Here is a 56781-nt window from a genome sequence, read left to right as displayed (position 1 = left end):
GCGCACGCCGGCGACCTCGGTGTCGAAGGCGCGCTCATACTCGCCGTCATAATGGGCGACGTCGGTCGAGGTGCCGCCCATGTCGAAACCGATGACTTTCTCGAATCCGGCGAGTTTCGCCGTCTCGACCATGCCGACGACACCGCCGGCCGGGCCGGACAGCAGCGCGTCCTTGCCCTGAAACATGTCGGCGGCGGTAAGCCCGCCCGACGACATCATGAACATCAGGCGAGGGTTCTCCCTCCCCCTCGAGGGGAGGGTGGCGGCGAAGCCGCCGGGTGGGGTCGCCGCGGCAGTGCTCGACGCTTTGGTGGTGCCTCCTGAGAGAACCCCCTCTGTCGGCTTTGCCGACTGCCCTTCGCTATGGCTCCGGGCGTTCGTCGCTGAAAAAGCCAAATCGTTGGCTTTTTCTCGGCCTTTGGCCGACCGCTCCTCACCCCCCACAAGTGGGGAGATTGGCGTCGCGCCCAGTTCTCCCGCCACCCTTTGCACATAGCGCGACAGGATCGGCGACAGATAGGCATCGACCACGGTGGTGTCGCCGCGGCCGACCAGTTTGATCAGCGGCGAGACTTCATGGCTGACCGAGACTTGGCTGAACCCGATCTTGCGGCAGACTTTCGCCACCGCCTTCTCGTGGTCGGGATATTTCCAGGCATGCATGAAGACGATGGCCACCGCATCGATGCCGTCGGCCTTCGCCTGTTCGATGGCGGGCCGGCAGGCGGCGATGTCGAGCAAGCGCTCGACCTCGCCATTGGCGCGCACACGCTCGTCGATCTCGATGACTCGCTCGTAGAGCTGTTCGGGAAGGATGATCTCCTTGGCGAAGATGTCCGGCCGCGCCTGATAGGCGATCTTCAGCGCGTCGCGAAAGCCCTTGGTGATGAGCAAAAGCACACGGTCGCCCTTGCGCTCCAGCAGCGCATTCGTGGCAACGGTGGTACCCATCTTGACGTCACCGACCAGGCCCGGAGGAATAGCGGTGCCGGATTTCAGCCCCAGAAGCTCGCGGATGCCGGCTATGGCCGCGTCGGGATAGGCTTCGGGATTTTCCGACAGGAATTTCCTGGGATGCAAACCGCCTTGCGGATCACGTCCGATCACGTCGGTAAAGGTGCCGCCGCGGTCGATCCAAAAATCCCATTTCTTGTCCACGCAGAACTCCGGCATTGCATTTGGGTCCAGACTGTTAGTTCGGCATCGCCCGGCCCGCAATCGGTAGTGCGCGGATGTTACATCAGGAAACGCAACGTTACGAAACTCATGGCCGTTTGATGCATTTTGCCTTCGACCGTTCACCGCAACGTGAGCGTGTGTTGAAGGAGAGATGTCATGAAAAAGCTCATTCTTGCTTCCGTTTCCGCCCTGGCCCTGTTCGGCGTTGCCGCCTGCAGCGACAGCGGTACGGATAACACCACCACCCAGAGCACCAATCCGCCAGCCGCCGAGCCCATGAAGCCGGCGACGCCGGATGCACCGAAGCCTGCAGAACCGGCTCCGGCAACACCTGCTCCTGCCCCCGCGCAGTAGCAGCAGTCCCGGTCACTTTGACGTGACGAGAGAGGAGGCCGGCTTCGCGCCGGCCTTCCTGCGTTTAGGTCGATTCGGGGCTCAAGGGCCTTGAACCGGCTCTTTCCTACGGTTTGGGATCTGGCGCGTCGGTTGCTTGCGTAAATTCGGTCCACTCTGCGGCGCTGTCTTGGCTTGATAGCAATGGCCGGCGGCCCTAATAAGCGCTCATGTCGATTTGGGATCGCCTCGGCGACTTCATCACCCGCGTTTCATCTTCAGCCACGTCCGGCGTAGCCGATGTGGTTGAGGCCGTGCGCACGGTTTTCTCCGGTGACGCTGATCTGCGCCGGCGTGTTGCCTTCTCTGTGGCGATGATTGCGCTGTCAGCCAAGATGGCCAAGGCCGATGGCATCGTCACCCAGGACGAGGTTCGCGCGTTCCAGGAAATATTCGAGGTGCCGCGAGAACAGACCCGCAATGTGGCGCGGCTTTACGATCTGGCCAAGCGCGACGTCGCCGGGTTCGAGACCTATGCCGAGAGTATGGCGCAGATGTGCGGCTCGGGCCATTCGAACTGCGTCATGCTGGAAGACATACTCGACGGTCTGTTCCATATCGCCAAGGCGGATGGGCTGGTGCATGAGCGCGAAGGGATTTTCCTGCACCGTATTGCCGAGATTTTCCGCATCGACGAGGTGCACTACGAGGCCATCATGGCCAGGCACGTCAATCTCGGCGCCGGCGATCCCTATATCGTGCTCGGCATTGAGCGCGGCAAGCCGTTCGAGGAGGTCAGGAAGCGATACCGCAAGCTGGTCTCCGACAATCATCCGGACCGGCTGATCGCGCGCGGCCTGCCGCAGGAATTCATCAAGATTGCAACGACCAGGGTCGCGGCGATCAACGCGGCCTATGAAATGATCGAGCGGGGCCTCAGGCACGCATGACCGGCTTCTCGCCCGACGAGCCAAGCGCGGAGGTCAGGGTATCGCCGAATTTCGGCCCGCGGCGCGAAACGCTCAGGCCCGACATGATCGTGCTGCACTATACCGGCATGGCGACTGGTGCTGCCGCGGAAGCCTGGTTGTGCAACCCCGCAAGCGAAGTCTCGTCGCACTACCTCGTCCATGAGGATGGCCGCATCATCCAGATGGTGCGCGAAAGCGACCGCGCCTGGCATGCCGGTGCAAGTTCCTGGTTCGGTCGTCGCGACATCAACTCCTGTTCGGTCGGCATCGAAATCGTCAATCCCGGCCATTCGCTCGGCTATTCGGCCTTTCCCAAGCGGCAGGTGGAAGCGGTGATCGGGCTTTGCCTTGGTATCATCGAACGCCATTCCATTGCGGCGCAAAGGGTGCTTGCCCATTCCGACATCGCGCCGGGGCGCAAGATCGACCCAGGCGAGAAATTCCCCTGGAAGGCGCTGTTTGCGGCCGGGGTCGGCCATCTCGTGCCTGCGGCGCCGGTCCGGCGCGGCGCTGTGCTGAAAGCCGGCGATACCGGCGCCGAGGTCGAGGCACTGCAGTCGATGCTGGCGCTCTATGGCTATGGCGTCGAGATATCAGGTGTCTTCGACCGCCAGACGGAAATCGTCGTCGAAGCTTTTCAGCGGCATTTCCGACCACGCCTGGTGGATGGCGTCGCCGACGGCTCTACATCTAGCACGCTGCAAAGCCTGCTGACTTCCCTTAGGTCAGTTGCGTCTAAATAATCTTTTCCGGATATTCAAGTTACAGCCTGTCACTGAAAGTGAATTGCCTCGCCTTGTTCGACACAAATTCCGCCCTCAAAGGCAGTTCGTGCAAGTTATCGGACCTCCAGCCCCCGGATGCTCCGATATTGATTAGGCGTTGCTGCGTGAAGATCTTCGCGCGGCCAAACAGAACAGGACCACATGCAGAAATTGACCGTTGTAACGGCAGCTATTGCTGCCGGCGTAATGACTTTTGCCTTCAGCACGGCCGATGCCGCATCACTGAGCCAGAGGGCAGACCAGGGCTTCATCGCCGCACCCGCCAAGGCCACCATGACGAAGGCAAACCCGAAAGCAAAAAGGGCAACCACCGCGAAAGTGCGCAAAGCAGCCGTGGTGAAGGCCAGAAAAGCCACGGCCAAGAGGCATGTTAAGCGCAACAGGAAGAGTGTCGACCTGACGACGACCGCATCGATCCGCCCAAGCACCGCTGCGGAGTCGACTGCGGCAGGCGCGCTTGGCGGCCAGTATTCGGCAATCATTGCCCGCTATGCTGCGGCCGAAGGCGTGCCGGTGTCGCTGGCCCAGGCGGTCATCAAGATCGAGAGCAACTACCGGCCGAACATCGTCGGCAGCGCGGGTGAAATCGGCCTGATGCAGATCAAGCCGGCAACGGCGCGGATGATGGGGTATAGCGGCTCCGCCAAGGGTCTGTTCGATCCCGACACCAACATCAAATACGGCATGAAGTACCTTGCCATGGCGCGCAATCTCGGCGGCGGCACCACCTGCGGCACAATCCTGAAATACAATGCCGGCCATGCCGCGACGAGGATGAACCCGGTGTCGGCGGCCTATTGCGGCAAGGTCAAGGTGCAGTTGGCGGCATTGGGATCGCCGGCATAAGTCTGCTTTTTCATTTGCGTTTTGGAACGTGAACCCCTTTATACGCTCTGCCAGCTGGCCGGGCGGCCGCACCCGCAAAGCCGAAAGGCTGCGGGTGAGGAAAGTCCGGGCTCCATGGAGACACGGTGCCGGTTAATGGCCGGCGGGGGCGACCCCAGGGAAAGTGCCACAGAAAGCAAACCGCCACGATTTATCGGGGCAAGGGTGAAAGGGTGGGGTAAGAGCCCACCGCGCGACTGGCAACAGGAGCGGCACGGTAAACCCCACCGGGAGCAAGACCGAATAGGGACGGTGCGAGGGGAAACCTTCGAGGGCTGTTTCCGGCTCACCGTCCGGGTAGGTTGCGTGAGGCGCATGGCAACATGCGCCCAAGATGAATGGCCGCCACGTTCTCGCCCCGAAAGGGGCGAGGGCCATACAAAACCCGGCTTACAGGCCAGCTGGCAATTTCTCCCCCATATCGCGATTAATCCTTTGGATCAGCAGTCTGCGCCTTCGGGCGCAGCTGGCGATTCAGGTGCTTGAGCGATTGAATCAAGTACGCATGCTGGGGTCGAGACAAACGCATCCTTGAAGCTGGTACGATTTAATCGTACCATGATTGTCATGGTCTGATCAGGAGCGCATCATGGGTCACGTCGACAAACGCAGCATCACGCTTTCGCCGGAACTGGCGGCGGCGGTCGACGATGTCGTGGCCGCCGGCGAATATGCCTCGGCCAGCGAAGTCATCCGTGATGCGCTGCGGCAATGGAAAGACCGCCGCAATCTTCTCGGCTACACGGTCGAGGAATTGCGCAGGCTGATTCAGGAGGGGATCGACAGCGGACCGGCGGTGGACGGCCAGCCCTTCATGGACCGGCTGCGAGCCAAATATCACAGGATGTCGGAAGCTGCAGGCTCGGAAGAGTGAAATATCGGCTGCTTCCTCAGGCGATATCAGATGTCGAAGGCATCGGTGACTACATTGCGGAACATAGCCCAAAGGGAGCCATGCGCCTTGTGGACGCTTTGGAGAGGCGCTGGACACTGCTCACCTTGCACCCGTTCTCAGGTGCGCCGCGCGATGATATCGCGCCCGGCATTCGTCATCTGATCGTCGGCGAATATGTCACTCTGTATCGCATGGGCGAAGACGCGATCGAGATCGTCCGCGTTTTGCACGGCAGGCGCGATATTGGCGCCGACGACTTGGTGACCTAATCCACCAGTTCAGACGCCGATCTTGTCCAGCGATGCCTCGATCGCCTGCCAGAGTTCTTCCACCGGCTCGCAGCCCACCGACAGGCGCACGAAGCCGGGCGGAACCGAATCTCCTCGCTTGGCCCGCCGCTCGGCGGAGGTGTGGACACCCCCGAACGACGTTGCCGCCTGCATCAGCGTGCAGTTGTTGATGAAATCCTCGGCCTTGTCTTCGGAAGCGAGTTCGAAGGACATGAGGAAGCCGAAGCGCTCCATCTGCGCCCGGGCGAGGTTGTGCGACGAGTCGCCCTCCAGCCCGGGGTAGCGCAAGCCGCTAACGGCGCGATGGTCTTTCAGGCGCTTCGCGATCACCTCGGCAGAAGAACACATGCGGTCGAAGCGTACGTCCAGCGTCTCCAGGCCGCGATGCACCAGCCAAGCCTCGAACGGGCCGGGAATGCCGCCCGCGGTCTCGCGCCAGCCGGTGACGGCCGCGATGATATCTGGATTGCGGCTGGCGACATGGCCGAACAGCACGTCGGAATGCCCATTGGCCGCCTTGGTGTCGGCAGCAACGACAATGTCGGCGCCGAGATCGAGCGGGCGCTGGCCGAACGGCGTCATCGTAGTGTTGTCGACGACGACGATCGCGCCCGCTTGGTGCGCGGCCTCGGTGACGGCTGTGATGTCGCAAATGTCCAATCGCGGATTTGACGGGGTTTCAACGTAGACAAGGCGGTAGCCGCCGAAGCCGCCATCGAGGAATGTAGCTGTCGGCCGCAGATCATAGGCGACGCCGAAGGGCTTGAGGAAGCGTTCCGCCAGCGCCCGTGTGGCATGGTAGCCGTCCGAAGGCAAAAGCACGCGGTCGCCGGATTTCAACAGGCCGAAAAACACCGCCGAGATTGCCGCCATTCCGGATGGGAAGCCGACGCATGGCGCGTCTTCGAGATGCGCCAGCATGTGCTCGACTGCATCCCAGGTGGCGTTGCTGTAGCGGCCGTACTGGCTGTAGCCGGCGCCGTCGCCCGGGTTGTGGAAAATAGCGGCCATGGTCAGCGGCAATGGGATGGGGTCGCCTTTGGCAAGTCCGTCGCGCCGCAGATGGGCAAGGGAGGCCGCGCGGGACCTTGCTGTTTCGGACATGGATTTCTGACCTTGTTGCTCAGCGAAAAGACTGACGACGCTATTCGCGGCAGTGATGCGCGGCAAGCCGCTTCCGCTTGGGCCAGCCCGCTCTAAACGGTTCGTTAGGCTTAATGGGAGATAAAGACGGGAGTGTTGTCAGAGCTGCTCTCACCGGTTGTGGCGCGCGCGTTTGTGAAGCCTGTTCCCGTTGACGCCCATAGTGCCCCATGATATCCCATTTCGATACCAAAGCCTTCGTTCCGCGTCAGGGTAAAGCGTACGCCAATCGGGCAGCCGCGGCGGCTGTGCGTTTGCGGGGTTTTGCCGCTGGGACCGAAGCGGATTTTCGGCAGGGGACGCGCTTCGGCGCGGACGAAAACATGGAGAGGGGTGCGGCGGCGGAAGCGGCTGCAGCGTGTCATGGACCGGTTTCTGTCAAGCGCGGTGAACAGGATCGATGCCAAGGGGCGGGTCTCCGTTCCGGCGCATTTCCGTGCGGTCGTGCAGAAGCGTGGCTATTCGGAACTCTATGCGCTGCGCGGCCTGGACGTGCCTGCGATGGATGTCGGCGGGCTCGATCTGCTCGACCGCTACGAGCAGCGCATCGCGCTGGAAGACCCTTTTTTGCAGACGGCGGACGATATGTCGTTCTTCTGCCATGGCGACGGGACGTTCCTGAAGCTCGATCAGGATGGCCGCATCACGATGAGCGATTTCATCCGCGAGCATACGGGCATCACGAGCGAAGTGGCCTTTGTCGGCCGTGGCAATTTCTTTCAAGTTTGGGAGCCTGGACGGCTGGCCGCCTATGGGGCGCAGGCGCGCGCTCGGCTTTTGCAGCTTCGGCAGGGGACGAAGGCTCACGAGGCCAAGGCTGGGGAGCGGCCGGAATGATGGCGGATCACGGCGATGATCTCAGCGCCGTTGGCGGACCGGTCCGCCACATTCCGGTCCTCCTCGCCGAAGTGCTGGAGGCGCTCTCACCCAAAGCCGGCGATGTGATCGTCGACGGCACGTTTGGCGCCGGCGGCTACACCAAGGCGATCTTGGCGAGCGGCGCCTCGGTGGTGGCGATCGATCGCGATCCCGATGCGATTGCCGCCGGGCGCGGCCTGGAACAGCAATCCGGCGGCAGGCTAAGGCTGGTGCAGGCGCCATTTTCGACGCTGGACGAGCAGGTCGAAAGCGCCGACGGCGTTGTCCTCGACATCGGCATTTCCTCCATGCAGGTCGACCAGCCCGAGCGCGGCTTTTCGTTCCGCACCGACGGGCCGCTCGACATGCGCATGGCGCAGGCGGGCTTGAGTGCTGCCGACGTCGTCAATTCGTTCAAGATAGGCGACCTTGCCCGCATCTTCGGCTTCCTCGGCGAAGAGCGGAATGCCGGCCGCATTGCCCGCATGATCGAGTCACGCCGCGAAAAACGTCCGTTCGAGCGCACGCTCGATCTCGCCGACGCCATCGAAACGCATATCGGCCGCGCGCCGAAGGACAAGATTCATCCGGCCACCCGCGTCTTCCAGGCGCTGCGCATTTTCGTCAATGACGAGTTGAGCGAATTGGCCAAGGCTCTGGTGGCGTCGGAGCGGATATTGAAGCCCGGCGGGCGGCTTGCCGTGGTGACGTTCCATTCGCTGGAAGACCGCATCGTCAAGCGGTTCATCGCCGACCGCGCCGACGTCGCCACCGGCTCACGTCATTTGCCCGAGGCGCATGCGCGCACCGCGACCTTCCGCAAGGCCGGTGGCGGCGTGACGGCAGGCGATGCGGAGGTCGCTGCCAATCCGCGGGCGCGCTCGGCCAGGCTGCGCGCCGCCATCCGCACCGAGGCGCCGGCGCGCGCCGGGGATCTCACCATTTTCGGCCTTCCAAAACTTCCCGGCATCCAGGCGCCGCGAGAGAGGTGAATACGTGTTTCGAACCAGCGACATAGTCCTGATCGCCGTCATGGTCTCGGCCGCGGCTCTGACCTACAAGGCCAAGCGCGAGGCCGAGGAACAGCTGGCTTCGGTGCAGAAGATCGAGGCGCAGATCCGCTATGAGGAGGACACGATCGACCTGCTCAAGGCCGACTGGAGCCTGCTGACCCAGCCGTCGCGCCTGCAGAAGCTGGCTGAAATCTACAAATCGCAGCTCGCACTCGAGCCGGTCAATGCGCGGCAGATCGTCGGGCTCGACGACCTGCCGGCAAAACCGCTCAACATCGAGGACCTGTCGTCGCAGCGGCTTGGCGGCATGGCCGACAATTCCGGCAAAGGACCAGCCGACAAGGATCCCGTGGTCACCGGAGCCATCGTCCAATGATCGCTGGATTTCCAATGCGCGCCAAACTTCCGTCGGTCGGCAAATTGCTGAAGCGCCGCGCACGGACCGGCGAGGACGGCTCCATCGTGGTCGAAGGCGCGCGCAAGGCGACCGGCGGCAAGGCCAAGACTCGCATCGTGATGACGATGGCGGTGTTCTTCGGCATCTATTCGACCATCGCCGGGCGGCTGGTCTATCTCGGTTTCCAGTCCCCCGACATGTCGAATGGGCCGCAAAGCCGGGTGACGGCGTCGCGTCCCGACATCGTCGACCGCAACGGCGAGGTGCTGGCGACCGACATCAAGACGGCATCGCTGTTTGCCGAGCCGCGCCGCATCGTCGATGCCGACGAGGCGATCGAAAAGCTGTCGACCATTCTGCCAGATATCGACCCCGAGCAGACCTATCACAAGCTGAAGAGCGGCGCCGGCTTCGTCTGGCTGCAGCGGCAGCTGACGCCCAAGCAGCAGGCCGACATCATGCAGCTCGGCATTCCCGGAATCGGCTTTCGCACCGAAAAGCGCCGCTTCTATCCGGCCGGCGTGACCTCGTCCTACATTGTCGGCCTCACCAACATCGACAATCAGGGCATCTCCGGCATGGAGAAATACATTGACGAGCAGGGCTTAAGCGACCTGCAGGCCTCAGGCCTTGCGATCGCCAAGGATCTGAAGCCGGTTCAGCTGTCGATCGACCTGCGCGTCCAGCATGTGGTGCGCGACGAGATTGCCGCCGGCCTCGAGCGCTATCGCGCCATGGGCGCCGGCGCCGTCGTGCTCAACATCAAGACCGGCGAAGTGGTGGCGATGGCCTCGGTGCCGGATTTCGATCCGAACAATCCCTTCAATGCGCAGGACAAGGATCGGCTGAACCGCATGTCGGCCGGCCTCTACGAGATGGGCTCGACCTTCAAGAGCTTTACCTCGGCCATGGCGCTCGATTCCGGCAAGGCGAACATGAACAGCCGTTTCGACGCCTCGCATCCGATCCGGGTCGGCCATCAGGCCATTCACGATTTCCACGGCAAGAACCGCGTGCTGTCATTGCCGGAGGTGTTCCTTTACTCCTCCAACATCGGATCGGCGCGTGAGGCCGAAATGGTCGGCATCGAGGGGCACCGCGAATTCCTGCATCGCCTTGGCCTTCTGGACAGGATGCAGACCGAACTGCCTGAGGTCGCGCGCCCGACGGAACCGAAGGTCTGGAAACAGGTCAACTCCTTCACCATCGCCTTCGGCCATGGCGTGTCGACGACGCCGCTGCAGGCCGCCGTCGGCTGCGCGGCGCTGATGCAGGGCTATTTGATCCCGCCGACTTTCCTGGTCCGCAGCGAGCAGGATGCCATGGCGGTGGCCAAGAGAGTGGTCAGCGAAAAGACTGTGGAGGGCATGCGCTACCTCTACACGCTCAATGCTGAGAAAGGCTCGGCCAGAAACGCCAGGGCCCCCGGCTACCGCGTTGGCGGCAAGACCGGAACCGCCGAGAAGGTGATCAATGGCCGCTACTCGAAGGAACTGAATTTCAACACCTTCGTCGCCGCCTTCCCGATGGACGATCCGCAGTATCTGGTGTTTACGATCGCTGACGCTCCGCACCCGGAAAAGCCCGGAATGACCGACGTCGCCGCCAACAATGCGGGTGTCATGGCCGGAAACATCATCAGGCGGGCAGCCGCCATGCTTGGCGTGAAGCCAGATTTCAGCCATGAAAATGGCGCAACGCTGGTTTCCTATCAGTGATTCTTAGGGCGCGCCGGCAACTGCGCGCCATTTTGTTGAGATAAACGGGGTTCGATGCACCTGAGAGATTTAGCCGGTATCCTGCCTGTCGAGGGAACATCTTCCCGCGATGTGGAGGTAACCGGGATTTCGTCGGATTCCCGCACGGTCAAGACCGGCGTGGTCTTTTTCGCGCTCGCCGGCAGCAAGGCGGATGGTTCGGCCTATGCCGCCGATGCGGCAAAGCGCGGCGCAGCGGCGGTTGTCGTTGGCAACGCCAGCGCCGTTTCCGGCCTGTCCGTCCCGGTGCTCAGCGTCGACGACCCACGCCTGGCGCTGGCGCTGAGCGCGGCACGTTTCTTCGGCAGCCAGCCGGAGACCATGGTCGCGGTTACCGGCACCGCAGGCAAGACCTCGGTCGCCGCCTTCATCCGGCAGATCTGGGAGCAGGCCGGCTTTGCCGCCGCGTCCATTGGCACCACCGGCGTGGTGGCGCCGGGCCGCAACGACTACGGTTCGTTGACCACACCCGATCCAGTGGCTTTGCACCAGTTGCTCAAGGAATTGGCGGAGGCCGGCGTCACCCACGCCTCGATGGAGGCTTCCAGCCATGGTCTCGACCAGCGCCGCCTTGATGGCGTCAAGCTCGCCGCGGGCGGTTTCACCAATCTCGGCCGCGACCATATGGACTATCATCCGACGGTCGAGGACTACCATCGCGCCAAATTGCGCCTGTTGGACACGCTGCTGCCGAAAGGCGCGCCGGCGGTCATCTTTGCCGACGATCCGTGGTCGGCGCCGACCATCCAGGCTGCGCAGGCCGCCGGGCTCAAGGTGCTGACGGTCGGCCGCCATGGCGATTTCCTGCGCCTGAAGCGGGTCGAGCACGAGCGCCACCGCCAGCGCGCCGAGGTCGAAGCCGACGGCGTGCTCTACGAGATCGACCTGCCGCTCGCAGGTGACTTCCAGATCGCCAATGCCCTGGTTTCGGCCGGGCTGGCCATTTCCACTGGAACGCCGGTCGCCAAAGCTTTGATGGCATTGGAGAAACTTCAGGGGGCACCGGGACGGCTCGACCTTGTCGGCGCCACCGCCAATGGCGCGCCCGTCTATGTCGACTATGCCCACAAGCCGGATGCGCTGGAAAATGTGCTGGCCGCCGTGCGCCCGTTCACCACCGGTCGCGTCATCGTCGTGTTCGGCTGCGGCGGCGACCGCGACCGGGGCAAGCGGCCGATCATGGGCGAAATCGCCACGCGGCTGGCCGATGTCGTCATCGTCACCGACGACAATCCGCGCTCGGAAGTGCCGGAAACGATCCGTGCCGCGATCCTGGCAGCCGCGCCCCGCGCGATTGAAATCGGCGACCGCCGCAAGGCGATCCACGAAGCGGTCGCCATGCTCAAAGCGGGCGATACGCTGATCGTTGCCGGGAAGGGCCATGAAGAGGGCCAGACCATCGGCGCCGAGACGTTTCCCTTCTCCGACCACGAGGAAGTCCGCTCGGCGCTGCGGGAGCGGGCCGCATGAGCGTGCTCTGGACTTCCGAGGCGCTGGTCGACGCCATGGGCGGTCGGCCGCTCGGGCCGATGCCGGAGGGAATTTCGGGGATCTCGATCGACAGCCGCAGCCTGCAGCCGGGCGACGCCTTCTTCGCCATCAAGGGCGAGGCGATGGACGGCCATGACTTCGCGACCGCGGCGATCAAGGCCGGCGCCGGCGTTCTGGTCGTCGCCGAAGTCAAATTGCCGTCGCTCGGGCGGCTGACGGCGCCGATGATCGTCGTGCAGGATGTGCTGGCAGCACTGGAGAAACTTGGTGTTGCCGCCCGCGCCCGTTCCAACGCAAAAATCATCGCGGTGACCGGATCGGCCGGCAAGACCACCACGAAGGAGGCGCTGCGCCATGTGCTGTCGACCGTCGGCACGGTGCATGCCTCGGCGCAGTCCTTCAACAATCATTGGGGCGTGCCGCTGACGCTGGCGCGGATGCCGGATGATTGCGACTATGCGGTGTTCGAGATCGGCATGAACCATCCCGGCGAGATCCGGCCGCTGGTCAAGATGGTCCGGCCACATGTGGCCATCGTCACGATGATTGCCGCCGCGCATCTCGGCTTCTTCAGAAATCTCGACGAGATCGCCAAGGCCAAGGCCGAGATTTTCGAAGGCATCGAGCCCCGCGGTGCGGCCTTGCTCAACCGCGACGATGCGCGCTGGAAGCTGCTCGACAAGATGGCGCGGGCCGCCGGCGTCGAACATGTCTTTGGCTTCGGTGAGAACGCCCGCTCGACCTACAAGCTCACCAGATGCGAGCTGCATGCCGATCATTCCGACATTGCCGCCAGGATCGGCGGGCAGGATGTCGTTGCCCGGATCGGCGCGCCCGGCCGCCACATGGTACAGAATGTGCTCGCCGTTCTTGGCGCGGCGCATCTCGTTGAAGCCGACATCGCAAAGGTGGCGGAAGCGCTGGCCGATCTCTCCGCCGAACGCGGCCGTGGCAAGCGCCATGTGCTGCGCCATCCCAAGGGACTGATCACACTGATCGACGAGAGCTACAACGCCAATCCGGCCTCGATGGCTGCTGCCATGGCGCTGCTCAATGCGACGCCTGTCACGGGCGAGGGCCGGCGCATCGCCGTGCTCGGCGACATGCTCGAGCTCGGCGACCATTCGGCCAAGCTGCATGCAGCCCTGGCCGAACTGATCGTCGGGACCGGCACGCACACGGTCTTTCTCGGCGGCCCGGAAATGCGGGCGCTGGCAGACATCCTGCCCGACGAGATCAAAACGGAATACCGCGCCGGCGCCGAGGAATTGAAGCCGCTGCTGTTGTCGACGCTGAAGGCCGGCGACGTGGTGATGATCAAATCGTCGAAAGGCATCGGCTTTTCAAAGCTGGTCGAGGCCTTGCTCGGCAAATATCCGGCGGAAGCCGCAGGCACGAAACAGAACTAGTCCGGGGAACGGAATCGTATGTTTACATTGCTCGTCGATTTTGCGGACAAGGTCTCGGTCTTCAATGTCTTCCGCTACATAACCTTCCGCACCGGCGGTGCGCTGATCACCTCGGCGCTGATCGTCTTCATCTTCGGGCCGACCATCATCAATTCGCTGAGGCTGCGGCAAGGCAAGGGCCAGCCGATCCGTGCCGACGGCCCGCAGACGCATTTCAAGAAGGCCGGCACGCCGACCATGGGCGGGCTGATGATCCTGTGCGGCATCGTCGGCTCGTCGCTTCTATGGGCGAACCTGTCCAGCATCTATGTCTGGGTGGTGCTCTTGGTGACGCTGGGCTTCGGCTCGATCGGCTTTTACGACGACTATCTCAAGGTAACCAAGCAGTCGCATCTCGGCTTTTCCGGCAAGGCGCGGCTGGCGCTGGAATTCGTCATCGCCGGCATTGCCGCCTGGGCGATCATGCATAATGGCCAGGCGCCGTTCTCATCGTCGCTGACTTTCCCCTTCGCCAAGGAATTCATCATCAATCTCGGCTGGTTCTTCGTGCCGTTCTCCTGCTTCGTCATTGTCGGCGCCGGCAATGCGGTGAATTTGACCGATGGCCTCGACGGGCTGGCGATCGTGCCGATCATGATCGCGGCGGCATCCTTCGGCGTCATCGCCTACCTCTCCGGCAACGCGGTGTTCGCCGAATATCTGCAGATTCATTTCGTGCCCGGCACCGGCGAGCTGGCTGTCGTGCTTGGCGCCGTCATCGGCGCCGGCCTCGGCTTCCTCTGGTTCAACGCGCCACCGGCAGCGATCTTCATGGGCGACACCGGTTCGCTGGCCATGGGTGGCCTGATCGGTACGGTCGCGGTCGCCACCAAGCACGAAATCGTGCTGGTCATCGTCGGCGGATTGTTCGTCGTGGAAATCCTGTCGGTCATCATCCAGGTCGGCTACTTCAAGATGACCGGCAAGCGCGTCTTCCTGATGGCGCCTATCCATCATCATTTCGAAAAGCTCGGCTGGACCGAAAGCCAGGTGGTGATCCGCTTCTGGATCATCGCCGTCATCCTGGCGCTGGTCGGCCTGTCGACCCTCAAGCTGAGATAGGAACCCGCTTGATCCCCGCCGCATCCTTTTCGGGCAAACGCGTTTCGCTCTTCGGGCTCGGTGGCTCGGGGATCGCCACGGCGCGCGCGCTGATCGAGGGCGGCGCCGACGTGCTTGCCTGGGACGACAATCCCGATAGCGTCGCCAAGGCTGCTGACCAAGGCATTGCGACCGCCGATCTGCGCGGCGCCGACTGGTCGAAATTCTCGGCCTTCGTGCTCTCGCCCGGCGTGCCGCTGACGCATCCCAAGCCGCACTGGACGGTGGAGTTGGCGCGTGGCTCCGGCGTCGAGGTGATCGGCGATATCGAATTGTTCTGCCGCGAGCGGATTGCGCGCGCGCCTGATGCGCCGTTCATCGCTATCACCGGCACCAACGGCAAGTCGACGACCACGGCGTTGACCGCGCATATCCTCAAATCGGCAGGGCGCGACACGCAAATGGGCGGCAATATCGGCCGGGCCATCATGACGCTCGATCCACCGCAGGCTGACCGGGACTATGTCGTCGAGTGTTCGTCCTACCAGATCGATCTCGCGCCCTCGATCAACCCGACGGCCGGCATCCTGCTCAACCTGACGCCCGACCATCTCGACCGCCACGGCACCATGCAGCATTACGCTTCGATCAAGGAGCGGCTGGTTGCCGGCAGCGAGACGGCGATCGTCGGCGTTGACGATTCCTGGTGCGCGCAGATCGCTGACCGGCTGGAGAGGGCGGGCCGGGAGGTGATCCGCATCTCCAAGCGGCTGCCGCTGACCGACGGTTATTTCGCAGACGGTTCCGATCTGATGGAAGCCGTCCATGGCCGCTACAGCCGCGTCGCCTTCCTCGAAGGCATCGGTTCGTTGCGCGGCCAGCACAATGCGCAGAACGCGCTTGCCGCTGTTGCCGCCTGCCTCAGGGTCGGCTTGAGCCTGGGCGAGATCCAGGCGGGACTGGAGAGCTTTCCAGGCCTCGCGCATCGCATGGAGCAGGTCGGACGCAAGGACCACGTGCTGTTTGTCAACGATTCCAAGGCGACCAATGCCGATGCGGCGGCACCCGCGCTGTCGAGTTTTTCGCGCATTTACTGGATCGCTGGCGGACTGCCCAAGGAAGGCGGCATCGAGCCGCTGCGCGGTTTTTTCCCACGCATCGCCAAGGCCTATCTGATCGGCGAGGCGGCGCCCGCGTTCTCGGCGACGCTCGGCGAAGCCGTGCCCTATGAAATCTCGGGCACGCTGGCCGCCGCGGTCGACCATGCCGCGAAAGACGCGGCCAAGGATGACAGCGGCGAGGCGGTGGTGCTGCTGTCGCCGGCCTGCGCCAGTTTCGACCAGTTCAAGAATTTCGAAGTTCGCGGCGAAGCCTTCAGGCAAGCTGCGAATGCTATCGAGGGCGTGAAACCCATCGGAGGGGCACGATAATGCAAAGCCGTCTCGACAAAAGCCCGGTTGCAACCTGGTGGTGGACGATCGATCGCTGGTTCCTGGCGGCGTTCCTGTCGCTGATGGGGCTTGGCATCGTCTTGTCCTTTGCGGCAAGCCCGGCGGTGGCCGAACGCATCGGCCTCGACAGTTTCCACTTTGCCACCAGGCAGATCATCTTCACCGTGCCGGCGCTCGGCGTGATGCTGGCAGTGTCCTTCCTGGAATCGCGGCAGATCCGGCGCATGGCGCTGATCATCCTGGGCATCATGCTGGTGCTGATGGTGGCCGTGCTCTATATCGGCGTCGAGGTGAAAGGCGCGCGGCGCTGGGTGTCGTTTGTCGGCATGTCGATCCAGCCGTCGGAATTCCTGAAACCCGCTTTCGTCATCGTCTGCGCCTGGCTGTTCGCCGAACACAAGCGCCAGCCCGACATTCCGGGCAATTTGTTTGCCATGCTGCTGCTGATCCTGGTCATCTCGCTTCTGGTGGCGCAGCCCGATCTCGGCCAGACCATGCTGGTGACCGGCACCTGGGGCGTCATGTTCTTCATGGCCGGCCTGCCCTGGCTATGGATCATCGCGCTTGGCGCCACCGGCGCCGGCGGCCTGTTTGCCGCCTACACTGTGTTCCCGCACGTTGCCGCCCGCATCGACAAATTCCTGACCGGCGAAGGCGACACGTTCCAGGTCGACATGGGCCGCGAGGCGCTGATCAACGGCCACTGGTTCGGCGTCGGGCCGGGCGAGGGCACGGTCAAGCGGGTCATTCCCGACGCGCATGCCGACTTCGTGTTTTCGGTCGCCGGCGAAGAGTTCGGGCTGATCATGTGCTTCTTCATCATGTCGATCTTCGCCTTCATCGTGCTGCGCGGCCTCAGCACGGCGCTGAAGGAACATGATGATTTCACCCGCTACGCCGTCGGCGGTCTCGTCACCGTGTTCGGCCTGCAGTCGGTCATCAACATGTGCGTCAACCTGCAACTGATGCCGGCCAAGGGCATGACGCTGCCTTTCATCTCCTATGGCGGCTCCTCGCAGATCGCCATTGCCATCTCGATGGGCATGGTGCTGGCGCTGACCCGCAAGCGACCGGAAAAGCGCAAGCAGATGGGCTTTGCCCTGTCGCAGCGCGCCCTGCCGGCGGAGTGATATGGCGCGGGGTGTCATCCTTCTCGCGGCGGGCGGAACAGGCGGACATTTGTTTCCGGCCGAGGCGCTGGCGCATGAGCTGATCGAGCGCGGCTGGAGCGTGCATCTGGCGACGGACGACCGCGCCGAGCGCTTTGCCGGCCATTTCCCGGCCGCCGCCATCCATCCGATCCAGTCGGCGACGATGGGCTCGAAAAACCCTGTCGCGCTGCTTGGCGCGTTCTGGAAGATCTGGCGCGGCGTGCGCCAGGCCTCCGCCGTCATCGCCAGGATCAAGCCTGATGCGGTCGTCGGCTTTGGCGGTTATCCGACCTTGCCACCGCTCTATGCCGCGACGCGGCGCAAGCTGCCGACGCTGATCCATGAGCAGAACGCGGTGATGGGCCGCGCCAACCGGGCGCTGTCCGGGCGCGTCGATGCCATTGCCGGCGGCTTCCTGCCGCAAGATGAAAGCGCCACAGGCGCCAAGACGGTGACGACCGGCAATCCGGTCAGGCCGCCAATCCTGGAGGCGGCAAAGACGCCCTATAAGGCATCCCAAGGGGCGGATCCGTTCAGGCTCCTGGTGTTCGGCGGCAGCCAGGGCGCGCAGTTCTTTTCCGATGCCATGCCGGCGGCGATCGCACTTCTGCCGGAGGCGCAGCGCAAGCGGCTGGGGATCACCCAGCAGGCCCGCGCCGACGACGTGGCGCGGGTGAAGGCTGGCTATGCGGCACTCGGCGTCCATGTCGAGGTCTCGCCCTTCTTCACCGATATGGCACAGCGCATGGGCGCGGCGCATCTGGTGATCTCGCGCTCCGGCGCCTCGACGGTTTCGGAGATCGCCGTCATCGGCCGGCCGGCGCTGCTGGTGCCTTATCCCTATGCGCTGGATCACGATCAGGCGGCGAACGCAGCCGCCCTTGCCGCGGCGGGCGGCGGCGAGGTGCATCCGCAATCGTCACTGTCGCCGGAGCGCATCGCGGCTCTCATTGGCGGGCTGATGGACACTCCCGAGCGGCTGACGGCCATGGCTGCCGGAGCGAAGTCGGCTGGCCGGCCGAACGCGGCACGGTTGCTCGCTGATCTCACAGAGGCTATTGCGTCCAGAAAAACCGTTTCGGATTTCAGGAAAGGGACGCATTGATGAAGATGCCGCAGACCATCGGCCTTGTGCATTTCATCGGCATTGGCGGGATCGGCATGAGCGGCATCGCCGAGGTTCTGCACAATCTCGGCTACAAGGTGCAGGGTTCGGACCAGGCCGACAGCGCCAATGTCCAGCGGCTGCGCGACAAGGGCATCGAATGCTTTGTCGGCCACAAGGCCGAGAATATCGGCGCGGCCGAAGTGGTGGTCGTCTCCACCGCGATCAAGAAATCCAATCCCGAGCTGAAGGCCGCGCGGGAGAAGTTGCTCCCAATTGTCCGCCGGGCCGAGATGCTGGCCGAACTGATGCGCTTCCGCCAGGCGGTCGCGATCGGTGGCACGCATGGCAAGACCACAACCACGTCGATGGTGGCGACGCTGCTCGATGCCGGCGGGCTCGACCCGACGGTGATCAATGGCGGCATCATCAATGCCTATGGCACCAATGCCCGTATGGGCGATGGCGAGTGGATGGTGGTCGAAGCCGACGAAAGCGACGGCACCTTCCTCAAGCTGCCGGCCGAGATCGCCGTCGTCACCAACATCGATCCCGAGCATCTGGACCATTATGGCAGTTTCGACAAGGTGCGCGAGGCCTTCCGGCAATTCGTCGAGAACGTGCCGTTCTACGGTTTTGGCGTGATGTGCACCGACCATCCGGAAGTACAGGCGCTGGTCAGCCGCATCGAGGACCGCCGCGTCATCACCTATGGCGAGAACGCGCAGGCCGATGTGCGTTTCACCAACCACCGCATGGCCGGTGCCGTCTCGGCATTCGACGTGGTGATCCGCGACCGCAAGACCGGCGGCCAGACGACGATATCGGATCTGCGGCTGCCGATGCCCGGCCGCCACAACGTCTCCAACGCCACCGCCGCAATTGCGGTCGCGCATGAACTCGGCCTGTCGGCCGAAGCGATCAAGAAGGGGCTGTCGTCCTTTGCCGGCGTCAAGCGGCGCTTCACCCACACCGGCTCGTGGAACGGCGTCGACATCTTCGACGATTACGGCCACCACCCGGTCGAGATCACGGCGGTGTTGAAAGCGGCGCGCAGCGCCACCAAGGGCCGCGTCATCGCCATTGCGCAGCCGCACCGCTTCACCCGGCTGCACGATCTGTTCGACGAGTTTTCGGTCTGTTTCAACGATGCCGACACGGTGATGGTGGCGCCGGTCTATGCGGCGGGCGAGGAGCCGATCGACGGCGTGACCTCGGAGGCGCTGGTGTCGCGCATCCGCTCCGGCGGCCATCGCGATGCGCGCTACGTCGAAACCCCTGCCGCGATTTCGCCCGTCATTCGCGCGTTGGCGAAACCGGGCGACTTCGTCATCTTCCTGGGCGCCGGCAACATCACCCAATGGGCCTATGCGCTGCCTGGGGAACTCGGCGGTACCGTCTCATGATGCGCGGCCAGGACCTGCTCGACAAACTTGGCGACCGGCTTGCCGGCCTGCGCGGCCGCATCACGCCCAATGCCGAGATGGACAAGATCACCTGGTTCCGCGCCGGCGGTCTGGCGGACGCCCTGTTCCAGCCGGCCGACGAGGAGGATCTGGCTGCCTTCCTGCGCGCCGTGCCGGAGGACATCCCGCTCACCATCGTCGGTATCGGCTCCAACCTCCTGGTGCGCGACGGCGGCATTCCGGGTTTCGTCATCCGGCTTTCGGCAAAGGGCTTTGGCGAGGCCGAGGTGGTTTCGCCGACCGTCATCAAGGCCGGTGCTGCGACGCCCGACAAGCGCGTCGCGGCCGTCGCTTATGAGGCCGGCATTGGCGGCTTTCATTTCTATCACGGCATTCCCGGCGCCATCGGCGGGGCGCTGCGGATGAATGCAGGCGCCAATGGCGTCGAGACGCGCGAGCGCGTCGTGGAAGTGCGCGCACTCGATCGCAAGGGCAATCTCCACACGCTCAGCAATGAAGAAATGGGCTATGCCTATCGTCACTCGGCCGCACCTGCCGGGCTGATCTTCACCTCCGCCATTTTCGAGGGCGTTTTGGAAGACCAGGCGGCGATCAAGGCGGCCATGGACGCCGTCCAGACGCATCGCGAGACGGTGCAGCCCATCCGCGAGAAGACCGGCGGCTCGACCTTCAAGAATCCGGAAGGCACCTCGGCCTGGAAGGAAATCGACAAGGCCGGCTGCCGCGGGCTGATGATCGGCGGCGCGCAGATGTCGCCGATGCACTGCAACTTCATGATCAACACCGGAACAGCGACCGGATACGATCTCGAATATCTCGGCGAGACGGTGCGCGCCCGCGTGCTTGAAAATTCAGGCATCCGCCTGCAGTGGGAAATCAAGCGGCTCGGCAATTTCCGCCCCGGCCATGCCGTGCAGGAATTCCTCGGACAGCTTCTTTAGCGCAAGCTGAAGTTCATGTGATGCTTGAACTTCAAACGGTCTGAAACAACAGCGCCACCGTTGCTCCAAAGACTCACAACACGCTTTTTCCGGCCGTTTTCGCGGAAAGTGAATCTGTCGGAATCATAAGCACTTGCCAGCGAATCAACTCTCTGATTCTCTGCCTTAAAGCGTTTCCTGATTTGAGTCGTTCGACGCGTCGACCGCGTTTTCCGTCTGGGGGGCAACCTGCCGGGAGACTCGGACTCAATCTGGTCGCTGAATGCGTGGTTGCGGGCCCGCCGTGAGAGGGATGACGGGATATGAAGAACAAGCATGTGGCTGTCCTCCTGGGCGGATTCTCGTCCGAGCGGCCCGTGTCTCTGTCTTCGGGAAAGGCGTGTGCGGATGCGCTTGAGAATGAAGGCTACCAGGTTACCCGCGTCGATGTTGCGCGCGATGTCGGCGCCGTGCTCACCGAACTCAAGCCCGATGTCGTCTTCAACGCACTGCACGGCCCGTTCGGTGAAGACGGCACCATCCAGGGCATCCTCGAATATCTGGCCATTCCCTACACCCATTCGGGCGTGCTCGCCTCGGCGCTCGCCATGAACAAGGAGCAAGCCAAGAAGGTCGCCAAGGCTGCCGGCATCGCGGTGGCGGAATCGAAGGTTGCCAGCCGCTTTGCCATCCAGAACAAGCATCCGATGAAGCCGCCCTACGTGGTCAAGCCGGTCAATGAAGGCTCAAGCTTCGGCGTCGTCATCGTGCATGAAGGGCAGTCGCATCCGCCGCAGGTCATCGGCTCGTCCGAATGGAAATATGGCGAGACCGTCATGGTCGAGCGCTACATCCATGGGCGCGAGCTGACCTGCGCCGTCATGGGCGACGTGGCGCTCGGCGTCTGCGAGATCATTCCGACCGGCCATTCCTTCTACGACTATGATTCAAAATACGTCGCCGGCGGATCAAAACACGAAATCCCTGCTAAAATTTCATCAAATATTTACCAAAAAATACAGACACTGGCGCTCAAGGCACATCTGGCTATCGGCTGCCGGGGCGTTTCCCGATCGGACTTCCGCTATGACGACCGTCACTCCGAAAACGGCGAGATTGTCTGGCTCGAGATCAACACTCAGCCGGGCATGACGCCGACGTCTTTGGTGCCTGAAATCGCCGCCCAGGCCGGGCACTCGTTTGGCGAATTGTTGAGTTGGATGGTGGAGGACGCTTCGTGTCTGCGTTGAAATGGGGACAGGACAAGGGCAGGGGCGGCGCCGGGCCGGCGCTGTTCGGCATGCCGTTGTCGTTCGACCATTTCGTGCTGCCGCGCGTGCTGCGCCGGCCGGTGCGCGTGCTGGCGCGCCTGGGCGGCGGCGACTTCGTCGCGCCGCGCTTTTCCGCGGCCATCCTGTCGGCTTCGCTCATTGCATCAAGCAGCCTCTATGGCGCCATTCTCGGCGGTCATGCCGACGACATCGTCCAGAGCATCACCGCCCGGACCGGCTTTGCCGTCGACCAGATCAAGGTGGTCGGCAACCGCCAGACTTCGGAGATCGACATACTGGACCGGCTCGAGCTCGACGGCTGGACGTCACTGATCGGCTTCGATGCCGAGGCCGCGCGTGAACGTATTGATACCTTGCCCTGGGTCGAAGTGGCGGCGGTGCGCAAGGTCTATCCACATACGCTGGAAGTGCGTGTCGAGGAGCGCGAGCCCTTCGCGCTCTGGCAGCAGGGCGCGGAGCTTTCGGTCATCGAACGCTCCGGCGCGGTGATCGCGCCGTTCTCCGGCGGCAAGCAGGCGCTGCTGCCGCTGATCATCGGCACCGGCGCGCCGGCCAAGGCCCCCGACTTCGTGGCCAAGATCAACAAATTTCCCGAGCTCGCGGCTCGGGTCAAAGGCTATATCCGCATCGGCGAACGGCGCTGGGACCTTAAGCTGGAAAACGGCATCACGATCAAGCTGCCCGAGGATGGCGAGGATCAGGCGATTGCCGATCTGGTTCGGATGGACCACGACAACGGGCTTCTGACGCGGGACATCGCCGCCGTCGACATGCGCATCTCCGATCGCCTGGTGGTGCAGCTGACGCCGGAAGCGGCGACGCAGCGCCAGGCCGCGCTCAATGAAAAGCCGCAAAATCTGAAGCGCAAGTCGGGGACGAAGATATGAGCTGGCTTGGCGGCAACAGCGATGCCTCTTCGCGGCGTTCCGGCACGCTCACCGTGCTGGATGTCGGCTCCAGCAAGGTTTGCTGCGTGGTGGCGAAACTGAAGCCGCGCGAGGACGGCAAGCTGTTGCGCGGCCGCTCGCACCGCATCCAGGTGATCGGCATCGGCCACCAGAAATCGCAAGGCGTGAAGTCGGGCGTGGTCGTCGATCTCGACCGCGCGGAGCACGCCATTCGCCTGTCCGTCGACGCAGCCGAACGCATGGCGGGACTGACCGTGGATTCGCTGATCGTCAACATGACGGCCGGCCGGCTGAAGAGCGAAACCTATTCGGCCACCATCAATCTCGGTGGCCATCAGGCCGACGAAGCCGACATCAAGCGCGTGCTTGCCGCCGGCGCCAAGCAGGCGCTCAAGGCCGAACGCGACGTGATCCATTCGCTGCCCGTCGGCTTTTCGCTGGACGCCGAGCGCGGCGTGCGCGATCCGCGCGGCATGGTCGGCGACCAACTCGGCGTCGATATGCATGTGCTGACGGGCGATGCCGCGCCGCTGCGCAATCTGGAGCTCTGCATCAACCGCTCGCATCTTTCGGTCGAGCGCATGGTGGCGACGCCCTATGCCAGCGGGCTTGCGGCCCTGGTCGACGACGAACTGGAAATGGGTGCGGCCTGCATCGACATGGGCGGCGGCACGACGACCATCTCGGTGTTTTCGGAAGGCAAATTCGTCCACGCCGATGCCATTGCCATCGGCGGCAATCATGTGACGCTCGATATGGCCAAGGGCCTGTCGACCTCGCTCGACGCCGCGGAGCGGCTGAAGGTGATGCATGGTTCGGCGCTGCCCGGCAGTGCCGACGATCGCGACCTGGTCTCGATCCAGCCGATCGGCGAAGACGGCGAGATGCCGCTGCAGATCCCGCGCTCGGTGATGACGCGCGTCATCCGCGCCCGCATCGACGAGACGCTGGAACTGTTGCGCGACCGGCTGAACAAGTCGGGCTACGGCAATGCCGTGGGAAAACGCGTCGTGCTGACCGGCGGCGCCAGCCAGCTTGCGGGTCTCCCCGAGGCGGCGCGCCGCATTCTGGGACGCAATGTGCGCATCGGACGCCCGCTCGGCGTGGCGGGCCTGCCGGAAGCTGCCAAGGGGCCGGCTTTCTCGACGGCGGTCGGGCTGCTGATCTATCCGCAGATGGCGAGCTTCGAGAGCCATCCGGCGAAAGGAATTTCCGGTCTCAGGATGACCGGGACGGGCGGAAAACTGCATCGCATGAGTCAGTGGTTGAGAGACAGTTTCTAATTGACGGGGACAGCCCCATAGGCGGCCGCGGCGGCGAAGCGGCGGGAAAGGCAAAGGACGGAGACAATGACGATCAATCTGCAAAAGCCGGACATCACCGAGCTCAAGCCGCGGATCACCGTATTCGGTGTCGGCGGCGGCGGCGGCAATGCCGTCAACAACATGATCACCGCGGGCTTGCGCGGTGTCGAGTTCGTCGTGGCCAACACCGATGCACAGGCGCTGACCATGTCGAAGGCCGAGCGGCTGATCCAGCTCGGCGCGCATGTAACCGAGGGGCTCGGCGCCGGCTCGCAGCCTGAAGTGGGCCGTGCGGCGGCGGAAGAGTGCATCGATGAGATCATCGATCATCTCTCCAACACCCATATGTGCTTCGTCACCGCCGGTATGGGTGGCGGCACCGGAACCGGTGCGGCTCCCGTGGTTGCCCGCGCGGCGCGCGAACGGGGTATCCTCACCGTCGGCGTCGTCACCAAGCCGTTCCATTTCGAAGGCCAGCGCCGCATGAAGACGGCGGATCTCGGCATCGAGGAGCTGCAGAAATGTGTCGATACCCTGATCGTCATCCCCAACCAGAACCTGTTCCGGCTGGCCAATGACAAGACCACCTTTGCCGACGCCTTCGCCATGGCCGACCAGGTGCTCTACTCCGGTGTTGCCTGCATCACCGACCTGATGGTCAAGGAAGGTCTGATCAATCTCGACTTCGCCGACGTGCGTTCGGTGATGCGCGAAATGGGCAAGGCGATGATGGGCACCGGCGAAGCTTCGGGCGAGGGCCGCGCGATGGCCGCCGCCGAGGCGGCGATCGCCAATCCGTTGCTCGACGAGACCTCGATGAGGGGCGCCAAGGGCCTGCTGATCTCGATCACCGGCGGCCGCGACCTAACCCTGTTCGAAGTCGACGAGGCCGCGACCCGCATCCGCGAGGAAGTCGATCAGGACGCCAACATCATCCTCGGCGCCACCTTCGACGAGGAACTCGAAGGCGTCATCCGCGTCTCGGTGGTCGCCACCGGCATCGACAAATCGGCAGCTGAAATTGCCGCGGCGCCGATCTCGATCCGGGCCGTGCCGCCGCAGCAGAAGCCGGTCAGCCGCCCAGCGGCTCCGGGGGCGGAAGGCCGTCCGGCACCGGTCCAGCAGCAGACCTATGAGCAGCGCGCGGCCGATCCGGTGGCCGAGGCGATCCAACTTGCCGAGGCCAATGCGGCGGCAATGGCTCGTCCGACGCCGATGGCCCAGGCGGAAGATTTCCGCCCGCAGAGCAAGATCTTCCAGGCCCCGCCTGCCCAGCCGCAGCCTGTCGTGCAGCAGGTGATGCAACCGGCGCCGATGCGGGAAATGCCGCAGCCGGTGGCTGCCGCACCGCAGCGCATGCCGCGGGTGGAGGATTTTCCGCCTGTGGTGCGGGCCGAGGTGGAAGCCAAGGGCCGTCCGGCCGACCATGAAAACAGCGGGCCGATGGGGCTGCTCAAGCGGCTGACCAACGGGCTGACGCGCCGCGAAGAAGAGCCGGCCCGGTTGCAGCCGGCACAGCCGCGCGAACCGAAACTGCGCCAGGCGGCGCCGGAAATGCGCCGCCTTGCCAGCCAGGATCCGCAGCTTTACGCGCCGCGCCGCGGTCAGCTCGACGATCAGGGCCGGTTGACGCCGCAGACCAGGTCGACCCAGGAAGACGACCAGCTGGAGATACCGGCTTTCCTGCGCCGCCAGGCCAACTGAGCCGTTAACGGTATGTAACACTTGTTAACAGGCAGACGAGAGATTGTCTGCCTGTTAACGTTTAAAGTGGTTTAATAACAAGGCGTTACGATGTGACGCTCAAGGTCTGTCGCGGTTACACAGAGTAAGAAACCGTGATTTGGAGTCTCCCTGACAGACCATTATCTTTGCCGCAGCACTTTCGGTGTGCTGGGATTCGGGGAAGTGGCCCTGCCTGCCGATAAAAAAGAGCCGCGCCTTTTGGGTTAAAGCGGACTTAGGCGTTTGGGCTATGGGGTTTGTCTTGCAAGACTATCAGACGACACTGAAATCGCGTGCAACGCTGACCGGTACCGGCGTTCACAGCGGCAAACCGGTCACCGTCAATTTCCTCCCTGCGGACGCCGACACCGGCGTGCTCTTCCACCTTTCGAACGGAAGCGAGAGCCGCGAGTTCCGCGCGCTGGTTGCTGAAGTCGGCGCGACCGATCTCTGCACCATGCTCGGCGATCCGGCAGGCGAGCATATCGCCACCGTCGAACATCTGATGGCGACGCTTTTCGGGCTCGGCATCGACAACATCGTCATCGAGATCGACGGTCATGAGGTTCCGATCCTCGATGGCAGTGCGGTGGCGTTCGTGGAAGCCATCGACCAAGCCGGCATCGAGACGCTGGCGGTCAAGCGCCGCTACATCAGGGTGGTCAAGCCCGTCCGCATCGAGAATGGCGCGTCCTGGGCCGAGTTCAGGCCCTATAGCGGCACGCGCTTCGAGGTCGAGATCGATTTCGAAAGCCCGGCGATCGGCCGCCAGCTATTCGCCTCCGACATCAACCCCGACATCTTTCGCCAGGATATCGCGCGCGCCCGCACCTTCGGCTTCATGAAGGATGTCGAGCGGCTGTGGGCGGCCGGCTATGCGCTGGGCTCCTCGCTGGAGAACTCGCTGGTGATCGGCGACGACAACCGGGTGATCAACATGGGCGGCCTGCGCTACCCCAACGAGTTCGCTCGCCACAAGACGATGGACGCGATGGGCGATCTGGCGCTGGCCGGCGCCCGTTTCATCGGTTGTTTCCGCTCCTATCGCGGCGGTCACCGGATGAATGCGGCTGCTTTGCGGCGGCTTCTGTCCGACCGTTCGGCCTTCGAGGTCGTCGAGACCACGCGCCGCGAGCGCGGCCGCACCGCCGAGATGAGCGCCGTCACCGGCCCTGTCTTTGCACCTTGGGTGATCTGATTCTTAACGTATTTCTGGCTTTCTGAACGCTGGCCGGTGTTGCACGGATGCATCACCGGCCGTGAAAGTGCATAGCTTTCCGGGCAACACCAAGCCGCCACAAAAATGTGCGATTGGCTAGACATAGCGTTGCTGGGCAAGGCAGTTATGGTTTATGGCTGCTGCCGTCTGTTAGGCGCATGTCGCTCAAAAGTGGGGATCAGTTTTGAGGGAACGCCATGCGAAAGGCATTGAACTAACGCCGAAAGGGCGCAATCCAATCATGTTCTTCAAGCGAGTTGGTCAATCGAAAGCGCCGTATCGGGCTGTTTTCCTGGCGCTTTCGGTGGTTGTGCCATCGCTGTTCCTCTCGGCCTGCATGTCGTCCGAGAAAGACGTCGACCTGTCGACCTATGTCGACCAGACCGAACCGGCCGACGTCCTTTACAATCAAGGCCTTGCCAATCTCAATGCCGGCCGCCTGGATGAGGCGAGCAAGAAGTTCGACGCCGTCGACCGCCAGCACCCCTATTCGGAATTCGCCCGCAAATCGATGGTGATGGGCGCCTTCGCCGACTATCGCGCCGGCCGTTATGACGAAGCGATCGGCTCGGCCAAGCGCTATCTCACGCTCTATCCGTCGACCGACGACGCGGCTTACGCCCAGTATATTATCGGGCTGAGCTACTACAAGCAGATCAAGGACGTCACCCAGGATCAGAAGGAAGCACGCCAGACCGTGCAGACGATGCAGGATCTGGTGACGCGCTGGCCGACGTCGGAATATGTCGACGACGCCAAGGAAAAGATCCGTTTCGCCAACGACCAGCTGGCCGGCAAAGAGATGCAGATCGGCCGCTATTATCTCGAGCGGCGCGAATACATTGCTGCCGTCAAGCGCTTCCGCAACGTGGTCGAGAACTATTCCAACACCCGCCATGTCGAAGAGGCGCTGGCGCGTCTGGCCGAAAGCTACTACGCGATGGGCTTGACCTCGGAAGCGCAAACCGCCGCTGCGGTGCTCGGCACCAATTATCCCGACAGCCAATGGTACAAGGATACCTACAAGCTGTTGCAGAGCAACGGGCTTGAGCCGCGCGAGAATGCCGGATCGTGGATATCCAAGGCCGGCAAGCTGATCACCGGCGCCTGACGCCCGAGCATCGACTGAGGCGGAACGCGCTTTTCGGATTGATCCGACGCTCAAACAAAAAGATAGTGCGGCGCTGCGACTCCATCGGTCGCATGCCGCTTCACAGCGGTTCAGTGGTTTGATTGAGGCGCTGAACCGTCCTAACTTTTTGTTGTACGCAATTCCGGACGGAAAACCGCTACGCACTTTTCCTGGAATTGCTTGAGGTCCGGGTTCTGATGCTTTCCAGACTGTCGATCCGCGATATCGTCCTGATCGAGAAGCTGGATATCGACTTCCAGCCCGGCCTTTCCGTGCTGACCGGTGAAACCGGCGCCGGCAAATCCATCCTTCTCGACGCGCTGTCGCTGGCGCTTGGCGCCCGCGGCGACGCCTCGCTGGTGCGGCACGGTGCTGCCCAGGGCCAGGTCATTGCCGTCTTCGATGTGCCGCGCAACCACCCGGTGCGCGCGCTGCTGGCCGAAAACGCCATCGAGGATGACGGCGACATCATCCTGCGCCGGCTGCAGACCGCGGATGGCCGCACCCGTGTCTTCGTCAACGACCAGCCGTCCAGCGTCACCCTGATGCGCGACATCGGCCACGCGCTGGTCGAGATCCACGGCCAACATGACGAGCGCGCTCTGGTCGATCCCGGCGCCCATCGCGAATTGCTGGACAGTTTTGGCGGCCATCTGGGCGCTGCCCGCGCGACCGGCGAGGCTTGGCGCTATTGGCGCGGCGCCGAGCAGGAGTTTGCCAGGCACCGCGCCAAGGTCGAGGCAGCGGCGCGCGAGGCCGATTATCTCAGGGCCTCGGTGGCGGAACTGGCAAAGCTCGATCCGCAGCCCGGGGAAGAGACGCAACTGGCCGAATTGCGCGCCACGATGATGCGGGCCGAAAAGATCGCCTCGGAAATACACGATGCGCAGGATGTGCTGTCAGGCCCGTCCTCGCCACTGCCGCAACTGGCCAGTTTGCTCAGGCGCCTGCAGCGCAAGGCCAGCGAAGCGCCGGGCCTGCTCGAGGATGTGGTGAAGTCGCTGGATGAGGCGATGCTGTCGCTGGATGCCGCGCAATCGGGCGTCGAGGCGGCATTGCGCGCCACCGAATACGACCCGCAGCGGCTGGAGAAGGCGGAGGAGCGGCTGTTTTCGCTGCGTGCGGCCTCACGCAAGCACAGTGTGGCCGTCGACGATCTGGCGCAACTGCGCGACACCATGTCCGCCGATCTCGCCGATCTCGATGCCGGCGAGGGGCGCCTGCATCTCTTGGAAAAGCAGGCCTCAGCGGCGCGCGAAGCCTACGATATTTCCGCAGCCCAGCTCTCCGCGCTTCGCCACGCCGCGGCGGTCGGTCTGACCAAGGCTGTGATGGCCGAACTGCCGGCGCTGAAGCTCGAACGGGCCGAGTTCATCGTTGAACTGGCCAGCGATGGCGAGAACCGCATGGAAGAGGGCATCGACCAGGTCGAGTTCTGGGTGCGCACCAATCCCGGTACCAGGCCCGGCCCGATGATGAAGGTCGCTTCCGGCGGCGAGCTGTCGCGCTTCCTGCTGGCGCTCAAGGTGGCGCTGGCCGACCGTGGCTCGGCGCCGACATTGGTCTTCGACGAGATCGACACCGGCGTCGGCGGCGCCGTGGCCGATGCGATCGGCCAAAGGCTGGCCAGGCTGTCGAAGCGCGTGCAGGTGCTGTCGGTCACGCATGCTCCGCAAGTGGCGGCGCGCGCGGCAACGCATTTCCTGATTTCCAAATCCGGTGGCACCGACAGGGTCGCCACCGGCATTGCCGAGATGGACCGGGCGGCGCGCCAGGAAGAGATTGCGCGCATGCTGGCCGGCGCCACCATCACCGAAGAGGCGCGCGCAGCCGCCGAACGGCTGCTACGCGAGAATATTGCTGCAGCGTAGTCGTCGCAAGGCTTTCGGACTGAGTCAGGATATGGCTCCATCCCGCTGTTCAGGAATGCTTTTTCCGAAATCCTGATTTATGGTGTCGCGCCACTGTCCAGGGACCGCTGCATGTCTGAAAAACCAGTCGAATCGTTGAGCGAAAGCGAAGCCGCGGATGAGCTCCAGCGGCTGGCCGAGGAGATCGCCGGTCATGACAGGCGCTATCATGCCGAGGACGCGCCGACGATTACGGACGCGGAATATGACGCGCTGCGGCGGCGCAACCTTGCCATCGAGGAGCGGTTTCCCGGTCTGGTACGCGAGGATTCGCCCTCGCTGCGGGTCGGCGCCGCGCCGGCGGAAGGCTTTGCCAAGGTGCGCCATGCGGTGCCGATGCTCAGCCTCGCCAAGGCCTACACAGACGAGGACGTCACCGATTTCATCGAGCGTGGCCGGCGCTTCTTCGACCGCGACAAGGATCTCGACATCGCGTTTACGGCCGAGCCGAAGATCGACGGCCTGTCGGCGTCGCTGCGCTATGAACGCGGTGTGTTCGTGCAGGGTGCTACGCGCGGCGACGGCGCTGTCGGCGAAGACATCACCGCCAATCTCAGGACCATCGCCGACATCCCAGCCAAGCTCAAAGGATCGGGCTGGCCCGAGACCATCGAGATCCGCGGCGAAGTCTACATGACCTATGCGGAATTCGAGGCACTGAAGGCCCGCTCGGCGGCGGTGGGCGGCCAGGACTATGTCAATCCGCGCAACACGGCAGCGGGCTCCTTGCGACAGAAGGATGCGTCCGTCACCGCCAGCCGCAATCTTAAATTTTTTGCCTATGCCTGGGGCTACACGACAGCGGATCCGGCGCCGACCCAATACGATTCGGTGCAGAAATTCGCCGAATGGGGGTTCAAGGTCAGCCCGCTGATGGTGCGGGCGAAGTCTGTCGAGGAGCTGATCGCGCACTACCACAAGATCGAGGAGCTGCGTTCGTCGCTCGGCTACGACATCGACGGTGTCGTCTACAAGGTCGACCAGCTGGAATTGCAGCGTCGCTGGGGCTTTGTCACCGGTGAGCCGCGCTGGGCCGTTGCGCACAAATTCCCGGCCGAACAGGCGATGACGACGGTGCAGAAGATCGACATCCAGGTCGGCCGTACCGGCACGCTGGCGCCGGTGGCGCGGCTGGCGCCCGTCACGGTCGGCGGCGTGGTGGTCGAAAACGTCACGCTGCACAATGAGGACTACATCAAGGGCTTCGACAGCAACGGCCTGCCGATTCGCGACGGCATCGATGTCCGCATCGGTGACACGGTTGTCATACAACGGGCGGGCGATGTCATTCCGCAGATCGTCAGCGTGGTCGTCGATAAGCGGCCGGCTGATGCGGTGCCTTATGAATTCCCGCACATTTGTCCGGTCTGCGGCTCGCCGGCGACGCGCGAAATCAACGAGAAGACCGGCAAGGAGGATTCGCGCCGGCGCTGCACCGGCGAGCTGATCTGCGCCGCGCAGGCTGTGGAGCGGCTGCGTCATTTCGCGTCGCGCGGCGCGCTCGACATCGAGGGGCTGGGCGCCGAGAATATCGACCTGTTCTTCAATTCGGGACTGGTCAAGACCGCCGCCGATATCTTCACCCTCAGGGATCGCCGCCCGGCCGTCACCAGGGCGCTGGCCGAGCGGCGCGAGGAGCAGGCGCGGCTGCGCGAGGCGGCATCGGGCAAGGCGCGCAAGAATGTGCGCGGTGTCGAGGACCGCAATTATGAAGGTCTCGACAAGCTGTTCGCGGCCATCGATTCGCGCCGCCAGCCGGAGCTCGACCGCTTCATCTTTGCACTCGGCATCCGCCATATCGGCGAAACGACGGCGGCCGTGCTTGCGCGGACGTTTTCGACCGTCGAGGAGCTGATCCGCGTCGGCAAGGAAACGGCGGCGGCTGAGGATCCGCACAGCGTCTTCCCCTCCATCAACGGCATTGGCGATACAGTGATCGATGCGTTGCGCGATTTCTTCGGCAATGAACGCAATGACGACGTGCTCGACAGACTGCTCGAACAGGTCAAGCCGAAGCCGTATGTCGTCACCGTGTCGACCGACAGCGAGGTTGCCGGCAAGACCATCGTCTTCACCGGCACGCTGGAAAAGATGACACGCTCCGAAGCCAAGGCGATGGCCGAACGGCTCGGCGCCAAGGTGGCGGGTTCGGTGTCGACGAAGACCGATCTGCTGGTGGCCGGGCCGGGCGCCGGCTCCAAACTGAAGCAGGCCAGCGAACTCGGCGTCGAAGTCATCGACGAGGACACCTGGCTGCAACGGGTCGGCAAGGCGTGATGGCCGGTTCGTTCAAAGGGTTCGGGCAAAAGGCCATACCGTTCCTCAAGGCGCTCGACTTCCACCAGAGCCGCGAATGGTTCCAGGAAAACCGCGCGCTTTACGACAGCGAGTTGCATGAGCCGTTCTGCGATCTGGTCGAGACGCTGACCGAGCGCTTCGCGGCGGCGGGTCTGGGCTTGCGCGGAGACCGCAAGAAGTCACTGTTTCGCATCAACCGCGACGTGCGCTTCGCCAAGGACAAGCGGCCCTACAACCAGCATTTGTCGGCCATGCTGTCGCCGGATGGCACCAAGATGGAGCAGGGCGTGTTCTTCGTCTATGTCGGGATCGACCGCTGCTTTGCCGATGTCGCCTGGTGGAATCCGGAGCCGTCCCTGCTGCTGGCGATGCGCAAGGCGATCGTCGCCCGGCCGGCCGAGTTCCGAAAACTGCTCTCAACGCTGAAGAAAAACGGCTTCGAACTTGAAACCGAGGGCCGCATGAAGCGCACGCCGCGCGGCTTCGAGCAGGTCAACGAACCCGATCTTGTCGACGCCATCCGCAACCGGCACTTCTATGTCCAGCACATGATCGATCCGGCTGGAATTCACGCGCCGACGCTGGTCGACGAGCTTGTCGATTTCGCCTTGCGCGCCAAGCCGCTGCTCGACTGGGGCAGGGCGATCCAGGGCACGGCACCGCGGAGCTAAATCAGCCCGGCGCACTGCACGGCTACATCCGCATCAAAAGCCCACCGTCGACTGCCAGCTCAATGCCGGTGATGTAGCTTGCCGCATCGGAAAGCAGGAAGAGCGTGGCATTGGCCATGTCCTGCGGCGTGCCGATGCGGCCGAGCGGCGCATAATTGGCAACGGCAGCGCGTTTCTCCTCGGTGTCCCAGCGCGCCTGCAGCGGCGTCAACGCCATGCCCGGGCAGATCGAATTGGAGCGGATGCCATCGCCCGCCAACTGCATGGCGAGCGACTTCGACAGCGCACAGACGCCGGCCTTGGAGGCCTGGTAGGCATCCTGCGGGGTCGGGTCGCCGCGATACCACTGGATGGTGGAAAAATGCACCATGGCGCCGCCGCGTCCGCCGGCCCGCATATGCGGAACCACCGCCCGCGCGGTGTGGACGAAGGATTTCAGATTGATGTTGAAGACCTGATCCCAGACATCGAGGTCCATCTCGAGGGCCGATTTGTCGCGACCGAACCAGAGCACGCCTGCGACATTGGCGAGATAATCGATGCCGCCGCGCTCGCGGCCCGCGGCATTGATGGTCTGCTCGACGAAGGCGGCGTCGGTGAGGTCGCCCTGGGCAAAGGTGAGCCGGTCGTCATAGGCGGCAAGCGACGCCGGACGCGGCTTGACGTCGATGGCGGTGACCGAGGCGCCGGCATCGAGCAGCGCCAGCGAGATCGCCTCGCCCATACCGCCACCGGCGCCGGTGACGACCGCGTGCCTGCCGGTGAAGTCATAAGCGATCATCCGAACCCCCTCATTTGTTTTTACAACATCAGTTTCGCTGATTTGTTGGCTCAAGCGAATTCGTCTGACTTTTCAAACGCCGGCTCCTACATAGCAGCGCGAGATGGGAATGTGACATGTCGGCAGAGACCTTAAGCGAAAATTCCGTGGCCAGCGACTTCTGGGACGGCGTGCGGCTGTCGATGCCGGTGGTTGTCGCCGCGGCGCCATTTGGGCTGCTGTTCGGCGCCATCGCCGTCGACAACGGCTTTTCCGTTCTCGAAGCTTTCTTGATGAGCGCGCTGATCTTCGGCGGCGCCAGCCAGATGGTCGGCATCGAATTGTTCGGCCAGCATGTCGCGCCATGGCTGATCGTGCTGTCGATCTTCGCCGTAAACTTCCGTCACGTGCTTTACTCCGCCAGCATCGGCCGGCGAATGGCGCACTGGCCGGTTATCAGCCAAGCGCTGGGCTATTTCGTGCTCACCGATCCGCAATTCGCGGTGGCCGAGCGTAAGGCCGAAGCCGGCGAGACCGTTGGCTTTGCCTGGTACATGGGGCTTGGCCTGCCGGTCTATGTGTTCTGGGGGATCGAGAGCGCGCTGGGCGCGGTGTTCGGCAAGCTGATCCCGGACACGCATGCGCTCGGCATCGACTTCCTGCTGCCGATCTATTTCCTCGGGCTGGTCATGGGCTTTCGCAACCGGCCACTGTGGCTGCCGGTGGTGATCGCCAGCGCCGCGGCGTCGATCATTGCCTACAAAACTGTGGGATCGCCATGGCACGTCTCCATCGGCGCCGTTGCAGGCGTGCTTCTGGCCGTCATCCTGCCGCCGCACCATAGCGGTGTGGAGGCAAAACGATGAGCGCGACCTTGTGGATCATCATTGCCGGCGCGATCGCCACCTATCTCACCCGCGTCGGCGGCCATCTGGCGATCTCGCGCTTCGACCACATCCATCCACGCGTCGAGGCGGGTTTGAATGCCGTGCCGGCCGCAGTGTTGACGACGCTGGTGGCGCCCGCCGCACTTAGCGCCGGACCGGCGGAATGGGCGGCGCTGGTCGTCGCCGCTGTGGTCTCGCTGCGCGGCGGCCTGATGGCGATGTTTCTGGCCGGGGCGGTGGTGCTGGTCCTCGCGCGGCAGTTTGTGGCATAGGGCGCCTGCCGGCACAACAGTTCCGAACTGTCGGCGCTGCCCCTCATTGCCCTGCCGGGCGTTCGTCACTCGAAAAGCCAAGCAATTGGCTTTTCGTCCGCTTCGCGGACCGCTCCTCACCTCCCCGTATAGTGACGGGGAGAAAGAATCTCATTTCAGATCTTGGCGTCGTGCGGCAGCGGCGCTGTTGCCTTCTCCAGCCAGGCCAGCGTCTCGCCGTCGAGCATCGGGCCGATCTCGGCCAGCACCCAGGCATGGTAAGTATCCAGCCAGTGCAACTCCTCGCGCGTCAGCAGGTCGGTGCGGATCAGCCTGATATCGATCGGCGCCAGCGTCAGCGTCTCGAAACCGTGCATGGCGATGTCGCCGCCCTCGACCTGTTCGGCCGGCGCCACCAGGATCAGGTTCTCGATGCGGATGCCGTAGGAGCCTTCCTTGTAATAGCCGGGCTCGTTGGACAGCATCATGCCGGCGAGCAGCTTTTCGGTGCCGGTGCGGGCGATGCGCTGCGGCCCTTCATGCACGGCCAGATACGAGCCGACGCCGTGGCCGGTGCCGTGGGCAAAGTCGCAGCCATGCTTCCACAGCGCCATGCGCGCCACTGCGTCGATTTCCGAGCCGCGCGTGCCGGCGGGAAAGCGCAGCGTGGAAATGCCGATCATGCCCTTCAGCACCAGCGTAAAGCGCTCGCGCATCTCCTCGGTCGGCTGGCCGATCGGCACCGTGCGGGTGATATCGGTGGTGCCGTCCTGATACTGGGCGCCGGAATCGAGCAGGAACAGCTCGCCCTTTGCCAGCTCGCGGTTGGTGGCGCGCGACACGCGGTAGTGCATGATGGCGCCGTTCGGACCGCTGCCGGAAATGGTGTCGAAGGAGACGTCGCGCAGCGGCATCTGCGTTTCCTCGCCGGTCTGCCGGCGCACCTCCTCCAGCTTGGTGACAACGGTTATTTCGTCGAGCGTGCCCGGCTTTTGCCGTTCCAGCCAGCACAGCAGTTTCGCCACGGCCGCCCCGTCTCGGCGGTGCGCGGCGCGGCTGCCGGCGATTTCCGCCTGGTTTTTGGTGGCGCGCGGAATGCGGGCGGGATCGGCTGCAGAAACAAATGTGCCGCCATTGTCCTCGACCAGCATTCTCAGCTTGTCCGCCGCCAGCACCGGATCGAGCGCGATCTTGGCGCCGCCCTTGGCAAGGGCTGCGACCGCCGCTTCGAATTCGCCGGGCTCGTGCAGATCGGCGAGTTGGGTGAGATAGGCGGCAACCGTGCGCGAAAACTTGCGCTGGTCCATGAACAGCTGGTGCTTGCCATCTGCTGCAAGGATCGCAAAGCCGAGCGCCAGCGGCGTGTGCGGCACGTCGCCGCCACGGATGTTGAAGGCCCAGGCGATCGAGGAGGGATCGGTGAGCACGGCATGTGTTGCGCCGTCCTTGGCGAGGGCCGCCGCCAGCCGCGCCAGCTTGTCCTTGGCCAGTTCGCCGGCAAAGCCGATCGGGTGGATTTCGACCGGCGCCACGGGCGGCGCCGGCTGATCCTTCCAGATGATGTCGATCGGGTTCCTGTCGAGCGGCACCAGCGTCGCGCCGGATTGCTCGGCCGAGGTTTTCAGCGCCTTGACCTCAGCGATCGTGTGCAGCCAGGGGTCGAAGCCAAGCCTGGCGCCCTTGCCGAGATTGCCCTTGATCCAGGAGGCCGGCGGGTTGTCGACGAGACTCTCGATTGCAAAAATGTCGAGATCGACTTCGTGGCGCACTTGCAAGGTATAGCGGCCATCGACGAACATGAAGGCGCGGTCACGCTGCACAAGTGCTACGCCCGCCGAGCCGCTGAAGCCGGTCAACCATTTCAGCCGCGCCGAGCGATCGGCCACATATTCGCCCTGGTGCTCGTCCGCGCGCGGCACCAGGAAACCGTCGAGGCCATTATCCGCCAGCCATCGCCGCAGCAACGTCACGCGCGGCTTGCCGACGCTCGGGTCGCCTGCGGAATCGAAGGTCTGGAACATGGTATGCCTCCTGTATCGGGCGCGACCGTAGCGCATGACCCGGAAAACCGGAATCGATTTTCGCCAATCGCAAACAGCCTCGGATGGTCCAAAGCGCGTTGCGTCTCAGTGCTTCAGGTGGATCGTTACCCAGCCTTCGCGATGCAAGGTCCTGACATGGCGGAAATTCTGGCCGACATAGGCCGAGATCACCGCATTGCACTGCCGCTCGAGGATGCCGGACAGCACGATCGAGCCGCCGAGGCTGATGTGCCTGGCCATCTCAGGCGCCAGCCGCATCAGCGGCCGCGCCAATATGTTGGCGACGATGAGGTCGAAAGGCGCGCGCTTGCCGAAGATCGGGTGGTGGAAGCCGGGCGCCGTCACCGTTTCGACCAGCGCCTTGACGTGGTTGAGGCGGGCATTGGCGGCGGCGACCCTGACGGCGATCGGATCGATGTCGGTCGCCAGCACCGGAATATGCGCCAGTTTGGCGACGGCGATCGCCAGCACCGCGCTGCCGGTGCCGAGGTCGAGGGCATTCCTGGGACGTTCGCGGCGCACGACCCGCTCCAGCATTTCGAGGCAGCCGGCCGTGGTGCCGTGATGGCCGGTGCCGAAGGCAAGGCCGGCCTCGATCTCGATGGCCAGTTCGCCGCTGTGGCGCTTCCTGCGGTCATGCGCGCCATGGACGAAGAAACGTCCAGCGCGCACCGGCTTCAGTCCCTCCAGCGAGCGCGCCACCCAGTCGATGTCGGGCAAAACCTCGCGCTCGATCGGCTTCGACAGGGACAGTCCGGCAAGGCTGTCTCTTAGCCGCGCCTCAACCGCGTCGACATTGCCGTCGGTGTAGAGCGAAACCTCATAGATGTCGCGGTCTTCATCGACTTCGAGCACGGCGATCGGCAGGCCTTCATCCTCGAAAGCCGGCTCGAGCGCGGCAAAGATGCGGTCGGCCTCGGTCTTTCCAGCGATGAAGTGGAGCCTGGTCTGACCCATCAGCTGGTTTCTTGTTCGAGCATGATCTCCGGACAACACTTTTTTGTCCGAGAAAAGCGGAATCCACGTTTCGGGATCATGCCTAGCCTGCCGCCAGCCGCTTCAGCTTGGCGATCGCGGTATCGGCGCTTTCGCCATAGGCTATGGTGCCCGAAAACTCGCCCTTGGCATTGAGCAGCAGCGCCGAGGCGGTGTGGTCCATCGTGTAATCGCCGTCGCCGGTGTCGACCTTCTTCCAGTAGATGTTGAAGGACTTCGCCATGGCGTGCACCTTGTCGGGATCGCCCGATATGCCGACGATGCGGTCGGAGAAATTGCTGACGTAAGTGTTCATCACCGGCGGCGTGTCGCGCTCTGGATCGACGGTAACGAAGTAGGCGTTGAGGTTCTTGCCGTCGTCGCCCAGCGTCTTCAGCCAGCCGGCCATTTCGAACAAAGTGGTCGGGCAGACTTCCGGGCAATGGGTGAAGCCGAAGAAGACGATGCTGGGTTTTCCCCGGAAGGCGGCTTCGGTGATTGGCGCGCCTTTCTGGTCGACCAGCGTGAATGGCGCGCCATACGGTTCGCCACCATAGTGGCCGCGATAGAAGTCAAAGGTGAGCCAGCCGATGCCCGCCGCCATCAGAACGAGAATGCCGACCAGAATTGAACGCATCATCAGGAATTGTCCGTAGCAGAAATCATCGAGCGCCGGATCGGCGCCTCTCTGCCGGCAGTCTTAGCCGGTCGCAGGGGGCAAGGCAAAGATGCCGCGTTGCCGCAACCGGGCTGGGCGCTACCTTGCAAACAGCTGGCCCTTATCCCACCTGAGACCGGCAAACTGAACCTGAGGAGGCTCCCTTGCATAGACGGACTGGGCAGAGACGGATTGGGCAGAAACTGATCGGCGGCGCGCTGGCCGCATGCATTGCCCTTGGCGCCGGTGCCGCAGCGGCAGAGGAAGTCGGCAAGGTCAGCGTCGATTGGGTCGGCAACGACATCATCGTCGAGGCGATCAAGGATCCCAAGATCGACGGCGTGACCTGCCATGTCTCCTATTTCGACCGCAGCGTCATCGACCGGCTGCACAAGGGCAACTGGTTCGAGGATCCGTCTGATTCCTCGATCTCCTGCCGCCAGACCGGGCCGATCACCATCGGCGACATCGACATGAGCGAGGGCGGCGAAGAGGTGTTCAAGCAAGGCATCAGCCTGATCTGGAAGAAGCAGGTGGTGAACCGCATCTACGACAAGAAGAACGAGACGCTGATCTATCTCTCGCATTCGCGCCAGGTGCAGGACGGCTCGGCGAAAATGTCGGTGACGACCGTGCCGCTGTTCAGCCAGAACGTGGTGTGGACCGGCGGCAAGCCGAAATAGCGGATTCTCCGGGCGCAACGCGACAATTGCTTCCGCAATTGTGCGGGGGTAAATCCGCCAGATGGACCGTACCGAAAACCTCGTCCTGAAAGATCCGGAGCCGCGCATCCATCCGACCGCGGAGCTGAAAGCGTGCAAGCTTGGCCGCTATGCCTCGATCGGCGAACGGGTGGTGCTGCGCGAGGTCAATGTCGGCGATTTCTCCTATTTCGAGCGCCACGCCGAGGCGATCTACACGACGATCGGAAAATTCTGCTCGATCGCCGCCAACAGCCGCATCAATGCGCTAGAGCATCCGATCGAGCGGATCACGCAGCACAAGCTCAGCTACCGGCCGAACGAGTATTTCCGCTGGCTGGGCGTCGACGCAGCGTTCCGCGCGCGGCGGCAGGCCAAGGCGGTCAGCATCGGCAACGATGTCTGGATCGGCCATGGCGCCGTCATCATGCCCGGCATCAGCATCGGCAATGGCGCCATCGTCGGCGCCAATGCGGTGGTGACGCGGAATGTACCGGCCTACACAATCGTCGCCGGCGTACCGGCAAAGCCGTTGCGCATGCGCTTTCCCTCCGAGATCGCGGCGCGGATCGAAAGCCTCGCCTGGTGGGACTGGCCGCCGGAGAAACTCGCCAAAGCGGTTCCCGACATGCAGGCCTTGCCGATTGAGGATTTCCTCCATCGCTGGGAGCAAGAGCATTCCTGAGAGCTCGCCGCGCGTGCGCGGTTTCATCGACTGGCTGGCCGAAATCCTGGCGCCAAAATTCTGAACGGCACGTGTCGGGAAGAGTTCCGCCGGCTGCGGCAACGCAACGAACCCCTTCCGCCATGCGGGGGTGGCGCAGCGGAAGGGGCTTGGAGACAAATCCGCGTGAAGCGGAAGGAACAGGTTTTGGCCTGCATGGCGACTATGGCAACAAACCGATAAGGCGGCTTTTCACGGCGCTGCGCCTTTGGCGTGCATACAATTGCATCAGCGATGCCCTCTGCGACAGGGAACCGGAAGCGGCTGCCGGTTGTTTATTGTTGGAGCGATGAACGGGCGTCGGGCAGTTTATCGCGCTTTGAACGGTCGAGGATGTGAATGATCGAAAAGCTGTTTACCAGAATCGCCAACACCGTTTCGCACTTGGCGGGCCTGCCGCCGACTTTCATCGCCTGCTGCGCCATCGTTATCGTCTGGGCGGTAAGCGGGCCATTCTTCGGCTTTTCCGATACGTGGCAGCTCGTCATCAACACGGGAACGACGATCATCACCTTTCTGATGGTGTTCCTGATCCAGAACACCCAGAACCGCGACGGCGCCGCGGTTCAGGCCAAGCTCGACGAACTGATCCGCGTCAGCGAGGGCCACAATCATTTCATCGGCATCGAGCACCTGACCGAATCCGAGGTCGAGGAGATCAGAGACAAATGCGAGCGGGCGGCAAAACGCCATGACCACGAGCTCGCCGAACTCGCGGCCAAGAAGGCCGTCGCGCAAAAGCGCACCGCGAAAAAACGCGCGCCCGCCTGAGTCTCGGCTTTGGCTGAGTTCGACGATCAGTTTCCCATAAAGGCCGCGAAAGCGTCCTTATGGTCGGGGTGCCAGCGCGAGAGAGCAGGCCGGTTCTCGATGATGTCGCCGATCGCCCAGGCCATGCGCTTTTCATCGGTCGGGCGCATCACCTCATTGTCGGGGCAGAGGATGTAGAAGTCCCCACGCGCCAGCGAAGCCAGCATGAAGTCGACCACCTGCTCGCCGGTCCAGGCGCCAGCCGGTTTTTCGACCGCTCCTTCGGTGAGGCCGGTGAAGGTGAAGCCGGGAATGAGAAGATGCGCCGCGACCTTCGCGCCCGGCTCGTTGCGCAATGCGTGCGCCAAGCCTTCGGTGAACGTCTTCAACGCCGATTTGGAGACGTTGTAGGCGAGATTGCCGGGTGGCGTGGTGATGCCTTGCTTGGAGCCGGTGTTGATGATCAGGCCAGGCTCTCCGGAGGCCAGCATGGCCGGAGCGAAGGCCTCGACGCCATGTACGACACCCCAGAAATTGATGTCGATCAGCCGCTTCCAGGCGTCGCCGTTCTCCCACGGTTTTCCCGGATTGTTGCCGACGCCGGCATTGTTCATCAGCAGCGATACGGCGCCGAAAGCGGCATGCGTCTTTTCCGCCAGCCGGCCGAGTTCGTCGGCCTTCGACACGTCGGTGGCGACGGCAAGCACGGCATTCTCGCCGGTGATCGCGGCGACTGCCTGGCGGGCCGCATCGAGGCGCGCGCCGCCAATGTCGGCCAGCACCAGTCTCATGCCCATAGCCGCCAGCCTTTTGGCGGCGGCAAGCCCGATGCCGCTGGCGCCCCCGGTGACGACGGCGACGTTGCCTCGGTTGAGGGCGGGCAAAGCGGATTGGATTTCGGCGTCGGAGGTCATGATCTTTTTCCTAGGGTTCGGGTGGCGCCGAACTTAGCGCGGGACGCGCATCGTGCAAGGCCGTCCCGCGTGTTCGGGTTGACCGCATCAACGGCGGCCGTGCATGCTGCGGCTGAACAGGAGACTGCCGATTGACCGACTGGGTTGCGATCCTGAAGGAGCAGACCGCCACCGGCGACCAGATGGGCCGCGAGGTGCCACAGATGCTTGCCAATCCGGACATAAGCGAAGCGCAGGTGAAGACCTTGTTTTCGGCACTCGAAAAACAGGCCGAGTTCGTCGAGAAATTGCGCATGGCGCTGGAAAAATTCGGCCATGATTTTTCGATCATCAAGGCGGCCGAGCGGCTGGAGGAGCGCTATGCCGACCTTGCGGCGTCGGTTGCCGAAAAGCTGAAGGCGATGCGCAAGTAGAGACGTCCTACGCTACTTTTCCAGCACCCGCGAAAAACGCGTGTCCGGCACGAACCAGACGGCGGCCACCAGCACGAAGATCGCAACGCCGATCCATTGGTTGACGAAGGCAAGCGGGACGGCTGCGGCGTAGAGGGCCACCGAGATCTTGCCCTTGCGGTCATTGCCCAGCGCCTTGGCGAAGGCGGTGTCGTTGCCGTGCAAATGGTGCAGCTTGGTGGCGAGAAAGGTGTAGGCGACCGCACACAGCACCAGGTCGATGCCATAGACGGCGACGGGGACCGGCGCGAAATGGTTCTCGCCCATGAAGGCCGTCGTTGCCGGCATCAGCGACAACCAGAACAGAAGGTTGAGGTTGGCCCACAGCACGCGGCCGTCGACCCTTTGGACGGTGTGGAACATGTTGTGCAGATTGTTCCAGTAGATGCCGACATTGATGAACGACAAGACATAGCTGAAAAAGATCGGCCACAGCGGCAGAAGCGCTGAAAAATCCTCGCCATGCGGCACTTTCAGCTCCAGCACCATGATGGTGATGATGATGGCGACCACCCCATCGGTGAATGCCTCGACTCTACCTTTTCCCATGGTTTCTCCCTCTCGATGGAAAGACGTTAAGCGAGGACTTCGGGCAAGACCATCCTGACAAGGTTGTCAGGATGAAGTTCGGCGCGTGGAACGGCCATCCTTACATGGACGTTGGGGCGCAATTGGGCGTTGGGCGATTGGCCGGAGGTTGCCATGACCAGCTATGCCGAGACCACGACGCGCGACAACGGACTCGATGGCCGGCCCGCGATGGCCGCGGTTGCCGCCATGATCGCCGCGCTGTTCGCCGGCAGCACGGTGCTGACGCCGCTTTACGTCATCTACAAGCAGGCCTTCGGTTTCTCGCAGATCACGCTGACGCTGGTCTACGCCGTCTATGTCGTCGGCAATCTCGGCGCATTGCTGATGTTCGGGCGCTTGTCCGACGGCATTGGCCGCCGTCCTGCGGCGCTGGCGTCGATGGCCATAGCGGTGGTCAGCGCGGTGGTGTTCCTGCTGGCCGAGAATGTCGCATGGCTCGATGTCGCCCGCATATTGAGCGGCCTTGGCATCGGCGTCGGCGCTGGAACCGGCACGGCCTGGCTTGCCGAATTGATCGAAGGTAAGGACAAATCGCGCGCGGCAATCATCGCCACCAGCACCAACTTCGTTGGCCTTGGCCTCGGCGCGCTGGCATCGGGCCTGCTCGCCGAATATGCGCCCTGGCCGTTGAGACTAACGTTTGCGGTCTATCTTGCCTTGCTGGTGGTGGTGACGCTGCTGATCTGGCGTACCCGCGAAACCGTGTCCCGGCCGGGCAGGCTGACCGACGTTTCGTTGCGGCCACGGCTATCGGTGCCGAGCGATATCCGCGCTGCCTTCGTGGCGCCGGCGGTCACCGGTTTCGGCGCCATGGCGCTGGTCGGCTTCTATGCAGCCCTGGCGCCGAGCATCCTGGCGCAGCAACTGCATGCGGCCAACCATGCCGAGGCCGGCGCGCTGTTCTTTGAACTGTCGATCGTTGCGGCCGCGACCATTCTGGCCACGACCCGACTGTCCAGCCGCGCCGGCATGCTGGCCGCGCTGGCGCTGATGATCCCGGCCGTAGGGCTGATGGTTGCTGCTCAGTTTTTCGCGTCGATGTCCCTGATGGTTGCCGCCACCGCTGTGTGCGGCGTGGCGGCGGCGCTCGGCTATCGCGGCGGCCTGCAGGTGGTGAACCAGATCGCACCTGCCGAGCGTCGCGCCGAATTGGTGTCGGCGTTCTTCATCTGCTGCTTCTGCGGCAATGCGCTGCCGGTGATCGGCATTGAGCTGCTGTCGAGTTGGGCCACTCCGACGACGGCAAGCCTGGCCTTCGCCGGCATGATCACGCTGTTCTCTGTCGTAGCGCTGGGGTTCGGCGTCAAATACGCGCGCTGAGCCTCACCCGTTTGGCGTCTCGGGCGCCATGTTTGCCCGTCCGCGCGGGATGCCGAGGCCTGTGTCCGGCGGCTCGCCGGCGGCAGGCCGATCCTCGATCATGTGCATGGTGCGCCAGCGGCCGAAGCGGTAGTAGGCGGCGGCCAGCACCAGCGAGGTGATCGATCCCGCCGGAAAGCTCCACCACAGCGCCTCCTCGCCGATCACGCCGCGCATGAAATAGGCAAAGCCGGTGCGCACGACCAGCACCGAGATCACCAGAATGATCAGCGGCGGCATCACGGCACCGGTGGCGCGCACGGTGGCGAACAGCACGATGGTGACGCCGAACAGGATGAACGACCAGGACGCCACCTTGTTGATGTGGGCTGCAATGTCGATTGCGGTGCTGTCGCGGCTAAGGAACAGGCCGAGCACCGGCCTGTCGAAGAGGAACAGCAGCGCCACCAGGGCGCCGGTGAGCACCAGGTTGAAGCCGACGCCGGACGCCGCGATGCGACCGATGCGGTCCCAGCGCCCGGCGCCGACATTCTGGGCCGCCATCGACGAGACTGCGGCTCCGATCGCCAGTGCAGGCATCTGGATATAGGTCCACAGCTGCGCTGCGATGCCGTAGGCGGCGGCGACCTGCGAGCCGTAGGAGTTGACGATGCCCATGACGGTCAGCGCCGCCGCCGAAATGACGATCATCTGCAGGCCCATCGGCACGCCCTTGAAGACGACGATCCTGAGCAGCGCCGGATCCGGCCGCAGCAGAGCGAGGTTGGCGCCGGCGAGCCGCAGCGGATGCTTTCTGGCATAAAGCACGACGAGGATGGCGATCACGCTCACTGTCTGGCCGATCAGCGTCGAGGTGGCGGAGCCGGCGATGCCGAGCTCGGGGAAGGGGCCGATGCCGCGAATGAGCAGCGGATTGAGGATGATGTCGAGCACGACGGCGAGCGCCATGAAGAAGAATGGCGTGCGCGAATCACCCGCACCGCGCAGCACCGTCATGACGAAGGACAGAAGATTCATCATCGGCACGGCGACGAAGATGATACGCAGATAGGAGCGCGCCAGCGGCAGCGCATCGGGCGGGGTGCCCAGTGTGTTGAGGATGGCGTCGACCCAGATCCAGCCGCAGACGGCGAAGATAGCCGAGACGAGGAAGAAGAAGCTGGCGCTGGTGCCGACGATGCGCCGCGCCTCGGGCAGGTCGCGGGCGCCGACCGATTGCGCCACCAGGATGGTCGCGGCCATGCCGATCCCGAACACGGTGCCGAGAATCAGGAACAGCACCAGATTGGCGTTTGAGGTCGCCGTCAGCGCCGATTCACCGAGGAAGCGGCCGACCCAGACGGCGTTGATCGAACCGTTGAGCGACTGCAGCACATTGGAACCGAGCACCGGAAGCGCGAACAACAGCAGCGTGCGAGGGATTGGGCCGCTGGTGAGATCGCCGGTGCGCCGGCGCGGTGGTATTTTTTCGTCCATGGGCTGTTCGGCGAAGGTTCATCTCAAAGTCCGCCCGGCAATGATCGCCGATTTAACGGACAAGGTCGATGCGGCATCGGAACATCAAGCTTAACGCGGCTGAGGCGATCAGGTTCTCAAAGCTTGCGTAATGGGCTATGGGTCATCGCCGCGAGGGGCCGCAAACCGGGGGGATCATGTCCGACAATCCATTATTTTCCGAGCGCCTGAATAGGCGCGCGTTTCTGGGAGCATCCGCTTTGGGTGCCGCTGCCATGGCACTTTCGGCCTGCACAACCACTGATGTGGCAGTACCGCCGACGCCGGCGCCGGCACCCGCACCCGAGCCCGCTTTCGGCGATGCCGCCACCATGTATTCGGCGCGCGTCGATGAGGGCTTTTCATTGCCGGCAATCCCCGTGGCCAAGCTCGATCCGAAGTTCGTGCGCCAGATCGTGGACGATCCGACCGGCGAAAAACCCGGCACGATCGTCGTCGATACATCCGAGCATTTTCTCTATCTGGTGCGCGACGGCGGCAAGGCAATGCGCTATGGCGTCAGCCTCGGCAAGGCCGGGTTTGGCTGGACCGGCAGCGCCGTGATCCAGGCGCGCAAGAAATGGCCGGTGTGGACGCCGCCGCCGGAAATGATCCAGCGCCGGCCGGAACTGGCGAAATATAAGGACGGCATGCCGCCGGGACCGCAGAGCCCGCTCGGCGCGCGTGCGCTCTATCTGTTCCGCGACGGCAAGGACACGATGTACCGGCTGCACGGCACGCCGGAATGGGATTCCATCGGCAAGAACGCGTCGTCGGGCTGCGTGCGCTTCATGAACCAGGACATCATCGACCTCTACAGCCGGGTCAACGGCGTAGCCCAGGTCTATGTGCGCCCGAACCTGTCGGCCGCGGGCAAGATCATGGCTGTGTCGAGCCGGACCGCCGAGCCGATCGATGCCGGCGTGCCAAGGGATGCGGAGATTTTGAAATAGGTGCCTTCACGGCATCGCTGATCGCCGACAGACGGTTAGAGGCGGACGCGCCGGGCGCGTCCGCCTTTCCGTATACGGCTACTTGTTGGCGAGGCCCGGAAGCGTGACCTGATAGACCAGGAACATGGTGTCGACATCGGCGCCGTCGTCGGCCTTGTAGGGCGCGCCGACCTGAAAACCGTCTTGGGTGAGAAAGTCGTTATCGTTGCCGACGAACAGGAAATAGTCGTCGGGCAGCGCCGGATCGAGCAGGCTGACCACAGACATTGCTTCCCACTTCTCCGAGAGATTGTTCTTGTCGTTCGGCTTGCCGTCATGCAGGCCGAAACGGCCGAGTTCCTTGTTGTCGTTGATGTCGATGAACGGCGTCAGCTTGGCCGGCGTCACCGAGGGGTCGAGCACGCCCTTGGGCGCCAGCGGCTTGTCGGCGGCATCGAAGGCGCCGCCGGCAATGTCGGTGGCGCCAGAGACGTCGACGACGAAAATCTGGCGCAGCAGCGAAGTATCGCCCTTCACCCCCTGGCCGTTTCCGCTGTCGCGCGCCAGCATCAGGAAGGTCTTGTCGGACAGCGCCACGATCTCGCTCTGCGCGGCGACCTTGGTCTTGTCCTTGGCGTCCTTGAACACCGGCAGCGGCACGGCATATTCATGCACCAGCTTGAGATGGGCCGGGTCGGAGGCGTCGTAGACCAGCGCGCGGGTGTTCTGGCGCGTCGCGGGCGAATCGCCGCCATCCTGGCGGGGCGCCGACTGCAGCACAGTGATCAGCGACTTGCCGTCCGGCGTCAGCGCCATGCCTTCGAGGCCTTGATTGTTCTGGCGGCCGGTTTCGGGATCCTTCGGATCGGGTTCGGCTGCACCGGGGCCCGGATTGTCGGAGGCGAAGTTCGGCGCGCCCTTGCGCATCGGCACCAAAGCGGCGGGCGGCTGCGTTGCCGACAACAGATGGCCGTCGGCCGAGAAGCGGTAGATGTTGGGGCCGTATTCGTCAGAGATGAACATGGTGCCGTCGGGCAGCCGCGCGATCGCCTCATTGTCGAGCGCCAGCTTGCCATTGGCCTCGGGCAGGATCGGCAGGTCGCCATTGGCCGCGCGCACGCCGTTGAGCGGATCGAGGCCGGTGGCGTCAGCGCCCTTGTCGTCGGTGAGGAGCAGGGAATCGGCAAGCGTCGCCTTGACGCCTGTCTGTTCCTGGCCGGAGGTGGGCGTGGCGCCTAGTGCTACCGGCGTGAACTCGATGCGAATAGTGTTGAGGCGCGGCCGGTAATCGGTGGTGCCGACGACATTGTAGCCACGGTCCGGCAGCAACCAGAGCGAGCCCTTGTAGCCGTCCGCGCCACGGGTCCAGCTTGCGGCGTCGATGGACATGCCGGAGCCGGAGCCGAAGGTCTCGCCGAACTTGTCCTTCTGATCGGCCGGGATGCGGCCGACGCCGACCAGGCCCTTGTTGACGAAGCCACCAACGGTGGCTGTGCTGTCGGCAAGGGCAGGGGTCAGGGCGGTAAACAGCGCCAGCGCGGCGCCGAGCGAGACGGTTCGGTGCGAGATTTTCATGGAGATCCTCTTTGTGACAAGCCTTGAGCGGCGCAAAGGGGCCACCGCATCGCATCGACGATGTCGCCCTCTCGCAAAGCGGTCTAGGACGCGAACATGATACTTGCGTGACAGAGCGGGCCTCTCCCTTCTCCCCTTGTGGGAGAAGGGAAGGACGCACTATCAATCGCTGTCGCGCGCGATCAGCTCCAGGGGCCAGACTTCGCGGATGATGCGCGGGCCTTCCGGGCCGGCAAAGGCCGGAAGCGATGCCAGCAGCATTTCGGCCAGCCGCCGGCCCATGGGCTCCAGCGACGGACGGAAGGCGGTCAGCGCCGGCGAGAAATAACGGCAGAGCGGCGTGTCGACGATGACGATCACCGCGATGTCGTGGCCGGGCCTGATGCCCATCTCGGCCAGTGCCTTGCAGCCGCCGAGCGCCATTGCGTCATTGTTGAAGATGATGGCTGTGGGCCGGTCCTTGGAGAGCATCACGCGCGGCGTCACCTGGTAGCCGCCTGCCTCGTTGATGAAGCCGTCGGCGATCAGGCCGGGGTCGACTTCGATGCCATGCCGCTCCAGCCCCTTGCGGTAGCCGTCGAGGAACAGGTAGCCGAAGTTGAGATCAAGCGAAGGGCGGATGGCGGCAATGCGGCGGTGGCCGCGCGCGACCAGCCGGTCGACGGCTTCATCACCCGCCCTCTCGAAATCTATATCGAGCGAAGGATAGGTGTCGTCGCCGGATTGACTTCGGCCAAGCGTGGCGAAGGGAAAGCCGGCCTTGCTGAGATAGTCGATCCGATCGTCTTCCCGCCGTGTATTGGCCAACACGACCGCGTCGGCCCGGCGCGTCTCAACCACGCGGCGCAGCCTCTCCTGCTGATATTGGCCGGGCTCGCCCATGACGACCATCAGATCCAGGTCATCCTCGGCCAGTCGGCCCTGCAGACCGATCAGGAACGGGATGAAGAAGGGTTCGCCATATTGCTGGTCGCCCGGATGCGGCTGCAGCATGAAGGCGATCGAATGGGTGGTGCCTTGCCGCAGACTGCGGCCGGACTGGTTGGGCGAATAGTTCAATTGCTTGGCGGCGGCGAGCACGCGCTGGCGGGTGTCGGCATTGACGTCGGCGCGGCCGTTCAGCGCCCGCGACACGGTGCCGATCGAAATGTTCAGGTGACGCGCAAGGTCATGGATGCTGGACGCCAAGGACTTCTCTCCCCCGACCCTTGGCTAGCACCGGCTGCCGCTCAGGCCAAGGCTTCGGGATGATTTTCGCGGGCAGCCGATTGACATTCTAGGCCATCGGGTGTGTTCTCGTAAACGTTTACGGAGAAACGTTTACGGTGATGCCGGAAATGCCGTGACATTCGGTCTGGAGGGACCGGACGGGAGGAATGCCGGATGATGAATGCCGTCCTCGTCGGCTGTGGTGCGATGAGCAAGGCCTGGCTCGATGCCGCGAGGCAGATCGACGGGCTGGCCATTGTCGGCCTTGTCGATCTCGACGCCGAACGGGCGAAGGCGAGGGCGCACGAATACGGGCTCGACGGCGCGGTAATCGGCACCAGCCTCGACGCGGTGCTCGACCAGACCAAGCCCGACGCGGTGTTCGATGTCGTGGTTCCTGCCGCCCGCCGCGACGTCGCCTTTTCCGCCTTTGCCCATAATTGCCATCTGCTCACCGAAAAGCCGCTCGCCGACACCCCGGAAAATGCCCGCGCCATTGTCGACGCGGCGCGCCAGGTAGGGCGCGTTCATGCCGTGGTGCAGAACCGCCGCTACGTCGCCAATGTCCGGCGCATCAGGCGCTTTCTCGACTCCGGCGCCATCGGCAAGCCAACCAGCATCCATGCCGACTTCTTCGTCGCGCCGCATTTCGGCGGCTTCCGCGAGGAGATGGCGCATGTGCTTTTGCTCGACATGGCGATCCATACTTTCGACGCCGCCCGCTACATGGTCGGCGGCGATCCCGCCGGCGTCTTTTGCCAGGAATGGGAGCCGGCGAATTCCTGGTACCGGCAGGGATCGTCGGCCAGCGCTATCTTCGATCTCGGCGGCGGCAAGGTGTTCACCTATGCAGGCTCTTGGTGCGCGGCGGGCTTCCGCACCAGCTGGGAGAGCACGTGGCGCATCGTCGCCGAGCACGGCAGCCTGGTCTGGGACGGCGAGGACGGACTGAAGGCCGAGGTTGTGTTGTCGGTCCGCGACGGCCTGTTCGACCTGACCCAGCCCATCACAGTACCGCCGCTCGATTCCGCCGACCGCGTCGGCGGTCATCTCGGCATCATCAAGGATTTCATCCACGCCATCGAGACCGGCAGCGAGCCGGAAACCCGTGGCAGCGACAACATCAAAAGCCTGGCCATGGTTTTTGGCGCCATCGAAAGCGCCGAGACCGGACGGCGCGTCGCAATCACACAGGAAGCATCATGATGCCAAACCCGCTTCTCGACATCCGCATCGGCACCATGGTGCGGGCCAATCTCGAAGACCCGGCCGCCTACATCAAAGAGATTCTGCCGCTCGGCTTCGAGAGCATCCAGCCCTTCTTCTGGCAGACGCTGGGCGGCAAGGATTTGGCGCGGCTCGCCGGTGAGATTGGCGAGGCGATCGGCGATGCCGATGTCGCCGTGTCGTCGATCGGCGTGTTCGGCAATCCGCTGGAGGATGGCGAGGTCGATCGCGGCGTGCTCGCGGCCTGGGAAACCGTCATCGACAACGCGCATCTGTTCGGCGCCTCGACGGTCAGCGGCTTCACCGGCCGCCTTCGCGGCAAGAAGCTGACCGACAGCCTGCCGCGCTTCCGTGAGGTCTGGGGACCACTGGCCAAGCGCGCCGCCGACAAGGGCGTGCGCATTGCCTTCGAAAATTGCGCCATGGATGGCAACTGGGCGGCCGGCGACTGGAACATCGCCCACAATCCCGATGCCTGGGAGTTGATGTTCAACGAATTGCCCGACGACAATCTCGGCCTCGAATGGGAGCCCTGCCACCAGCTTGTCTACCTCATCGACCCGATGCCGCAGATCCGCAAATGGGCGCCGCGCATTTTCCATGTCCACGGCAAGGACGCGACGGTGCGCTGGGATGTGATCCGCGAGCACGGCGTGTTCGGCAAGCTGCCCTTCGTGCAGATGCGCACGCCCGGGTTTGGCGACAGCGACTGGACGCGGGTGATCAGCGAATTGCGGCTGGCCGGTTACAAGGGCGCCATCGACATCGAGGGCTGGCACGACCCGGTCTATTGCGGCGACCTCGAAATCACAGGCCAGGTGCGCGGGCTGGAATACCTCAAGCAATGCCGGGGAGGAGCGACCTACCTGCCGAACCCGGCGTGACCGAGGGCCGGTGGGAGGAGCCGGCCTGACAGATTGCCAAGCACTGCCGACAAGCACTGCCGACAGGCGAACCACGAAACCCCTCGGCTCACCGAGGACAAAAGGGAGGAACGTGCATGAGCATCGCAATGAGAACGACACTTCTGCGCTCGACCGTCGTGGCCGCAGCCACGGCGCTGTGCGCTGCCATCTCCACTCTGCCGGCGCAGGCGCTCGACGCCCAGTGGTGCAAGGATGTCCACATCCGCTTTTTCGTCGGCGGCGCCGAGGGCGACGCTTTCGGCACCATCGTCTACAATGGCGCCAAGCAGGCGGCGTCCGATCTCGGACCCAAGGTCGATTACATCTTCTCGCAGTGGGACGTCGAGAAGATGGTTCAGCAATTGCGCGAGGCCGTCGCCGTGAAGCCCAACGGCATTGCCATGATGGGCCATCCCGGCGACGCCGCGATCATGCCGCTGGCCGAACAGGCGCACAAGGACGGCATCAAGATGATGTACCAGAACGTGCCGGTGCCGACGGTGGTGGCTGCGTTCGGCGGCGGCTATGTCGGCGCCCAGCAGGAGCAGCAGGGCCGCGCGCTCGGCGTCGAAGCGTTCAAGCTCGGCAATCTCAAGTCCGGCGACAAGGCGATCATGATCGGCCCGTTCGAGAACGAGGCCCGCGGCGCGCGCGAGCGCGGCACCGTGGCAGCACTCAAGGAAGCCGGCGTCGAGGTCATCCAGCTGTCGTCGCCGCCGAGCGGCGAATGGGCGTCCGACCCCAATCTGGCGATACCGGTGATCACCGCGGCCCTGCTCAACAATCCCGACGTCAAGGCGGTCGGCTATCCCGGCGGCCAGATGCTGGGCAACGTCGCCACCTACATGCAGGCGGCGGGGCGCAAGCCGGGCGACATCTTCAATTTCGGCTTCGACACCAGCCCGCAGATCGTCGAGGCGTTCAAGGGCGGCTGGGTGCAACTGACGGCCGATCAGCAGCCGTTTCTGCAAGGCTATCTGCCGATCCTCAGCCTTTGCCAGCAGGTGGTGCTGGGCCTGGCGCCGATGAATGTCGACACTGGCGCCGGCTTCGTCACGCCGCAGAATTACGAGATCGTCGCCGAGCTCGCCAAGCAGGCGCTGCGCTGACCTCCCAAACTGCCGGCTGGGCGCAAGCCCGGCCGGCAGGACCGCCGGCACCAGGCCGGGATGATACCACAGGAGCGAGGATCGCCATGGCCGAACGCATTATCGAACTGCGCGACATCAGCAAATCCTATGGCCAGGTCTATGCGCTGGGCGGGGTCAATCTCTCGGTCGACCGCGGCGAGGTGGTTGGCTTGATCGGTGACAATGGCGCCGGCAAATCGACGCTGATCAAGATCCTGTCCGGCGTCGTCAAGCCGACCAGCGGCGAGATCCTGGTGCGCGGCAAGCCGGTGACCGGCTGGAGTGCGGCACGCTCGCGCGACGCCGGCATCGAGACGGTCTTCCAGGACCGGGCGCTGGCCGTGCAGCAGACCATCGTGCGCAACATCTTCATGGGCCGCGAACTCACCGGCTTCATGGGCTTTCTGAAGGTCAATAAAGAGATAGAGGAGGCGAGCCGGCTGATGCGCGAGATCGGCTTTACCTCGAAAGTGTTCACGCCGCATTCGATCGTCGGCCAGCTCTCCGGCGGCGAACGCCAGGGCGTGGCGATCGCGCGCGCCATCTACAAGCAGGCGGAGCTGATCATCCTCGACGAGCCGACGACGGCGCTGTCGCTCACCGAGACCGCCAAGGTCTTCCATTTCGTGCGCCAGGTGCGGGCGAGCGGCCGTTCGATCCTGTTCATCGGCCACAACATCCACCATGTCTTCGACATCGCCGACCGCTTCGTGGTGATTGACCGCGGCAAGGTGGCGCTGACCGCCGATCGCACCGAGGTCAAGTCGGCCGAAGAGCTGATCAATTTCATGGAAGACGTTGCGCATCCCGGAGGATTGCCGGGGCTGCACGAGGCCGGCGACGCGGAGAGGGCAGCACGATGAGCAAGACCATGGAACCCGATCTGCAGAGCCCTCTCGGCGGCAAGGCAGCCCGACCCGAGTGGAAGCACCCGTCCGACCACTGGCTGCGCGGTTTCGTCATCGACAACCGCGCAGCGCTCGGCACGCTCGCCGTGTTCATCATCATGATGGCGGCGTTCCTGATCGCCAACCCAACCGTGTTCACCACCTGGTATCTCTACAGATCCGTGCTGACCACGCTGCCCGTTGCGCTGTTCGTGGTGGTGCCGCTGGTCTTCGTCGTCACTTGCGGCGAGATCGACCTGTCATTTCCCGCAACCATGGGCTTTGCCTCGTGGGTGTTCGCGCTGGTGGTGCAGGCCGGCTATGATCCGTTCCTCGGCATCGCAGCGGCGATTCTCACCGGCACGCTGCTTGGCTTTCTCGTCGGGTCGCTCGTCGTTTATGGCGGGCTGTCGTCGCTGATTGCCACGCTCGGCATGAATTTCCTGCTGCGCGGCCTAATCCAGATCATCAACGAGGGCAGGTCGACGGCGCTGACCGGTCTCAGCGACAGCTGGGCGTACACCATCTTCTCCAGTCAGGTGTGGGGTTTTCCGGTACAGGTCTTCTGGGCACTCGCCTTCGTCATTTTGTCGGCAATGCTCTACAACCGGCACCGCTTCGGCGCGCAGGTGAGGGTGGTCGGCGACAACCCCGACAGCGCCCAGCAGATGGGCATCGACGTCAAACGCGTGCGGGTGAAAGTGTTCATCTTCACCGGCATTGGGGCTGCGATCGCCGGCACGTTTTCGGTGATGATCAACTTCACCTGGTGGCCGACCGCGGGCGACGGCTATCTGCTGCCGGTGCTGGCGTCAGTGTTCGTCGGGGGCACCCCGACCTGGGGCGGCATCGGTACGGTTGCCGGCGGCGCCATCGGCGCGGTCACCGTGTCGTTCATCCAGACCGGCGTCGTGGCGGCGGGCTTGAGCGGCTTCTACGTCCAGTTCTTCAACGGGCTGATCATCATCCTGTCGCTGCTGGGGCACAAGTGGAACCAGGCGCGGTACAGGTGAGGGGCGGGCTAAATTGACGGGGACGCTCATGTTGCGGACCGCATGCCCCGACGACTGGGCAGACGCCCGTCGCTTCGTCATTCTAGGGCGGAGCAGGAGCGAAGCTCCGTCGCGTAGACCCTGGAATCCATTCCGCGACCTTGGAGTGCAGCTGCGCAGGATTCCGCACCGTGGCAACGCGTTGAAGACGCGGGATGGATCCTCGGGTCTACGCTGCGTCGCTACGCTCCTTGCTCCGCCCGTGGATGACGAGGCGGGGAGGCTCCGCCAGACTACAACAATGTGGTCGCTTGTAGGACAACAGGACAAGCGGGCGCTCACACCGCCGCCACAAACCCGTCCAGCACGCGTTTCTGGCCGGCCTTGTCGAAGTCGATGGTCAGCTTGTTGCCTTCGATGTTGGAGATGTTGCCGTTGCCGAATTTCTGGTGGAAGACGCGGTCGCCGACACTAAAGGCTGACGGCGTGTCGGCGACGGATTTGGCGACCAGTTCGCCGTCAATGGTGCGGCCTTTGACGCTGGTTCGGCCGGCGCCGTAGCCGGAGTCGGTCTCGCCATAGCCGATGCGCTCGACCTGGTGGCCGGAGCGCGAGCCCCAGTTGCGGTCGGTCGCCTCGGTGCGGTTGGCCTGCGCGCGCTGCCAGCCGGGCGTCGCATAGGTGTTGGAGAAGGCGCCGGATTTTTCCGCGCCGACATTGTCGAAGCGCGAGGCGCCGTAGGGGTTCTGCCGCCCTGCGCCCTGGCCGCCACGGCCCGACGCGAACGAACCGCCGCCATAGGAATTGCCGTAGCCGCCATAGGAGTTGCCGCTTTCGGCGACCTCGACATGGGCTTCCGGCAGTTCGTCCAGAAAGCGCGACGGGATGGTCGACTGCCACAGGCCGTGGATGCGGCGGTTGGAGACGAACCACAGATGCAGGTTCTTCTTGGCCCGGGTCAGGCCGACATAGGCGAGACGGCGCTCTTCCTCCAGGCCGGAGCGGCCGCCTTCGTCCAGCGCGCGTTGGTGCGGGAACAGGCCTTCCTCCCAGCCGGGGAGGAACACGGTCTCGAATTCGAGGCCCTTGGCCGAATGCAGCGTCATGATGTTGACGGCGTCAAGCTCGGCGTTCTGCTCGGCGTCCATGACCAGCGCGACATGCTCGAGGAAGGAGCGCAGCGATTCGTACTCCTCCATCGAGCGGATAAGCTCTTTCAGGTTTTCCAGCCGGCCCGGCGCCTCGACCGAGCGGTCGTTCTTCCACATGTCGGTGTAGCCGCTCTCCTCCAGAATGGTCTCGGCGAGTTCGGTGTGCGGCGTGGTTTCCAGCGCCTTCTGCCAGCGCTCGAAATTGGCCGCCACTTCGCGCAAGGCCGCGCGGGGCTTGGGCTTCAGCTCGTCGCTTTCCGCAAGCTTGGCGGCTGCCTCCAGCATCGGGATGCGCAAGCTCCGCGCCGTGTCGTGGATCTGGCGGATGGTGGCTTCACCCAGGCCGCGCTTGGGGACATTGACGATGCGCTCGAAGGCGAGGTCGTCGGCGCCTTGGGCGACGACGCGGAAAAAGGCCAGCGCATCGCGGATTTCCATGCGCTCGTAGAAGCGCGGGCCGCCGATAACGCGGTAGTTGAGGCCGAGCGTGACGAAGCGGTCTTCGAATTCGCGCATCTGGAAGGAGGCGCGGACCAGGATGGCCATGTCGTTGAGATTGTGCTTGGCACGCTGGTAGGTCTCGATGGTCTCGCCGACGGCGCGCGCTTCCTCCTCGGAATCCCAAGCGGCGTGGACATGCACCTTCTCGTCGTCCTCGGCGACCTTCTCGGTGAACAGCGTCTTGCCGAAGCGACCCTCATTGTGGGCGATGAGGTGCGAGGCGGTGCCGAGGATGTGCGCCGTCGAGCGGTAGTTGCGTTCCAGCCGGATGATGGTGGCGCCCGGGAAATCCTTGTCGAAGCGCAGGATGTTGTCGACCTCGGCGCCACGCCAGCCATAGATGGACTGGTCGTCGTCGCCGACGCAGCAAATGTTGACTTTGTTTTGGCTCACGGGCTGTTCCGCGCGTGCCGGCGCGGGCCCTCCGCCCCCTCTTTTTTGCGCGCCTTCGGCGTCGCGGGAGTCGCCTCGCAACGGCTCGGACGCCCGGTCGGGCTTGCGGCCTTCGGCCGATCGCGCTTTACCCTCCCCTGGATGGGGAGGGTCGCCGCGAAGCGGCGGGGAGGGGTGACTGGCGCCGGCGCTGCCACACCCCCCCCCCCCCGGCCCACCCCCCCCCCCCCCCCCCCCCCCGCCGGGTCCAGTTTCTCAATTTGGGGACAACTGAGCCGTCCGGTGCTCTTAGGCAGAGGAATCATACGAGATCCCTCCTGCAACATCATTTCCCGCATCCACAGGCTTGCCGGATCACTAT

The 56781-nt window shown here is 63.8% G+C and carries 51 protein-coding genes, 1 other RNA gene and 1 pseudogene (1 of these 53 only partly in view); 41 read left to right on the top strand and 12 right to left on the bottom strand.

The annotated features are described in order from the left end of the window. A protein-coding gene (locus tag NKI96_RS07220; RefSeq protein WP_352803518.1) for a hydantoinase B/oxoprolinase family protein crosses the window boundary here: on the bottom strand, positions 1-1158 show its 5' end (the start). The gene continues 2802 nt to the left of window position 1, outside the view; only the first 1158 of its 3960 coding nucleotides appear in the window; the start codon lies at positions 1156-1158; the stop codon falls past the left edge of the window. Between the two features lie 177 nt (positions 1159-1335). On the opposite strand from NKI96_RS07220, the gene NKI96_RS07215 reads away from it, so the two are divergent. The 7 genes from NKI96_RS07215 to NKI96_RS07185 all read left to right on the top strand — a co-directional run bounded on the left by NKI96_RS07215 (position 1336) and on the right by NKI96_RS07185 (position 5317). Next, on the top strand, positions 1336-1533 hold the full coding sequence (locus NKI96_RS07215) for a hypothetical protein (RefSeq protein ID WP_023668260.1): 198 nt from the start codon (positions 1336-1338) through the stop codon (positions 1531-1533). A 209-nt stretch (positions 1534-1742) separates the two neighbouring features. Beyond that, positions 1743-2462 (top strand): J domain-containing protein, encoded by a 720-nt coding sequence (locus tag NKI96_RS07210; protein WP_023668261.1) that lies wholly within the window; start codon positions 1743-1745, stop codon positions 2460-2462. Continuing rightward, positions 2459-3226, top strand: coding sequence for an N-acetylmuramoyl-L-alanine amidase (locus NKI96_RS07205; protein WP_352803516.1), 768 nt, complete (start codon positions 2459-2461; stop codon positions 3224-3226). The genes NKI96_RS07210 and NKI96_RS07205 overlap by 4 nt, the downstream gene beginning before the upstream one ends. Positions 3227-3409: 183 nt before the next feature. Next, positions 3410-4114 (top strand): lytic transglycosylase domain-containing protein, encoded by a 705-nt coding sequence (locus tag NKI96_RS07200; protein WP_352803514.1) that lies wholly within the window; start codon positions 3410-3412, stop codon positions 4112-4114. Between the two features lie 50 nt (positions 4115-4164). Beyond that, an RNA gene (rnpB, locus tag NKI96_RS07195) (RNase P RNA component class A) lies at positions 4165-4562 on the top strand. Positions 4563-4742: 180 nt separating this feature from the next. Beyond that, positions 4743-5027 carry a type II toxin-antitoxin system ParD family antitoxin gene (locus NKI96_RS07190; RefSeq protein WP_352803511.1) on the top strand — a complete coding sequence of 95 codons (285 nt, stop codon included), beginning with the start codon at positions 4743-4745 and terminating at the stop codon, positions 5025-5027. Continuing rightward, entirely contained in the window at positions 5024-5317 is a 294-nt protein-coding gene (locus tag NKI96_RS07185; RefSeq protein ID WP_023668265.1) for a type II toxin-antitoxin system RelE/ParE family toxin, read from the top strand. Before NKI96_RS07190 ends, NKI96_RS07185 begins: the two co-directional genes overlap by 4 nt. A 9-nt stretch (positions 5318-5326) precedes the next feature. Here NKI96_RS07185 and NKI96_RS07180 read toward each other — a convergent pair whose 3' ends face one another. After that, entirely contained in the window at positions 5327-6442 is a 1116-nt protein-coding gene (locus NKI96_RS07180; protein WP_352803508.1) for a cystathionine gamma-lyase, read from the bottom strand. Between the two features lie 402 nt (positions 6443-6844). Here NKI96_RS07180 and mraZ point away from each other — a divergent pair, with 402 nt between their 5' ends. The 21 genes from mraZ to NKI96_RS07075 all read left to right on the top strand — a co-directional run bounded on the left by mraZ (position 6845) and on the right by NKI96_RS07075 (position 32999). After that, positions 6845-7318 carry a division/cell wall cluster transcriptional repressor MraZ gene (gene mraZ / locus NKI96_RS07175; protein WP_023682144.1) on the top strand — a complete coding sequence of 158 codons (474 nt, stop codon included), beginning with the start codon at positions 6845-6847 and terminating at the stop codon, positions 7316-7318. Beyond that, positions 7315-8331: a 16S rRNA (cytosine(1402)-N(4))-methyltransferase RsmH gene (gene rsmH, locus NKI96_RS07170; RefSeq protein ID WP_352668065.1), complete on the top strand. Its 1017-nt coding sequence runs from the start codon at positions 7315-7317 to the stop codon at positions 8329-8331. Before mraZ ends, rsmH begins: the two co-directional genes overlap by 4 nt. A gap of 4 nt (positions 8332-8335) precedes the next feature. Further along, on the top strand, positions 8336-8728 hold the full coding sequence (gene ftsL, locus NKI96_RS07165; RefSeq protein WP_023682142.1) for a cell division protein FtsL: 393 nt from the start codon (positions 8336-8338) through the stop codon (positions 8726-8728). 14 nt (positions 8729-8742) lie between these two features. Beyond that, entirely contained in the window at positions 8743-10467 is a 1725-nt protein-coding gene (locus tag NKI96_RS07160) for a peptidoglycan D,D-transpeptidase FtsI family protein (protein WP_023682141.1), read from the top strand. A gap of 54 nt (positions 10468-10521) precedes the next feature. Beyond that, a complete protein-coding gene (locus tag NKI96_RS07155) occupies positions 10522-11976 on the top strand; it encodes a UDP-N-acetylmuramoyl-L-alanyl-D-glutamate--2,6-diaminopimelate ligase (protein ID WP_352803505.1) in 1455 nt (484 codons plus the stop codon). Then, the gene (locus NKI96_RS07150) at positions 11973-13406 is read left to right on the top strand and encodes a UDP-N-acetylmuramoylalanyl-D-glutamyl-2,6-diaminopimelate--D-alanyl-D-alanine ligase (protein ID WP_352803504.1); all 1434 of its coding nucleotides are present in this window, start codon (positions 11973-11975) and stop codon (positions 13404-13406) included. The genes NKI96_RS07155 and NKI96_RS07150 overlap by 4 nt, the downstream gene beginning before the upstream one ends. An 18-nt stretch (positions 13407-13424) precedes the next feature. Then, positions 13425-14507 carry a phospho-N-acetylmuramoyl-pentapeptide-transferase gene (mraY, locus tag NKI96_RS07145; protein ID WP_023668273.1) on the top strand — a complete coding sequence of 361 codons (1083 nt, stop codon included), beginning with the start codon at positions 13425-13427 and terminating at the stop codon, positions 14505-14507. A gap of 8 nt (positions 14508-14515) precedes the next feature. Next, entirely contained in the window at positions 14516-15916 is a 1401-nt protein-coding gene (gene murD / locus NKI96_RS07140; RefSeq protein ID WP_023733073.1) for a UDP-N-acetylmuramoyl-L-alanine--D-glutamate ligase, read from the top strand. Next, positions 15916-17067 carry a putative lipid II flippase FtsW gene (ftsW, locus tag NKI96_RS07135; protein WP_023668275.1) on the top strand — a complete coding sequence of 384 codons (1152 nt, stop codon included), beginning with the start codon at positions 15916-15918 and terminating at the stop codon, positions 17065-17067. Before murD ends, ftsW begins: the two co-directional genes overlap by 1 nt. Before the next feature lies 1 nt (position 17068). Then, positions 17069-18193: an undecaprenyldiphospho-muramoylpentapeptide beta-N-acetylglucosaminyltransferase gene (gene murG, locus NKI96_RS07130; protein ID WP_352803503.1), complete on the top strand. Its 1125-nt coding sequence runs from the start codon at positions 17069-17071 to the stop codon at positions 18191-18193. Continuing rightward, the gene (gene murC, locus NKI96_RS07125; protein ID WP_023668277.1) at positions 18193-19599 is read left to right on the top strand and encodes a UDP-N-acetylmuramate--L-alanine ligase; all 1407 of its coding nucleotides are present in this window, start codon (positions 18193-18195) and stop codon (positions 19597-19599) included. Before murG ends, murC begins: the two co-directional genes overlap by 1 nt. Beyond that, a complete protein-coding gene (murB, locus tag NKI96_RS07120; protein ID WP_031198380.1) occupies positions 19596-20561 on the top strand; it encodes a UDP-N-acetylmuramate dehydrogenase in 966 nt (321 codons plus the stop codon). Before murC ends, murB begins: the two co-directional genes overlap by 4 nt. A 302-nt stretch (positions 20562-20863) precedes the next feature. Continuing rightward, on the top strand, positions 20864-21790 hold the full coding sequence (locus tag NKI96_RS07115; protein ID WP_023668279.1) for a D-alanine--D-alanine ligase: 927 nt from the start codon (positions 20864-20866) through the stop codon (positions 21788-21790). Continuing rightward, on the top strand, positions 21778-22719 hold the full coding sequence (locus tag NKI96_RS07110) for a cell division protein FtsQ/DivIB (protein ID WP_023688033.1): 942 nt from the start codon (positions 21778-21780) through the stop codon (positions 22717-22719). The genes NKI96_RS07115 and NKI96_RS07110 overlap by 13 nt, the downstream gene beginning before the upstream one ends. Beyond that, positions 22716-24023 (top strand): cell division protein FtsA, encoded by a 1308-nt coding sequence (gene ftsA / locus NKI96_RS07105; protein WP_023688034.1) that lies wholly within the window; start codon positions 22716-22718, stop codon positions 24021-24023. The genes NKI96_RS07110 and ftsA overlap by 4 nt, the downstream gene beginning before the upstream one ends. 66 nt (positions 24024-24089) lie before the next feature. Further along, on the top strand, positions 24090-25748 hold the full coding sequence (gene ftsZ, locus NKI96_RS07100; RefSeq protein ID WP_023712437.1) for a cell division protein FtsZ: 1659 nt from the start codon (positions 24090-24092) through the stop codon (positions 25746-25748). A 271-nt stretch (positions 25749-26019) separates the two neighbouring features. Beyond that, positions 26020-26967: a UDP-3-O-acyl-N-acetylglucosamine deacetylase gene (lpxC, locus tag NKI96_RS07095; protein ID WP_023668283.1), complete on the top strand. Its 948-nt coding sequence runs from the start codon at positions 26020-26022 to the stop codon at positions 26965-26967. A 262-nt stretch (positions 26968-27229) separates the two neighbouring features. Continuing rightward, complete coding sequence (locus NKI96_RS07090; RefSeq protein ID WP_023668284.1) at positions 27230-28099, top strand: outer membrane protein assembly factor BamD; 870 nt, start codon at positions 27230-27232, stop codon at positions 28097-28099. Positions 28100-28317: 218 nt separating this feature from the next. Continuing rightward, on the top strand, positions 28318-29991 hold the full coding sequence (gene recN / locus NKI96_RS07085; protein WP_027050616.1) for a DNA repair protein RecN: 1674 nt from the start codon (positions 28318-28320) through the stop codon (positions 29989-29991). 111 nt (positions 29992-30102) lie between these two features. Further along, positions 30103-32307: an NAD-dependent DNA ligase LigA gene (gene ligA / locus NKI96_RS07080; protein ID WP_023712439.1), complete on the top strand. Its 2205-nt coding sequence runs from the start codon at positions 30103-30105 to the stop codon at positions 32305-32307. After that, complete coding sequence (locus tag NKI96_RS07075) at positions 32307-32999, top strand: DUF2461 domain-containing protein (protein WP_023712440.1); 693 nt, start codon at positions 32307-32309, stop codon at positions 32997-32999. The genes ligA and NKI96_RS07075 overlap by 1 nt, the downstream gene beginning before the upstream one ends. A gap of 22 nt (positions 33000-33021) precedes the next feature. Here NKI96_RS07075 and NKI96_RS07070 read toward each other — a convergent pair whose 3' ends face one another. Beyond that, positions 33022-33780, bottom strand: a complete 759-nt coding sequence (locus NKI96_RS07070) for an SDR family NAD(P)-dependent oxidoreductase (RefSeq protein ID WP_023697012.1) — start codon at positions 33778-33780, stop codon at positions 33022-33024. A gap of 116 nt (positions 33781-33896) precedes the next feature. On the opposite strand from NKI96_RS07070, the gene NKI96_RS07065 reads away from it, so the two are divergent. Continuing rightward, positions 33897-34625, top strand: a complete 729-nt coding sequence (locus tag NKI96_RS07065) for an AzlC family ABC transporter permease (protein WP_352522171.1) — start codon at positions 33897-33899, stop codon at positions 34623-34625. Continuing rightward, positions 34622-34918 (top strand): AzlD family protein, encoded by a 297-nt coding sequence (locus NKI96_RS07060; RefSeq protein WP_352522170.1) that lies wholly within the window; start codon positions 34622-34624, stop codon positions 34916-34918. Before NKI96_RS07065 ends, NKI96_RS07060 begins: the two co-directional genes overlap by 4 nt. A 155-nt stretch (positions 34919-35073) precedes the next feature. Here the strand turns inward: NKI96_RS07060 and NKI96_RS07055 are convergent, their stop codons facing one another. The 3 genes from NKI96_RS07055 to NKI96_RS07045 all read right to left on the bottom strand — a co-directional run bounded on the left by NKI96_RS07055 (position 35074) and on the right by NKI96_RS07045 (position 38554). Beyond that, positions 35074-36918, bottom strand: a complete 1845-nt coding sequence (locus tag NKI96_RS07055) for an aminopeptidase P family protein (protein ID WP_352803498.1) — start codon at positions 36916-36918, stop codon at positions 35074-35076. A gap of 105 nt (positions 36919-37023) precedes the next feature. After that, complete coding sequence (locus NKI96_RS07050; protein ID WP_352803495.1) at positions 37024-37896, bottom strand: 50S ribosomal protein L11 methyltransferase; 873 nt, start codon at positions 37894-37896, stop codon at positions 37024-37026. Between the two features lie 82 nt (positions 37897-37978). Then, complete coding sequence (locus NKI96_RS07045; RefSeq protein WP_023697009.1) at positions 37979-38554, bottom strand: SCO family protein; 576 nt, start codon at positions 38552-38554, stop codon at positions 37979-37981. A gap of 182 nt (positions 38555-38736) precedes the next feature. Here NKI96_RS07045 and NKI96_RS07040 point away from each other — a divergent pair, with 182 nt between their 5' ends. The 3 genes from NKI96_RS07040 to NKI96_RS07030 all read left to right on the top strand — a co-directional run bounded on the left by NKI96_RS07040 (position 38737) and on the right by NKI96_RS07030 (position 40768). Next, the gene (locus tag NKI96_RS07040) at positions 38737-39255 is read left to right on the top strand and encodes a CreA family protein (RefSeq protein WP_032885447.1); all 519 of its coding nucleotides are present in this window, start codon (positions 38737-38739) and stop codon (positions 39253-39255) included. A 61-nt stretch (positions 39256-39316) separates the two neighbouring features. Beyond that, on the top strand, positions 39317-39958 hold the full coding sequence (locus NKI96_RS07035; RefSeq protein ID WP_023697007.1) for a DapH/DapD/GlmU-related protein: 642 nt from the start codon (positions 39317-39319) through the stop codon (positions 39956-39958). Positions 39959-40336: 378 nt separating this feature from the next. Then, entirely contained in the window at positions 40337-40768 is a 432-nt protein-coding gene (locus NKI96_RS07030; RefSeq protein ID WP_031197915.1) for a low affinity iron permease family protein, read from the top strand. A gap of 26 nt (positions 40769-40794) precedes the next feature. Here the strand turns inward: NKI96_RS07030 and NKI96_RS07025 are convergent, their stop codons facing one another. Beyond that, positions 40795-41661, bottom strand: a complete 867-nt coding sequence (locus tag NKI96_RS07025) for an SDR family NAD(P)-dependent oxidoreductase (protein WP_023815565.1) — start codon at positions 41659-41661, stop codon at positions 40795-40797. A gap of 131 nt (positions 41662-41792) precedes the next feature. Between NKI96_RS07025 and NKI96_RS07020 the strand changes: the two genes are divergently transcribed. After that, positions 41793-42074 (top strand): hypothetical protein, encoded by a 282-nt coding sequence (locus NKI96_RS07020; protein ID WP_023668298.1) that lies wholly within the window; start codon positions 41793-41795, stop codon positions 42072-42074. A 12-nt stretch (positions 42075-42086) separates the two neighbouring features. Here the strand turns inward: NKI96_RS07020 and NKI96_RS07015 are convergent, their stop codons facing one another. Beyond that, positions 42087-42662, bottom strand: coding sequence for a TMEM175 family protein (locus NKI96_RS07015; protein ID WP_023682120.1), 576 nt, complete (start codon positions 42660-42662; stop codon positions 42087-42089). A gap of 153 nt (positions 42663-42815) precedes the next feature. Here NKI96_RS07015 and NKI96_RS07010 point away from each other — a divergent pair, with 153 nt between their 5' ends. Beyond that, the gene (locus NKI96_RS07010) at positions 42816-44024 is read left to right on the top strand and encodes an MFS transporter (protein WP_352803492.1); all 1209 of its coding nucleotides are present in this window, start codon (positions 42816-42818) and stop codon (positions 44022-44024) included. 3 nt (positions 44025-44027) lie between these two features. Here the strand turns inward: NKI96_RS07010 and NKI96_RS07005 are convergent, their stop codons facing one another. Then, complete coding sequence (locus NKI96_RS07005; protein WP_352803490.1) at positions 44028-45500, bottom strand: MATE family efflux transporter; 1473 nt, start codon at positions 45498-45500, stop codon at positions 44028-44030. Between the two features lie 176 nt (positions 45501-45676). Between NKI96_RS07005 and NKI96_RS07000 the strand changes: the two genes are divergently transcribed. Further along, positions 45677-46471, top strand: coding sequence for a L,D-transpeptidase (locus NKI96_RS07000; protein ID WP_023705536.1), 795 nt, complete (start codon positions 45677-45679; stop codon positions 46469-46471). 78 nt (positions 46472-46549) lie between these two features. Here NKI96_RS07000 and NKI96_RS06995 read toward each other — a convergent pair whose 3' ends face one another. Together NKI96_RS06995 and NKI96_RS06990 are read right to left on the bottom strand one after the other, a co-directional pair. Beyond that, positions 46550-48025, bottom strand: a complete 1476-nt coding sequence (locus NKI96_RS06995) for an esterase-like activity of phytase family protein (RefSeq protein WP_352803488.1) — start codon at positions 48023-48025, stop codon at positions 46550-46552. 162 nt (positions 48026-48187) lie between these two features. Further along, positions 48188-49213, bottom strand: coding sequence for a LacI family DNA-binding transcriptional regulator (locus tag NKI96_RS06990; RefSeq protein ID WP_023682116.1), 1026 nt, complete (start codon positions 49211-49213; stop codon positions 48188-48190). A gap of 195 nt (positions 49214-49408) precedes the next feature. On the opposite strand from NKI96_RS06990, the gene NKI96_RS06985 reads away from it, so the two are divergent. The 5 genes from NKI96_RS06985 to NKI96_RS06965 all read left to right on the top strand — a co-directional run bounded on the left by NKI96_RS06985 (position 49409) and on the right by NKI96_RS06965 (position 54396). Next, complete coding sequence (locus tag NKI96_RS06985; protein ID WP_352803486.1) at positions 49409-50440, top strand: Gfo/Idh/MocA family protein; 1032 nt, start codon at positions 49409-49411, stop codon at positions 50438-50440. Beyond that, positions 50437-51345, top strand: coding sequence for a sugar phosphate isomerase/epimerase family protein (locus NKI96_RS06980; protein WP_352803483.1), 909 nt, complete (start codon positions 50437-50439; stop codon positions 51343-51345). Before NKI96_RS06985 ends, NKI96_RS06980 begins: the two co-directional genes overlap by 4 nt. A gap of 116 nt (positions 51346-51461) precedes the next feature. After that, the gene (locus NKI96_RS06975) at positions 51462-52475 is read left to right on the top strand and encodes a substrate-binding domain-containing protein (protein ID WP_023682113.1); all 1014 of its coding nucleotides are present in this window, start codon (positions 51462-51464) and stop codon (positions 52473-52475) included. An 86-nt stretch (positions 52476-52561) separates the two neighbouring features. Next, on the top strand, positions 52562-53359 hold the full coding sequence (locus NKI96_RS06970; protein ID WP_023668308.1) for an ATP-binding cassette domain-containing protein: 798 nt from the start codon (positions 52562-52564) through the stop codon (positions 53357-53359). Next, positions 53356-54396 carry an ABC transporter permease gene (locus NKI96_RS06965; protein ID WP_352513492.1) on the top strand — a complete coding sequence of 347 codons (1041 nt, stop codon included), beginning with the start codon at positions 53356-53358 and terminating at the stop codon, positions 54394-54396. Before NKI96_RS06970 ends, NKI96_RS06965 begins: the two co-directional genes overlap by 4 nt. Before the next feature lie 317 nt (positions 54397-54713). Here the strand turns inward: NKI96_RS06965 and NKI96_RS06960 are convergent. Beyond that, positions 54714-56554: pseudogene (locus NKI96_RS06960) on the bottom strand (ATP-dependent helicase); the annotation flags it as partial. Positions 56555-56781 lie beyond the last annotated feature (227 nt).

The sequence above is a fragment of the Mesorhizobium sp. M0292 genome (assembly GCF_040321695.1).
In the GTDB taxonomy this organism is placed as follows: Bacteria; Pseudomonadota; Alphaproteobacteria; order Rhizobiales; family Rhizobiaceae; genus Mesorhizobium.
The sequence above is the reverse complement of the archived record's forward strand: the minus strand, read 5'-3'. Positions and strand labels throughout refer to the sequence as shown.

What these genes read in the sequence shown, in the direction of transcription:
- NKI96_RS07075 (WP_023712440.1), top strand. Translation starts at nt 32,307, where the DNA reads ATGGCCGGTTCGTTCAAAGGGTTCGGGCAAAAGGCCATACCGTTCCTC.
- NKI96_RS07025 (WP_023815565.1), bottom strand. Translation starts at nt 41,661, where the DNA reads ATGACCTCCGACGCCGAAATCCAATCCGCTTTGCCCGCCCTCAACCGA.
- mraY (WP_023668273.1), top strand. Translation starts at nt 13,425, where the DNA reads ATGTTTACATTGCTCGTCGATTTTGCGGACAAGGTCTCGGTCTTCAAT.
- NKI96_RS07015 (WP_023682120.1), bottom strand. Translation starts at nt 42,662, where the DNA reads ATGGGAAAAGGTAGAGTCGAGGCATTCACCGATGGGGTGGTCGCCATC.
- NKI96_RS07055 (WP_352803498.1), bottom strand. Translation starts at nt 36,918, where the DNA reads ATGTTCCAGACCTTCGATTCCGCAGGCGACCCGAGCGTCGGCAAGCCG.
- murG (WP_352803503.1), top strand. Translation starts at nt 17,069, where the DNA reads ATGGCGCGGGGTGTCATCCTTCTCGCGGCGGGCGGAACAGGCGGACAT.
- NKI96_RS07045 (WP_023697009.1), bottom strand. Translation starts at nt 38,554, where the DNA reads ATGATGCGTTCAATTCTGGTCGGCATTCTCGTTCTGATGGCGGCGGGC.
- NKI96_RS06980 (WP_352803483.1), top strand. Translation starts at nt 50,437, where the DNA reads ATGATGCCAAACCCGCTTCTCGACATCCGCATCGGCACCATGGTGCGG.
- NKI96_RS07035 (WP_023697007.1), top strand. Translation starts at nt 39,317, where the DNA reads ATGGACCGTACCGAAAACCTCGTCCTGAAAGATCCGGAGCCGCGCATC.
- NKI96_RS07065 (WP_352522171.1), top strand. Translation starts at nt 33,897, where the DNA reads ATGTCGGCAGAGACCTTAAGCGAAAATTCCGTGGCCAGCGACTTCTGG.
- NKI96_RS07200 (WP_352803514.1), top strand. Translation starts at nt 3,410, where the DNA reads ATGCAGAAATTGACCGTTGTAACGGCAGCTATTGCTGCCGGCGTAATG.
- NKI96_RS06970 (WP_023668308.1), top strand. Translation starts at nt 52,562, where the DNA reads ATGGCCGAACGCATTATCGAACTGCGCGACATCAGCAAATCCTATGGC.
- murB (WP_031198380.1), top strand. Translation starts at nt 19,596, where the DNA reads ATGATGCGCGGCCAGGACCTGCTCGACAAACTTGGCGACCGGCTTGCC.
- NKI96_RS07070 (WP_023697012.1), bottom strand. Translation starts at nt 33,780, where the DNA reads ATGATCGCTTATGACTTCACCGGCAGGCACGCGGTCGTCACCGGCGCC.
- NKI96_RS06975 (WP_023682113.1), top strand. Translation starts at nt 51,462, where the DNA reads ATGAGCATCGCAATGAGAACGACACTTCTGCGCTCGACCGTCGTGGCC.
- NKI96_RS06985 (WP_352803486.1), top strand. Translation starts at nt 49,409, where the DNA reads ATGATGAATGCCGTCCTCGTCGGCTGTGGTGCGATGAGCAAGGCCTGG.
- NKI96_RS07000 (WP_023705536.1), top strand. Translation starts at nt 45,677, where the DNA reads ATGTCCGACAATCCATTATTTTCCGAGCGCCTGAATAGGCGCGCGTTT.
- NKI96_RS07155 (WP_352803505.1), top strand. Translation starts at nt 10,522, where the DNA reads ATGCACCTGAGAGATTTAGCCGGTATCCTGCCTGTCGAGGGAACATCT.
- NKI96_RS07190 (WP_352803511.1), top strand. Translation starts at nt 4,743, where the DNA reads ATGGGTCACGTCGACAAACGCAGCATCACGCTTTCGCCGGAACTGGCG.
- NKI96_RS07205 (WP_352803516.1), top strand. Translation starts at nt 2,459, where the DNA reads ATGACCGGCTTCTCGCCCGACGAGCCAAGCGCGGAGGTCAGGGTATCG.
- lpxC (WP_023668283.1), top strand. Translation starts at nt 26,020, where the DNA reads ATGGGGTTTGTCTTGCAAGACTATCAGACGACACTGAAATCGCGTGCA.
- NKI96_RS07005 (WP_352803490.1), bottom strand. Translation starts at nt 45,500, where the DNA reads ATGGACGAAAAAATACCACCGCGCCGGCGCACCGGCGATCTCACCAGC.
- NKI96_RS07210 (WP_023668261.1), top strand. Translation starts at nt 1,743, where the DNA reads ATGTCGATTTGGGATCGCCTCGGCGACTTCATCACCCGCGTTTCATCT.
- ftsA (WP_023688034.1), top strand. Translation starts at nt 22,716, where the DNA reads ATGAGCTGGCTTGGCGGCAACAGCGATGCCTCTTCGCGGCGTTCCGGC.
- NKI96_RS06995 (WP_352803488.1), bottom strand. Translation starts at nt 48,025, where the DNA reads ATGAAAATCTCGCACCGAACCGTCTCGCTCGGCGCCGCGCTGGCGCTG.
- NKI96_RS06965 (WP_352513492.1), top strand. Translation starts at nt 53,356, where the DNA reads ATGAGCAAGACCATGGAACCCGATCTGCAGAGCCCTCTCGGCGGCAAG.
- NKI96_RS07215 (WP_023668260.1), top strand. Translation starts at nt 1,336, where the DNA reads ATGAAAAAGCTCATTCTTGCTTCCGTTTCCGCCCTGGCCCTGTTCGGC.
- NKI96_RS07090 (WP_023668284.1), top strand. Translation starts at nt 27,230, where the DNA reads ATGTTCTTCAAGCGAGTTGGTCAATCGAAAGCGCCGTATCGGGCTGTT.
- ftsZ (WP_023712437.1), top strand. Translation starts at nt 24,090, where the DNA reads ATGACGATCAATCTGCAAAAGCCGGACATCACCGAGCTCAAGCCGCGG.
- recN (WP_027050616.1), top strand. Translation starts at nt 28,318, where the DNA reads ATGCTTTCCAGACTGTCGATCCGCGATATCGTCCTGATCGAGAAGCTG.
- NKI96_RS07160 (WP_023682141.1), top strand. Translation starts at nt 8,743, where the DNA reads ATGCGCGCCAAACTTCCGTCGGTCGGCAAATTGCTGAAGCGCCGCGCA.
- NKI96_RS07150 (WP_352803504.1), top strand. Translation starts at nt 11,973, where the DNA reads ATGAGCGTGCTCTGGACTTCCGAGGCGCTGGTCGACGCCATGGGCGGT.
- NKI96_RS07030 (WP_031197915.1), top strand. Translation starts at nt 40,337, where the DNA reads ATGATCGAAAAGCTGTTTACCAGAATCGCCAACACCGTTTCGCACTTG.
- ftsW (WP_023668275.1), top strand. Translation starts at nt 15,916, where the DNA reads ATGCAAAGCCGTCTCGACAAAAGCCCGGTTGCAACCTGGTGGTGGACG.
- NKI96_RS07180 (WP_352803508.1), bottom strand. Translation starts at nt 6,442, where the DNA reads ATGTCCGAAACAGCAAGGTCCCGCGCGGCCTCCCTTGCCCATCTGCGG.
- NKI96_RS07060 (WP_352522170.1), top strand. Translation starts at nt 34,622, where the DNA reads ATGAGCGCGACCTTGTGGATCATCATTGCCGGCGCGATCGCCACCTAT.
- murC (WP_023668277.1), top strand. Translation starts at nt 18,193, where the DNA reads ATGAAGATGCCGCAGACCATCGGCCTTGTGCATTTCATCGGCATTGGC.
- mraZ (WP_023682144.1), top strand. Translation starts at nt 6,845, where the DNA reads ATGGACCGGTTTCTGTCAAGCGCGGTGAACAGGATCGATGCCAAGGGG.
- ligA (WP_023712439.1), top strand. Translation starts at nt 30,103, where the DNA reads ATGTCTGAAAAACCAGTCGAATCGTTGAGCGAAAGCGAAGCCGCGGAT.
- rsmH (WP_352668065.1), top strand. Translation starts at nt 7,315, where the DNA reads ATGATGGCGGATCACGGCGATGATCTCAGCGCCGTTGGCGGACCGGTC.
- NKI96_RS07115 (WP_023668279.1), top strand. Translation starts at nt 20,864, where the DNA reads ATGAAGAACAAGCATGTGGCTGTCCTCCTGGGCGGATTCTCGTCCGAG.
- NKI96_RS07010 (WP_352803492.1), top strand. Translation starts at nt 42,816, where the DNA reads ATGACCAGCTATGCCGAGACCACGACGCGCGACAACGGACTCGATGGC.
- NKI96_RS07050 (WP_352803495.1), bottom strand. Translation starts at nt 37,896, where the DNA reads ATGGGTCAGACCAGGCTCCACTTCATCGCTGGAAAGACCGAGGCCGAC.